Genomic DNA, 55379 nt, shown 5'->3' with positions numbered 1-55379 from the left:
CACGCAGAACCTGCCCACGACGCCGCCGTTCGACTTCGCCGGCACGTTCTCCGGCACGAGCACGTTCCCGCGCTGGCGCACGTTCACGTCACTCGACTGGACGTTCAAGAGCTGGACCATCGGCGCCGACCAGACGCTCATCCCGAGCGTCGACGACGTCGGCGGCACGTCCGTGGCGAAGGTCGACTCCTACCAATCCTACGACCTGCGCGCTTCCTACGCCTTCAAGGCATGGAGCAACCGCTGGCTGCAAGGCCTCCGCCTCACCGTCGGCGTGAACAACCTCTTCAACGTCGATCCGCCGTTCATCGCCTCCGAGCAGGACCAGAATCGCGATATCAACACCTACGACATGTTTGGCCGGACGTTCTTCGTCTCGGCGAGCTACAAGTTCTGAGCTGGATCAAGCTTCGAACTGGGAACCCCGTTGCGCGAGCGACGGGGTTTTTTTAGTGCATCGACCAGCCGCTCCGTCGCGCGCCGATTCACACTGACACAATCAGCCAATGAACGCACCACACGCTCAGCGCAGAAACCAACGCGGCGTCGCGCGAGCGTAGGCGGCCCAGTCCCCGCCGAAAGTGCGCGCCAGCCACGGCTCTTCACCCCAGATGACACGACACTGGAATGAGATCGCCACCGCTCCGGCGTAGGCGACCAACGCCGAGCTCGGCACGAGCAGGCACCAACCAGCGAGAATTATCAGCACGGCCAGATACATCGGATTACGCGACCACCGGTAGAGTCCGACGATCACCAGTCGTTTGGGCGGATCCCAAGGCGCGAGTGTGCCTCGCCCGCTCGCGTAGAAATCCCGCACGCACCACAGCAACAAGCCGGCCCCCAGCGTGATCACGACGGAGCCAAGCACTCGGCCTTGAGGAACCGCGCCCGCTCGCGCGACAATCAACCCGGGAACCACACCGGCCACCATCGTCGGCTGTGCCAGGAAAGCCAGCCCGGCGCGTAGTGCGAGCGAGCGCTCATGCTCCGATTTGTTCTCGACGTTCACGAGGGGCAACTCGCAGCGAGTCTTCCCATGCGCCGTTGCGTCACGAACGCGATCACCGGCCCGACCACCGTGATGTGCGCGATGAAGATCGGCACCCAATTCGGCGGCGGGAACGAGTGCGGCGGCAAGCGCGTGAGCGGCAGGATCGCCAGTTGCATCAGCAGGTAAAACAGGGCTCCGAAAACCACGCCGCCGATCAACCACCGTCTCCGCACGATCGGTAGCAGGCGACAGGCGGCATAGAACAACGTCGCCGCGCCGAGCGACACGCCCGTGTGCAACGCCAAACCGAGCGCAGCCGTGGCGGCTCCGCCATCAAACGTCGCACGACCAAGCACGCTGGACGCGATGCCCTGCAGCATGCGGCTCGGGCTGCCTCCGGCGTGCAGCACGAGGCCGACCACGTAGCTGATGTCCGCCACGGCGCAAGCGAGCCCCGCGGGAACGACGACCCCCGCCGCCTGACCCAGTGAAAAACCACATTGGGGTGAGTTCATGCGAGAGCCATCGCGCCGACTCGCCGCCGCGACAAACGCCCAGCGGCGACCGTGGCCGATTCCGCGATGTATCCCAGACGTCCATCGCTGTCAGGTTGGAGCCAGGTTCTTCACCCGATCCAGATTGCGGCGGAACGCAGGGCCGATCAGCAGCGTCGTGCCGTCGTCGAGCCGCGCCGCCTGCGTGCACGACGACGTCGCCACAATCCGATCGAGAAAGGCCGTGTTGATGATGGTCGACTTGTGGATGCGCACGAACTGCGCGGGATGCAGCAGCTGCTCGATGCGCTTCATCGGCATCCGAATGAGCAACCGGCGATCGACGAGGTGCAGGTTCAGATAGTCGCCCTGGCTCTCGACCCAACGCAGATCGCGCTGCTTCACGAAATGCAGCTCCCCGTCGGCTTTGACCGCGAGCCGCGCGTTCTCGTAACTCGGCGCCGCGGGCTCGGTCGTGGCCACGCTGGAGGTCGTGGCGCGCTGGATCTGCTCGGAGAGCGCGCGTAGCGCGTTCTCGGCGGCGGAAAAATTGCCGTGGTGAATGCGGCCCTTCACGCGCTCCATCGCCCGATGAAACCGCGCATCGGTGAACGGCTTCACGAGGTAGTCGACCGCGTGGTAGTCGAACGCGCTCAACGCGTGGTGATCGTGCGCAGTGACAAAGACGACTTCGGGGCGCTCCGCCGGCGGCAACGCGGACAGGACGTCGAGCCCGGTTTTGCCGGGCATCTGCACGTCGAGCAGCAGCAGCCGCGGCTGGTGCGCGCGGATCTGCTCGAGCGTCTGGTGGCCGTCCATGGCCTCGCCGACCAGCTCGAGTTCCTCGTCGGCGAGCACGAGTTGGCGGAGGATGCGACGCGCCGGCTTCTCGTCGTCGGCGATAAGGGTGCGGATCTTCGTCATGCAGGGGAGGAAGGAGTCGCGGCAACCGCCGTCCGGAAGGGAAACTCGATCCGGACGCGCGAGATGCCGCCTTGGTTGAACGTGCACTCGAAACGGAGGCTGCGTCCGAAGATCCGCTCGAGACGCGCGCGGGTGGAGCCGAGCCCGACGCCGCGACCGCGCGCGGTGGACTCGGCGAACTCCGAGGCGTCGTTCACCACCTCGATCGCCAGCATGCCGCCCTGCCGTCGCGCCGTCACCGTGAGCGTGCCGGGATTGCGTCGTTGGGCGATGCCGTGCCGCACGGCGTTCTCGACGATCGGCTGGAGGATGAGCGTCGGCACACGGGCGTCGAGGCAGTCGTCGTCGATCAGGAAGTGCGTGATGAGCCGCTCCTCGAGCCGGAGTTTTTCGATGGCGAGGTAAGCCTGCGCGTAGTCGAGTTCGCGCCAGAGCTCGATCTCGGGCTTGCCCGCGTGCTCCATGAGTTGCCGCAGCAGCGCTGAGAGCTGCGTGATGGCATCGATGGCCTTGTCGTTCTCGTGCTCGCGGATGAGCGCCGCGACGGCGTTGTGGGCGTTGAAGAGAAAATGCGGCTGGATCTGCTGGCGCAGCGCGGCGAGCTCCGCCTGCGCGAGTTGGGCGCGCAGTCCCTCCTCGCGCCGCTCGTCGTCGCGCCGTTGCGCCATCAGGTCGCTGATGTAGCCCACCGCCACGAGCAGCGCGTAAAGGTAGAGGTCGATCAGGCTGCGGGCATCGAGCTGGGCGAGGACGAACGACGGCGATTTGTCCTCCGGACGGAAATAGCCGAAGAGGAAATACATCGCCCAGAGCCGGAGCAGGTTCCCGAAAGTGAAGATCGTCAGCGCCGCCAGCAGGTGCAGGGCGAAGCGCACGGCGGCATTCGGATGTTGCGCGGCAAGGTAGCGCCGCAGCCAGAACACCCCGGGCGTCAGCGCCGCCCAGAGCCACGCGCGCAGCACCTGCGCGAAGCTGATGTAGAGGTGTCCGCGCAGCGTGGCGGGCGGATTGCCGACCACCGTCACGTAGGTCTGGATGACCAGCAGCACGCCGACGACGGTCCAAATGCCCCACACCGTGCGCCACGGCAGCGGCGGCGCGGAGGGCGTGGAAAGGCGCGGAGCAGCGCGCATCGGCGAGCGAGGTTGGGCGGGCAAGTGAGGGAGTCAACGCACCGTCGCCGCCGCGCGCCGGCCGGACCAACGTCCAGCGACGACCATTTGAAAAACCACGACGACCATTGCCGAAGCGCCGCCCGCCTCGCCGTCCGCCCCGACTGTTTTGTCACCTAATAGGTGACAAACTCCCATCCATCCGCCTGCAGACCCCACGCACGCCATCCACTCCCCGTCGAAGTTTTATTTGAGTTTCCCGGCACTTCGTGTGTTTCGTGGGAGTTTCACCTTTTCCACATGGCCAAAATCGAAGTCAGCCAAGTCGCCGAGATCCTCAAGAAACACAAAATCGAGCCCGAGCTCCTGCGCGACATCGTCGAAGCGATGAACGAGGCCACGCAGCCGTCCGCCGACGAGGACATCAAGCCGCCGCCGCCGAAGAAGCAGTTCGTCATCCTGCTCTCCGACCCCGAGGGCAAGCTGCCCGACAAGGACATGGTCGGCTGGGTCGTGCAGATTCCGGAGAGCGCCAGCCCGTTCTCGACGCCTGACCGCATCTTCAAGGGCGCCTACGATTTCAACGCCTCGAAGCGCGGCCGCATGCTGCCGGTCAAATCCGTCGGCGAGGCGCTCGAGAGCGCCAGCGCGAAGTATTTCAAGGAGTCCGAGCTGTGGATCAAAACCAAGCTCCCGGTCGCCGTCGTGAAGACCGACAACGTGCTCCCCAAGGACGAGTTCAAGGTCGAGAAGGTCGATCGCCGGAAAAAAGACCCCGCCGCGGACGACGAGTGAGCGAACCGCACGCAGCTGGGCTCTCGGCACACGCGAGCGTGCGGTAGGGGGGGACCGCTGGGCCCGCCGCGATTTACTCTTCGCGCGCCGTCTCCAGAGGAGCTGGCGTCTAGCGCAGCCCTGCCGCCGACGGATCAAGCCCGCGCGCCTTGAGCGCGTCGCGCACGGCCTTGAGGTCGAGCTTCACGCCGGGCTTCACGCCGCGGTCCTTGAACCACCCTTGATTCATCTCGAGCGCGAACTGCATGTCGCGTCCGCGCGATGAGACCGAGCGCTCGTCCAGCGGATAAAGCGGGTAAATTTCCCGCAGCACCCCGGACGAGTCGATGTAGCCGATGTCGAGCGGCAGCGTGGTGTTGCGCATCCAAAACGCCATCGGCTGCGGACCGGTAAAGACGAACAGCATGCCGTCGTCGCGCCCCATCGCCTTGCGGAACATCAGGCCGCGCTGCTGCTCGGCGGGCAAAGCCGCGATCTGCATCTTCACGACTTGGTCGCCGATCTTGATCGGAAAATAATCGTCCACGGTCTTGGGCGGCCCCTTTTCCTCGGACTTGCCGTCGCACGCCGTGAGGGCGCCGAGCGTGAACGCACAGGAAAGGACGAGGAGCGTGAAGCGGGAAAACATTTTTGCGTTTTGTTCGCTGCCATGGCTAGACACAGCCCCTCAAAACTCAACCCTCGTTCCACCTTGTCCAAACTTCCGCCTCCCCTGCTCTACTCCGACACCGCCTCCAGCGCCGACATGCTCTATTTCGGCCAGGTCGAGGTTCACGACCCGTTCGTCGCCTTCGGCGTCGGCGCGAAGAAATACACCGTGCAGGGCGCGCTCGAATTTGGACGCGTGAAAAAGACCAGCGCGTTCGACGTCGTGCTCTCGCGCGAGGAGTGGCTCGACGCCGCGAAGAAAAAATACGGCCCGCGCGCGGGCATCGCGGAGATGATTCTCTGCCTCGCGCAGCACTTCAAGCAGCGCTCCTTCCGCGTCGCCGACGACTTCCCGGCCGGGCTCTACGTGAAGCTCACGAAAGCCGGCCTGCGCCTGCAATTCGCCGACGGCATGCTCTTCCCCGAACGAGAGATCAAATCCGACCGCGAAGCCGCCGCCATCCGCGAAGGCAACCGGCTCAGCGCCGTCGGCTTCAGCACCGCCGAAAAAATCCTCCGCGCCGCGCGCATCAAGGGCCGCACGCTGATCTACCAAGGCAAGCCGCTCACCTCCGAGCGCCTGCGGTTCTTCATCGACGTTGCGATCAAGGAACAGGGCGGCGAGGCGCGCGACACCATCGTCGCCGGCGGCGACCAGGCCTGCGATCCGCACGAGCGCGGCCACGGCCCGCTCCGCCCGCACGAACTCATCATCCTCGACATCTTCCCGCGCCACGTCGCCAGCGGCTACTACGGCGACATGACCCGCACTTACCTGAAAGGCCGCCCGCGCGAGGTGCAGCGCCGCATGGTCGGCACCGTGCTCGCCGCGCAGCGCGAAGCCATCCGCAGTATCCGCGCCGGTGTCGACGGCCGCGACGTGCACCAAGGCGTCGTCGATCACTTCATCGCCGAAGGCTACGAAACCAAACGCGGCGCCAACGGCGCCGTCGGCATCTTCCACGGCACCGGCCACGGCCTCGGCCTTGCCGTGCACGATCCGGGCTGCCGCTTCAGCACCGTTTCGTCGATCTTGAAGAAGGGCGCGGTCGTGACGGTCGAGCCCGGCCTCTATTATCCGGGCCTCGGCGGCTGCCGCTGGGAGGACGTCGTGCAGGTCACCGCCACCGGGGCAAAAATGCTCTCGCGTCATCCCTACAACTGGGAGATTCGCTAAGCCCTTTCCCCCGCGATGAAGTCCCTGCTGAAGAAGATCTCGAAACTCCACGTCCTCGTCATCGGCGACGTGATGCTCGACCACTACGTCTGGGGCGACGCCCAGCGCATCTCGCCCGAGGCTCCGGTGCCCGTCGTCGACATCGATCGCGACACCTACAGCGCCGGCGGCGCGGCCAACGTCGCGCTCAACCTCGCCTCGCTCGGCGCCAAGGCCACGCTCGCGGGCTTCTTCGGCAAGGACGACGCCGGCAAACGCCTCAGCGGCATCCTCACGCAAAAAGGCATCGCGACGATCCCGACGCCCGGCAGCGGCTCCACCATCGTGAAGACCCGCGTGCTCGTCCGCCGCCAGCAACTCTGCCGTCTCGACCGCGAGTCGCCGCAGCACGACTACGCCATCGACAGCGGCAAACTCGAAGCGACCTTCGAGAAGGCGATCCGCAAGTGCGACGCCATCATCCTCTCCGACTACGCCAAGGGTCTGCTCACCGACGACCTCGTCGCCAAAGTCACCGCCCTCGCACGCGAACACGGCAAACTCATCGCCCTCGACCCGAAGCCGCGCCGCAAGCTCCGCTTTTTTCAGCCCGATCTCATCACGCCGAACCGCAAGGAAGCGCTCCAGCTCGCCGGCATCGAGCCCGAGCCGCACCAGCCCTTCCCCGCCGCCGAGGTCTGCGCGCGCATCTACGAGCAATACCAACCGAAGCACCTCGTCATCACATTGAGCGAGGACGGCATGCTCCTCTCGCACAACGGCAAGGCCGGCCGCGTCATCCCGACGATGGCGCGCGAGGTCTTCGACGTCTCCGGCGCCGGCGACACGTCCATCGCCGCGCTCACGCTCGCGCTCGCCGCGGGTTCCGTCCTCGAAGAGGCCGCCCAATTCGCCAACGCCGCCGCCGGCGTCGTCGTCGCCAAGCTCGGCACCGCCACGGTTTCGCCGGAGGAAATTCTCCAGCACGTCTCCGAGGAGAAGTAAGCTCCGATGGCCAAAGCGCTCTTCCTCGACCGCGATGGCACCATCATCCACGACCGCGACTACCTCGCGGACCCGGCCGGCGTCGAACTGATCCCCGGCGCCGCCGCCGCGCTCCACCGCGCGCGCGAGCTCGGTTATTTGCTCTTCCTCTTCACGAACCAGTCCGGCATCGGCCGCGGTTTCCATACGATCGAAGACACGCACCGCTGCAACGCGCGGATGGAGGAACTGCTCGCGCTGCCCGCACCGGCGTTCGCCGCGACCTGCATCGCGCCCGAAGCGCCCGACCAGCCGTCGCTCTATCGCAAGCCCTCGCCGCGTTTCATCCTCGAGATGATCGCGCAACATCGCCTCGACCCCGCGCAATGCTGGATGGTCGGCGACCGCGAGAGCGACATCGACGCCGGCCTCGCCGCCGGCATCCGCTCCGCCGCCGTCTGCACCGGCAAATACGACGCCGCCGCGTGGACGCCGCGCCTGCGCCCCGGCGTGCCGCTCTTCGCCGACCTCGCCGCGTTCGTGGCCTCGCTCGCCTGACCACGCCGCGCGTTGTCACCCAAGAGGCGATAAACCCGCCGGCGCCATCGACAGCTTGCGCTCCGCCCACGCCGCAGTTGCCTGTTCCCATGCCTGAGCTGGCCGAAGTCGAATTCTATCGCCGCCGCTGGGCCGTGGGGCACGGCGCGAAAGTCGCCCACGTGCTCCTGCACGAGCGCGCGAAGGTTTTCCGCGGCATCGATCCGGCGAAGATCGTCCGCGCGCTCACCGGCGCCACGCTGATCGATTCTGAAACCGCGGCGAAGCAGATGCTGTTTCGCTTCAGTGGCGGCAACTGGCTCGGCGTGCACCTCGGCATGAGCGGCGAGCTGCGCGTCGAGGCGCCCGACTACGCGCCCCGCAAACACGACCACCTCGTGCTCGTGCAACGCGAGCGACAGCTCGTTTTCACCGACCCGCGCATGTTCGGCGCGGTGCTTTTCCACCACGGGAAAACCGCTCCGGATTGGTGGACGCGCATCGCGCCGGCGATCCTCTCCGCGCCGTTCTCGGTCGCTGCGGTGCGCGATTTCCTCGTGCGCCGCCGTCGCGCGCCGATCAAAGCGGTGCTGCTGATGCAGGTGCGATTCCCGGGTATCGGCAACTGGATGGCGGACGAAATTCTGTGGCGCGCCCGGCTCACCCCGTCGCGTCTCGCGGGCTCGCTCACGCCCGCGGAGATCCGCGCGTTGCACCGCGAATGCCGTTTCGTCTGTCGCGGTGCGCTGCGCTACAACGCCGGCGTCGGCGGGCGCATGCCGGCGGAGCTAAACGAGTTCATGCCGGCATCGTGGCTGTTCAATCACCGCTGGGCCAAGGGCGGACATTGCCCGCGCTGCGAAGCGCCGCTGCGCCACGCCACGGTGGGCGGACGCACGAGTTGCTGGTGTCCGCAGTGCCAGCCCGCGCGGTGAGTTCGTCGTCGACGCGCGGACGCGCGGCAGCTTCGCTTCCCTCGTGGCCTCCGGCAAACAACGCCTCGATGAACTGCTCGTGACGCGCGGACTCTGCGCGTCGCGCTCGCAAGCCAAGGCGCTGATCATGTCCGGCCGCGTGCGACACGGCACCGAGCGGCTCGACAAACCCGGGAAGGAATTCGCCGCCGACTTCGAGATCACGATCGACCAGCCGCCGCGTTTCGTCAGCCGCGGCGGCGAGAAGCTCGCCGCTTACCTCGAGCAATTCCCCATCGATCTCCCGGGCGCGCATGTGCTCGACGTGGGCGCATCCACCGGCGGCTTCACGGATTGCGCGCTCCAAGCCGGCGCGGCGTCGGCGACGTGCGTCGACGTGGGCACGGGCCAGCTACACGACAAAATCCGCCGCGACCCGCGCGTCACGTCGCTGGAAAAAACCAACGCCCGCCACCTCGCGCCCGGCGCGCTGCCGCGAGCCAGCTACGACGTCGTCGTGATGGACCTGTCGTTTATCTCGCTGAAAAGCGTCCTTCCGGCGGTATGGCCGTTCCTGCGCGCCGGAGGCACGCTGGTCGCGCTCGTGAAACCGCAATTCGAAGCCGGCAAGGCCGAGGTCGATCGCGGCCAGGGCGTGATCCGCGACGACGCCGTGCGCGCTCGCGTCATGAGCGAGGTGCGCGAGTTCGCGTTGCGCGAGCTGCCGGGCGCGAGCATCCACGGCGAGCGGGAGTGCCCCATCCACGGCGCCGACGGCAACCGCGAATTTCTACTGGGTCTCCGGAAATCCGACTAAGCAGGCTTACAGCACGGCGCGCCCAGAGATTCCTGTTTCCAACCCCACCCCGCTCGCACTACCTTCCCCGCGTCATGGAGCAGCTCAACCGCATCGCCTTCGTCGTGAATCCGGATCGCCCCGGTGCCGCCGAGCTCGGCGCGGAGCTGATGGCGATCGCCGGCAAGGCCGCCGCGAAACGCACCGAGCTCAACCAAGGCCGCAAGCTTCCGCGCGGCTATTTCAAGGGCTGCGACGCCGTGTGCGTCATCGGCGGCGACGGCACGCTGCTCGGCGTCGTGCGCGCTGCGATGCGCGAGAACATCCCGATCATCGGCGTGAATCGCGGCAGCCTCGGCTTCCTCACGACCTATTCGGCCGAGGAGGCACGCACCCATTTCCCGGCGATCCTCAAAGGCGATTACCGCATCGCGCGGCGCACGCTGCTGGATTGCCGCGCCGGCCCCGGTCACCACGACATCGCGCTGAACGACGTGCTGATCAAAAACGAGGTGAACTCGCGCCTCGTGCGGTTGGAGGTCTTCGCCGACGACGAACTCGTCACCGACTACTACTGCGATGGCATCATCTTCTCCACGCCGACGGGCTCCACGGCCTACAATCTCGCGGCGGGCGGCCCCATCATGCACCCGGCGGCGCAGACGATCGCGATGACGCCGATCTGCCCGCACACGCTGAGCAATCGCACGATCATCTTCCGGGAGCGGGTGAAACTCCGCATCGTCAATCGCACGGAAGACGCGCGCCTCCTCGTGGCGATGGACGGTCAGCGCAACTCGCTCGTCACCGGCGGCTCGATCGAAATCTCGCTCGCGCCGCGCCGCATCGCGCTCGTCCAACCGCGCGGCTATTCGCACTTCGCGGTCATGCGCAGCAAGCTCAAGTGGAGCGGCGGATTCGCGGACAAGAAGTAACGCGCCCGGCCAACAAAAAGCCCCGGCGTGTGGCCGGGGCTGAAATTCGCGGGCGAAGAATTCGCGCTCAGTTCTGATTCTGCGGCGACTTCGGCTCGTGGCCGGCCTTCTTGGCTTCCTTGGCGGCCTGCTTCTCGGCCTTGGCTTTTTCGCGCTCGGCCTTCGCCTTCTCCTTGTCGGCCTTTTCCACCTCGGCCTCGGTCTTGTCGACCTTGCCGTCCTTGTTCGTGTCGTATTTCGCGAGGCGCGCCTGCTTGGCGGCTTCCTTGTCCGCGTTCATCTTCGCGGTCTCGGCCTCGTCGAGTTTGCCGTCCTTGTTGGCGTCGTATTTCTCGAGGTTCGCCTTGCTCGGGCCTTTTTCCTTGTGCTCGGGCTTGGCTTCTTGGGCGGGGGCAACGGCGATCAGCGCGCACGTGGCGAACGCGACCGCGAGGAGTCGGGGCAATTTCGTATTCATAAGGGTGCGGCGAGCGTGCCCGCCCGCCGCTCGTCCGGCAAGCCGGCAGCACTCCCTTTCTTCCGCGAATTTCACGGCTTGACCACCAGCTGCGTGCGCGTCTCCGCGGTGAAATACGTCCGGGCGAAATCGCGCAACCGCTCGATGGTGACCGCGTCGATGTGCGCGTCGTAGAGCTGGCTGTCGTTGACCGGCAGCTCGTTCACGGCGTTGAGCGCGGCCTGCATCGCGCGGGCCGAGTTGGTCTGCTGGCCCATGCGCTTGCCGGCCTTCAGTCGCGTCTGGCAGCGGCGCAACTCGTCGGCGCCGACCCCGCCGGCCTGCACGCGCGCGATTTCGAGTGCGAACTCCTCGAGCACTTCGCCGTAACGCTCCGGGCTGGCGCCGGCGTAGAAGTAGAACATGCCCGCGCGCTGGCCAGTCACGCGGCTGGAGCGCACGAAATACGCGAGGCTCTTCTGCTCGCGCACGCGCTCGAAGAGATTCGACGACATGCCGCTGAACAATTCCTCCGCGACTTCGGCGACGTAGTAGTCGGGCACAAGCAAACCGGGCCCGGGAAACGCCTGGAAGACGATCGCCTGCTGGCGCGGCTGCTGCTCGACGAACTCGCCGGCCACCGGCGCGAGCTTGGGCTGCGGCCGCTCGATTTTGCCACGCGGCAGGCGGGTGAGGAACGCCTTCAACTTCGGCGCGAGTTTCTTCGGGTCGAAGTCGCCGGCGACGGCCAGCACGGCGTTCGACGCCACGGCGAGACGCGCGTGGAGCGCCTTGAGGTCGGCCGGCGCGATGGCGCGGAGGCCGGCCTCGTTGCCGATGCTCTCGACGGCGAACGGATGCGCGCCGAAGAATTTTTCGCGGAGCTTTTTCCGTCCGACCGAGACCGGGTCGTCCATCGATTCGCGCAGGCTGGCGAGAGCGCCTTCGCGCTCGATCTCGAGGCGGGCAGCCTTGAACGCCGGTTGCAGCGTGGCGTCCGCGAGCAACTCGAGCGCGAGGTCGGCGTCGCCGGGAAGCACGTCGGCATAGAGGCCGAAGCTGTTGTTGCCGGAGAAGTCGGCGAACGTGCCGCCCACCGCCTCGATGGCGAGCGCGACCTGTTCGGCGGTGCGTTTGCGGGTGTCCTTGGCGAGCAACGCCGACATCAGCGCGCAGAGGCCGCGGCGGTCGGCCGGCTCGAACAGCGGGCCACCGGCGAAGGCGAGGCGGAAGTGCAGGTTTGGCAGGTTGCGGTTCGGCTGCAGGAGCAGGCGCGCGCCGTTCGGGAGCGTGAGTTCCTTGAACTCGGCGGCGGGACCGGTCGCGATACTCGGGACCGGCGCGGCCGCGGCCGCGGACTTCGGGTTGCTCGATACGACGGTGAGTTTTTCCGGAACGAGATACTTCTTGAGCACGCGCACCAAGTCGGCCGGGCGGAGCGCGGTGAGTCGTTCGAAGTAGCGGCGCGTGTAGTTGACGTCGCCGACGACGACTTCCGCGGCACCGAGGCGCGAGGCCTGGCCGGACATCGTCTTGTGCATGTTCACCTCGGCGGTGACGGCTTGGCGGACGGCCTTGGCGAGCGCGCGCGGGCTGACGCCGTGCGCGGCGACGCGGGCGACTTCGCGGAGCACGGCGGCTTCGGCGGCGGCGCGTTTGTCCGCATCGGCCATGAACGAAACGTAGAAGAGACCGCTGGTGCCGGGGCTCCACGTCATCGCGTCGATGGTGTGGACGAGGCGCGCTTTTTCACGGACGGCTTGCCAAAGGATCGAGGCGTCACCGTGGCCGAGAACCATCGCGAGCATGTCGAGCGCGGCCATGTCCTCGTGGGCGAGACCGGGAATCTGCCAACCGAGGCCGGCGCGAGAGATTTCGACGTCTTCGAAGAGATGCTGGTCGCGGCGGGAGAGTTGCGGCGTCTCGTCCGAGACGAGCACGGGAGCGAGACGGCGGCGCGGCGTGGCGCCGAAGTGCTGCGCGACGGCCGCACGCGTGGCGACCGCGTCGAAGTTGCCGACGATGACGACGACGAGGTTGTTCGGCGCGTAGCGTTCGCGGTAGTAGGCGGCGAGGTCCTCGCGCGTGTTGGCGGCGAAGACATCGCGATGGCCGATGATCGGCTGGCGATAGGGATGCGTGCGGTAGGCGGTCTCGAAGAGCGCCTGGCCGAGGCGCTGGTCGGGATCGTCGAGGCACATGTCGATTTCGCGGAGAATGACGTTCTTCTCCTTCTCCACTTCATCGGCGGGCAGCGTGGAGTTGAGCGTGGCGTCGGCGAGGATGTCGATGGCGACGGCGGTGTGCTCGGCGGGGATGTCGATGTAGTAAACGGTGCGGTCGAACGTCGTGTAGGCGTTGATGTAGCCGCCGTGCGCCTGGACGGTCGCGGAGATCTCACGGCCGGCGCGGCGCGGCGTGCCCTTGAAGAGCATGTGCTCGAGGTAATGCGAGAGTCCGGCGCCGAGGTGCGCGCCCTCGTGGATGCTGCCGGTTTTGACCCAGACCTGCACGGAGGCGACGGGAGCGGCCGTGTCGCGTTTGAGGAGGACGGTGAGTCCGTTGGCGAGCGTGTAGCGCTCGACCGGAGCGCGCCACAGGGACTCGAGCAACGCGAGGTCGCGGGAGCGGGAAGAGGAATTTTTCGGCATGAAGAAAGGATGCGAGCGAAGCGCCAGCGGCCGCGCAGGAGCGGGGCGGCCCGGGGCGCGGCGCGGGGGACGGTCAGTTCGTGGCGCCGAAGGAGGCGCGACGCTTGCGCGATTTCGCGGGGGCGAAGGGCTTCACGAAGGCCTCGTCGAAGTCGTAGATGTCCGCGAAGTCCTCGCGGCGATCGTTCTCGGTTTTGGAGAAAACGTTATACTCGATGAGATTGAAAACGATGTCGCCGATGTCGCGGCAGCGCGTGATGCCCCAAGCGTTGAGCACGGTCTTGGCCAGCGGGCCGAACTGATCGAGCGCGTAGTCGCGGACGCCGCCAAGGAGTTCCGGCCCGGTCACGTGTTGGGAACGCCCCGCGCGTTCGGGGGCGCGCTTCTTGAGCTCCTTCACGGTGTGGTCCAGCGCCTGCCGGACAAACGTGTAGGCTTTGCGGTCGAATCGCGCGTCCTCCTTGCAGATGAGTTCGACAACTTCGGTGAATTCCAAGTCTTGCATCACTAAGAGGCGGAACCGCTAGCACAGGCCCCAGACGTTCGCAACCAACGTTCCGGGCCCGGGAGCAGAACGGGTTGTCGCAGTTCCGCGCAGGACGTCGCAGGCCCGTCCGACCGAGCCGGACAAAAACGCGGGAGATCGGGCCGCGTCGGCAAAAAAAACGTGCGTTTCCCGAATGCCCCTCGCCAGCGGGCCGGCCATCTGCAATTGAAACGCATCCTCCAGACCGATGATTGCGGCTACACATTCCAACCATCCGCTCGCGGGTGTCCACGCCCCGAAGGTTGTCGATCCGCTCACCGACGCTCTCGCGCGCATTCGCAAGGCCGGCATGCGCATCACGAAGCCCCGCGTCGCGCTGATCGAATCGCTCGCTCGCCGGCAGGCGCCGGTCCCCATCGAGACCTTGCACCACGAACTCACGGCGCAGAAATGCGATCTCGTGACGGTCTATCGCTGCCTCAGCGCGTTCGAGAAAGTCGGCATCGTGCGCCGGAGCTTCCGGCACAACGGCACGAGCATGTATGAGCTGGTGCTGAGCCAGCAGCCGAAACACTACCACATCGTGTGCAAAGCCTGCGGCGCCACGGAACCCGTCGACTACTTCCCCATCGAGGGAGTCGAGCGCGTGCTGCGCGAACGCGGTTACGCCGAGCTGACGCACCTCGTGGAGTTCTTCGGCATCTGCCCGACGTGCCAGCAGGCCGCTGCCGCGAATCGAGTCGCCCACGTGGTGCCGGTCGCGCGTCAAACCTGAGTCGGCGCGAGTTTACCGGAGAGAGTCGAGCGCGGCGAACGCCGCGCTTTTCTTTTGCGCCGAATCGCAAGCACGAGCCGGACGGAGGACCGCGAAAGAAAACATCTTCGCGATGATCGCGCTTGGCCGCGCGACCTGTCCGCCACTGGCGCACCCTTGGGTTCGGCGATAGGAACGTGGACAGCAACGCGACTCCAGAACTGCGCAGTTGAGGCAACGCCCCTTCCCCGCACGCCGACGTGCGGCCGCCCAAAAAAGAAGACCGCCGTCGGTTGCACTCGACGGCGGTCTCTTTTTTTAACGGCGGGGTTCTAGTGGTGTAGGCCCGTCGAAGGGGGCGTGCGCGGCGGGGACGTCGTCGCGCCGACGACTTGCACAAAATTACTGCTGGAGGAGGCTGAGGACGCTCTTCGGGGTCTGGTTGGCTTGGGCAAGCATCGCGGTGCCGGATTGCACGAGGATGTTGAACTTCGCGTATTGGGTGGATTCCTCGGCCACGTCGACATCGCGAATGCGCGAGATGGCGGCGCCGAGGTTCTCGTATTCGACCTGCAGGGTCTTCGCGGCAAGTTCGAGGCGGGATTGCGAGGCGCCGAGCGAAGCGCGCTCGGTGGCGACGTCTTGGATCGCCTCGGTGATCTTGCCGATCGCGTCGGAGTCGGTGACGGAGAGCGAGTAGACGCCGGAGCCATCCTGATCGATGATGTCGAGCATGTCGCCATCGCGGAGGTTGGACTCGGGGATGGTCATGTCCTGGCCGACCGCCTGGCCGATCGTGACGGTGAGGCCGGAGGTGTTCTCGCCAAAGAGGGTGATGCCGTTGAACGCGCCGAGCGGAGTATCGATGTCGGTCGTGCCGCCGATCTCGGAGGTCGGTCCGCCGATGGTGGCGCGGAGTTGATCCTGGAGCGCGCCGAATTCCTGCTGATAGAGCGAGATGTCGGTGGCGTTTTTGGTGACGTCCTTGGCGAGGATCGCGAGCTCGCTCATGCGCGAGAGGATCTTCGTCATGCCGGACATGAAGCCGTCGGCGGTCTGGACGTAGGAGATGGCGTTCTGGACGTTGGTCGTCGCGGCCTTCACGCGGCGGTTTTGCGCGTCGAGCTTTTCGGAGACGGCGAGGCCGGCGGCGTCGTCGGAGGGGTTGACGATCTTGGAGCCGGAAGAGAGGCGCGTGAGAGAGCGACCCAGCATTTCCTGGGAAGCGTTGAGGTTGCGGGCGGCGGCGATGGCCTGGATGTTGGTGTTGATGACGCTCATGGCGGGTGGTGGTTGGGTTTAGGCCGCGTTGACCTTCACCGCGGGTTTCGCGGGAACGGTCGGGGCGGTTTTGTTGCCACCATCCATGGCGGACGACTGAACCGGGCCGGTATCCTTGGTCCGGTTGATTTTTGGAAGGGTCGGGAACGCGGCGCCGGACGGGCCGGCGGCGGGCTTGAAGGCAGCGGCCTGATTGGTCGCGGCGATGGCGGTCTGCACTTCCTTGCGGAAAATGGGGACCTCGCGCGGGGCGATGATGCCGATCTTCACGACGTCGCCATCGATCCGGTTGATGCGGATCTCGATGCCGTCGCCGATGACGATCGCTTCATTGGTTTTGCGAGAAAGGACGAGCATGGGGGAATCCTCAGGCAGTGGCGGCGGTGGCGACCTGGGTGCTCTCGACGAGCGGGTGGTGCGCGGAGTAGCGCGAGTAGTTCGAGATGACGAGCTGGCGGCCGATCTTCGTGCGGCGATTCAGGAGGATCGGGCCGATCAAGTTGACCTTGGCCTCCAGTGGGCGCTGCTGTTCGAGCGTGACGATGTTGAGCACCATGGCCTCGCTGCTGTCGCGCAAGTCGAGCTGCATCGCGTCGTCGTCGAAGACTTCCGGCGTGTAGTCCGGGATGAGGCCGGCGGGCTCGATCACGATGAAGTGGACGGAGTCCTTGCCGTTGCTGAGCTTGAGCCAGAGAAACGGGAGGTGGTCGGGCTGATAAAGGATCTCGGCCTGCGTGTAGTCGCGGAAACCGATGATGCCCTGGGGCAACGTGAAGAGATTCGCGACCTGCTGGTCGAGCTCGGCGGAAGGTGTTTCGAGGATGACTTTCATGGCGGTGCGGCGGGTGGTGGCGGTGGGCGGTTATTTCAAATAGTCGAGAAGGGAGAGCTTCATGATGTTCGACGCGGACTGGAGTGCGGCCTGATAGGCGACCTGATTCTGGTTCAGCTTCACGATCGTGGAAGGCAGGTCGCCGTCGGCTTCGGAGGAAACGAGCTTCTCAAGATTGGCGGCGCGGTCCTTCTGCTGGGCCTGGTTCACCTCGATGCGCATCTGCACAGCGCCTTGCGAGGACAGGGAGTTCACGAGGAGGTCCTCGCTGTTGAGCAGCTCAGTCTGCGCCGCCTTCACGGCGGTGGTGTTGCCGGACTGGAGGGAGTCGCGGAGCGAGACAAGGCGGTTGATGAAATCGCCGATGCCGGTGTTGGTGTCGGCGGAGGTGCCCGCGGTCACGGCGGATGACTCGGAGAGGGCGATGGAGGATTGCGCGGAATTGCCCGCATAGGTGACGCCCGTGATCTTGCCGCTCGCGTTGCGCGCCGCCGTGAAGGGCGCGGCGTCAACCGCGGTGCCGGCGAAAATGTAGTCGTTGCGGAACTTCGTGTTGCCGAGTTGCACGGCCTGCTCGAGGAGCTGGTCGACTTCGGCCGCGTAGGCCGTGCGCGCCTCGGCGCTGACCGTGCCGGTGCCAAGCGTGCCGATCTCGGTGGCGCGATCGGAGAGTTTCTTGATCTGCTGCAGGCCCGAGTATGATGCCTGGCTGACCTCGAGGGCGCGGCTGGCGTTGCGCTGGAATTGCTCGATGGAGCGGCGCTCGTTCTCGAGGTTGATGACGCGGCTGACGGCGGCGGGATCGTCCTCGGGATTCGTGATGCGCTGGCCGCTCGCCACCAACGACTGCAAGCGCGCCGACTGCGATCCGAGGTTTTGGATTTGGCGGACGATGTTGTCGGAAACCGTGTTGGAGGCGATGCGCATGGCGGAGATTCTGTGGGGGCTTAGTTGCCGAGCCGGTTGACGACGGTGTCGAGCAGTTCGTCGACGACGGAAAAGACGCGCGAGGAGGCCTGGAACGCGCGTTGGAAGCGCACGAGGTCGGCCATTTCCTCGTCGAGCGAGACGCCGCTCACGGTGTCGCGCTGGGATTTGACGAGGTTCGCGATGTTGGTCTGGTCGTCGACGCGGGAGTTGGCGCTCGCGAGGGCCTGGCCGAGGTTCGAGACCGACTGGGAGAAAAATTGGCTGATCGTGCCGTCGACGGCATCGCCGCTGGCGGTGGAGAAGCTCCGGCTTGCGATCGCTGCGACGGCAAGGGCGATGGAGTTGTCGCCGGCGGCGCCGTTGCCAGCGCGCAGCGTCGTCGCGGTGAGGCCGGACTGCAATGAGAGCGTCCCGGCGCTAGTGCCAGCGGCGGCGAAGAAGTTGCCGCCGGCCGTGGAGGTCGGGTTGTAGGCGGCGTTGACGGTCGTGACGAACTGTTGCGCCATCGCATCGAGGGCGTCGCGGAGGTCCTGCACGGCGCCGTCGCGGGCGTTGAGCTGGCCGTAGATTTTGCCGGAGGAGAATGCGAGCGCGGTGCCGGAGGCGCCGCCGGTCAGGCCGGTGCCAGTGAAGGCGACGGGGCCGGTGACGGCGGCTTTGTCGACGAGGACGACGTCGTTGTTGGCCGCGTCCTTCATGACGACTTGGATCTGTCCGTCGGTGGCGTCGCGGACGTCGATGGGCACGATGGCGGCGAGTTCCTCGAGCTTGGCCTGCCGTTGGTCGCGAAGATCGATCGCGGTGTTGGGCGCGCCGACTTCGATGCGGCCGATCTGGGCGTTGAGGTCGGCGATCGTGGAGAGCAGGCGGTTGACGTCGCCGACGTCGGCGCCGATCTCGGTATTGACGTCGGCCTGCACCTGCGCGAGGCGCGCATCGGTTTGGTTGAAGCGGTCGGTGAGGATCGCGGCCTTTTGCAGGAGCGTCTGGCGCTCACCAACGTCGGTGGGGCGCGCGGCGAGGCTCTGGAACGCACTGAAGAAATCGCCGATGGCGGCGGCGAGGCCGCCCGTAGAGGCGTTGGAACCGGATGCGGTCGCAGAGGCGGAGCGATCAATGCTCTGGCCGAGGCCGGCTTGGGCGCGGCTGAGGACGTCCTGCTCGGCTTCGAACGCGGATTTCAGGCCCGTCTCGCGCATGACTTGGCGGTCGAGCAAGGAGTCGCGGAGTTGCTGCACCGCGAGCGCTTCGAGGCCGAGGCTCTGCGCGCCCTCGGGCGTGACCACCGTGCCGCGATCACCGTAGATCACGCGCTGGCGCGCGTAGGCGGTGTTGTTGACGTTCGAAAGATTCTTGCCGGCGATCTCGATGGCGCGGGCGTGCGCGTTGAGCGCTTTGACCGAGGAACCGAGGGTGGAGAAAAGGCCGGACATGGCGGAAGGAGGGAAAGAGGCTTAGCCCGCGACGCGGAAGGCCGGCTCGGGGCGGACGCCGCCGAGGGTGACGCGGCCCGTGGGCGCGTAGGTTTGCGTGAAGGAGTCGGGGCGGAGCTGGCGGAGCAATTCCTGCTGGGCCTCGACGGTGCGCGAGAGCAGCGAGTGATTGTGGCGCGAGGTGCGGCGGACGCGGTGAATGAGAATGTTGATCTCGGAGATGAGCGCCTCGAGCAGCGGGCGGACGTCAGCGGCGAAGTGCGGGAGCAGCGTGCGGAGCGTGGCGGTCGGCAGCTCGTTGTTCTCGGTGGCGAACGCGGCGACGAGCGCCTCGCGGTTGCGGCGGGATTCGTGGAGGCTTTGCACGAGCGACTCGATTTCGCCGCTGAGGCGGAGCACGCCGTCGGGATTGCGCGCGAAGAGGAAACGTTGCTGTTCCTCGAAGAGGTGGAGGAGGCCGCCGTATTCGGCGATCTCGTGGCGGAGGGCGTCCGCGATGATTTTCCAGTCGTGATCCATGATCAGTCTTTCTGGTCAGCCGTGACAGCGGCCAACGAGGCGCGGGGCGTGAGCTGGTGTTGGAGAATATTGCCGAGGCCGAGGCCGCCGGCGGAGGAAAGTTGGTTCGAAAGGACGTCGGTGAGCAGGTAGCCGTAGACGCTGCCGCCACCGCCGGCGCCGCCCTCTTTGCCGCCCATGATGCTGCCGACGCTTTCCTGCAGGAACTGGCGGAGGAGGATCGCCTCGAACTGACCGGCGACGGCCTTCACCTGCTCGGACTGCGGGAGGTTCTGCATCTTGCCCGGGTTCGCCATCATCGAGGCGACTTGGGCGGCGGATTGGCGGGGGGAAATGGCGGAGACGTTCATGGCTCAGTTGATGATGAGCTCGGCCTGGAGGGCGCCGGAGCGCTTGAGCGATTGGAAAATGGCCATCATGTCGCGCGTGGAGACACCGAGGGAATTCAGCGCGGCGGCGAGGCGCTCGACGGTCGGCGGCTCGTTGAGGACGGTGAAGCCGCCCTTGGTCTCGTTGACCGCGGTCTGCGTGCTCTGGACGGTCTGCGTGGTGCCGTTGCTGAGCGCGCCGGGTTGCGAGACGCCCTGGTTGTTCGTGACGGTGATGGTCAACGCGCCGTGGGCGATCGCGACGTGCGAGATGCGGACGGTGGAGGTGGCGACGATCGTGCCGGTGCGCTCGTTGATCACGATGCGCGCGAGCGTGTCGGGTTGCACTTCGACAGTGCCGAGGTCGGCGAGGAAGGCCACGTCGCGGCTGCGGTATTCGGCGGGGATCTTGACCTGCACGGTCGCGGCGTCGGTGGCCATGGCGCGCGACTCGGGCCAGCGCGTGTTGATGGCGTCGGCCATGCGCGCGGCGGAGGTGAAATCGGGATTGTGCAGCAGGAGGCGGAGCACCTGGTCGTGGACGAACTGCGCGGGAATCTCGCGCTCGACGATGGCGCCGTTGGAAATCGTGCCGACGGTCGGGTGGTTCTTCTGCACGGTGGCGCCGCCTGCACCGCCGGAGCCGCCGACGAAGCCGCCGATGGCGACCGGGCCTTGCGCGACCGCGTAGACGCGGCCGTCGGCGCCGAGGAGCGGAGTCTGGAGGAGCACGCCACCTTGCAGCGTCTTCGCATCGCCCATCGAGGAGACCATCACATCGATGCGCGAACCGGGCTTCATGAACGCGCCGATGTCGGCGGTGATCATGACGGCGGCGATGTTCTTCGACTTGATGTCGGTGGCGGCGACGGTGAGGCCGTAGCGTTGGAGCGTGTTCGAAATGGCGCGGAGCGTGGACAGCGCGTTGCTGTCGCCTTCGCCGGCGAGACCGACGATGAGGCCGTAGCCGACGAGTTGGTTGTCGCGACCGCCTTCAACGAGCGTGAGGTCCTTGACGCGCGCGGCGTGCGACGCGGACGCCACGACGAAAACCGCCAGGGCGCAGGTGGCCGCGCGGCGGAGGAAGGAGAAGGAGGTGCGTCGTGCTGTGTTCATCCGTGATCCTGAGTGGACCGTGAAATCGTGTTACATCGCGTCAGAACGGGCGGAGTTTTTCGTAGAGCTTCGCGAGCCAGCCGCGCTTCTGCGCGTCGGTGAGCGTGCCCTCGGCGACGAACTCGACGCGGGCATCGGCGATGTTGGAGGAAAGGATCGTGTTGTCGGCGCCGATGTCGTCGGGGCGCACGAGGCCGTGGAGGACGACGTATTGCGTCTCGCCGGAGAACGTCACAACGCGCATGCCCTCGATGACGAGATTGCCGTTGGGCATCACGTCGGTGACGAGCACGGCGGCGCGACTGCTGAGCGACTGGTTGTTCACGGTCTGGCCGCCGCCGGAGTAGTCGCCCTTGCCGGTGATGTTGGTCGACGGGAGCTCGCCGTTGTGCGTGCCGAACTTGCTCGCGGCGACGGAGAACATGAACTGGCTGACGGCGTCCTCGATGGTGGACTTGCGCGTGGAGGATTTGCTCTGGGTGTTCGTCGCGGCGACGCTCTCGACGACGACGATCGTGAGGATGTCGCCGGCGCGGCCGGCCTTGCGATCGGCGAACATGCCGCGCGGGCCCGACGAGGCCGCCCACAACGACTCGCCATGCGCGCCGGCGGTGCCGAGCGCGAGAAGCGCGATCAGGGCGGCAGCGCGGAGCTCAGAAGCGGACTTGGACACGGTTTTCATCGATGACGAACGCGGAGAAATCTTTCTTCGAGTCGAGATTGCGGACGGTGACGACTTCGCCCTGCGCGCCGTTCTGCATGGCGAGGGCTTTCATCGTGAGCACGAGCTGGCCGTCGGCGGCGGAGACTTCGACCATCTCGCCTTTCTTGACGAGCGGGCGGCGGGCGATGTCGCGCCAGGTGAGAAGGCGGCCGGCCTGGATGCCGCGCACGAAGTTGAAGGAGTGATCGCCGACGGCGGCGGGCAAGGCGTCGCGCTCGCGGAGCAGGTCGACGCGGCGCGTCTCGAGGATCGAGGCGTCGAACGGCGTGTTGTTCGAGATCGGCTGGCGGGCGACCCAGGCGTCGCGCCAGAGCGCGGCGCGGAGCGTGAGCGTGATCTCGCCGAGCGACTGGCCGTCCGCGAGGATGCGGCAGCGCAGGAGCATCGAGGTGGCGGCGACGGAGGGATATTCGCTGATCTGCACCTGCCAGTCGCGGGCGACGCGATCGGGCGAGCTCCACGGGCGGATGAACTCGAGTTGGAGGTCGCCCTCGAGGTTGAAGTGCGCGGCGAGGTCGCGGGTGAGCGCGGCGGTGAAGGCTTCCTGGCCGAAGGGCGTGGCGACGTTCGTGGCCGGCTCGTCGGCACGGAGCGCGGTGAGGGCGAAGAAGGCGACGAAGGTGGCGAGGAGGCGTTTCATGGCGATCAGCGCTTCATGTTCGCGACGTTTTGCAGCATCTCGTCGGACGACTGCACGGACTTGGAATTAATCTCGTAGGCGCGCTGCGCGACGATGAGCGCGACCATTTCCTCGACGATGTTCACGTTGGAGGCCTCGATGTAGCCTTGGATCGTGCGGCCGAAGCCGTTCTCGCCGGGGTTGCCGGTCTCGGGCGTGCCGGAGGCGGCGGTTTCCTCGTAGACGTTGCCGCCCATGGAGCGGAGGCCGGCGGGATTGGCGAAGCGCGTCATCGTGAGGCGGAAGGTCGTGCTGCCGCTCGAGGACTGGACGGTGACCTGGCCGTCCTCGGAGATGGAGACGTTCGAGCCGGCGGGGATGGTCTGCATGCCGCTGAGGATCGGCATGCCGTCGACGGTGACGACCTGGCCCTGCGCGTTGAGTTTGAAGGAGCCGTCGCGCGTGTAGCCGATGGTGCCGTCGGGGCGCTGCACCTCGAAGAAGCCGTCGCCTTGGATCGCGACGTCGAGCTTTTCGCCGGTGTTGGTGAGCTGGCCTTGGGTGAAAACCTTGGAGGTCGCGGCGACGCGCGAGCCGTTGCCGACTTCGATGCCCGTCGGGACGAGATTACCGCCGCCGGAATCGGAGCCCGAGGCGCGCGGCTTCTGGTAGAGCAAGTCCTGGAACTCGATCTTGCTGCGCTTGAAGCCCGGGGTGTTCACGTTCGCGAGGTTGTTCGCGATCGTGTTGAGGTTGAGCTGCTGGGCCTCCATGCCGGTGGCGGCTGAGTAGAGCGAGAGGTTCATGGCGTCAGCAGTGGGTGGTTAGCGTGGAACGAAAATCCGCCCCCCACGACTGGGGCCGGCCCGGCCCCACACCGGGCGCGGCCATGCAGTCGTGATATAGCGGTTGTCTATATGGGGAATTCATTGGCGCGCGGGCGCTCAGCCGAGAGCTTGGAGGGTTTTTTCCATCTGCTCGTCGGCGCTGGTGATGATCTTCTGGTTCGCCTCGTAGGCGCGGCTGATGAGGACGAGGTCGACCATTTCGCGGAGCGGCTGGACGTTGCTCTGCTCGAGGTAACCCTGCATCAGCTCGGGGCCGTCCATGGTGTCCTTGCCGGCTTCGGGCCCGGCGACGAACATGCCGCCCGCGGTCGGCATGAGGGCGGCCGGATTCGAGAACTTGTAGATGCCGAGTTTGCCGAGCGCCGTGCTGCCTTGGAAAATTGTGCCGTCGCGGTTGATCGTGATCGCGCCGCCGCCGGGGAGCATCGTGATCTGGTTGCCGCCTTCGGTCAGAACCGGCAGGCCGCCCGCGCCGACGAGCGTGCGCTCGGGGGTCATGCGGAACTCGCCGCTGCGGGTGTAGAGCTTCTGGCCGTTGGGGCCGTCCATCTCGAAGAAGCCGTCGCCTTGGATCGCGACGTCGAGTTCGCGGCGCGTGGGCTGCGTCTCGCCGGTCATGAAGTTGATGCCGGTGGTAACCTTGGTGAAGAGGACGGCGTGCTCGTTCTCGGGGCCGGCGTTCTTGGCGTCGGGGCGGATGTTCCACTTGCCCGCGACCTGCGAGGAGAACTCGACGGTGCGTTTGCGGTAGCCGGTCGTCTGCGCAGAGGTGATGTTCTGCGACGTCGCGTCCTGCCAGCGTTCGAGAGCCGACATCGAGGAGGCGCTTTGATAGAGACCGATATTCATCCGACGCCGCGAAAAGCAACGCCGGTGCCAACGATTTCGGGCATGCCATTAGCCCACGGCTGCCAACGAATTAAAAAATTCGCGCACCGAAAGCGTTCCCCGATTCACCTCCTGCCCTACCCCGGTCCGGCAATCTTTGCCGCCGCTTCGGAAAAATCTGCCCGGCCAAAAAAAAGCCGCACCGAAGGGTGCGGCTAATTCATCGGCACGTTGCGCCGCGCGGGTCAGAAAAATTTCTTCGCCTTGTCGAAAAAGCTCTTGGCCACCGGTTGATCGACGTCGCCGCACGCCTGCGAGAACTCCTCGAGCTTCTTCCGCTGCTCGCTGTTGAGCGAGGTCGGCACCTCGACGTGGACGCGGATCAGCTGGTCGCCGTGCGCGCCACCGCGCAGGTGCGGCATGCCGCGGCCCTTCAGGCGGAACGTCGTGGCGGATTGCGTGCCGGCGGGAATTTTTAGCGTGGCTTTGCCCTGCAGCGTCGGCACCTCGATCGTGCCGCCGAGCGTGGCGATGGTGAACTTGATCGGGATTTCGGTGAACAGGTCGTCGCCCTGCCGCTCGAAAATCTCGTGCTCCTTCACGTGCACGACGATGTAGAGGTCGCCAGCCGAGCCACCCATGACGCCCGCCTCGCCGTTGCCGGCGGAGCGGAGTTTGGAGCCGGTGTCGACGCCCGGCGGAATGCGCACGTTGATCTTGGTCGTCTCCTGCACGCGGCCCTCGCCGTCGCACTTCGCGCACACGCGCTCGAAGCGCGCGCCTGAGCCGTGGCAGGTCGGACACACCTGGCGCACGTGGAAAAATCCGCGCGAGGTCGTGACTTGTCCCGCGCCGCGGCAAGTCGGGCAGGTGGTGCGTTTCGAACCGGGCTCGGCGCCGCTGCCGTCGCAGTGCGCGCACGTGCCCAGCCGGCGGAACGAGATTTCCTTCTCCACGCCGTGCGCCGCCTCCTCGAGCGAGATCTCGATGTCGTAGCGCAGGTCGGAGCCGTGCGACGCGCCGCCTTGGCCGCCACCGCCGCCGCCAAAAAACTCGTCGAACATCCCGCCGCCACCACCGCCGCCCTGCCCGAAGACTTCGCGGAAAATGTCGAACGGATCGTGAAAGCCGCCGCCCGCGCCGCCGGGGAAACCGCCGCCGCCGCGCGCGCCGCCCATGCCGCCCTGCTGGAAGGCCGCGTGGCCGAACTGATCGTAGGCCGCGCGTTTTTGCGGGTCCTTCAGCACCTCGTAGGCCTCGGAGACTTTCTTGAACATCTCCTCCGCCTCCTTGTTGCCCGGGTTCTTGTCCGGGTGATACTGCACGGCCTTCTTGCGATAGGCCTTCTTCAAATCCTCTTCGGACGCGCCCTTCGCGACGCCGAGCAGCTCGTAATAGTCTTCCTTCTTGGACGTCGCCATGGTCAGGCCTTCGTCTCGGGCTTGGCCGGGCCGCTGGACACGATCACCGACGCCGGGCGCACGAGGCGGCCGTTCAGCGAGTAACCGAGCCGCACCACGGAAATGACCTTCTCCTCCGCGACCTTCTCGTCGGGCTGGTGCGCGATGCACTCGTGCTGGTGCGGGTCGAACGCAGCGCCGACCGGATTGATTTCCTTCAAGCCGTGGCGGCCGAGCGCGGCCTTGAACTGCTCCAGCACCATGCCGACGCCGTCGACGATCGACTTCGCGTCGCCGCTCTGCTGCTTCGCGGCGGCGAGGCCGAGGCTGAGGTTGTCGAGCGTGGGAATGAGGTCCTCGACGATGTTGGCCGTCGCGTATTGGCGCAGCTCGTCCTTCTCGCGCACGGTGCGCTTGCGGAAATTCTCCAGGTCGGCGACGGAGCGCAGGTAACGCTCCTGCGCGGCTTGCGCCTCGGCACGGGCGGCGGCCAATGCCTGGGCTTGGGCTGCGGCCAGCTGCTCGTCGACGGACGGCGCGGCTTTCGCAGCCTCGGGCGCGGGTTTGGCGTCGGCGGGCTTCGCGGCCGCGTCGGACGCGGAAGGAGTCTTCGGAGTTTCGGTCTGGCTGGTTTCGCTCATGCGGAACGGCGGAAAGTAGGCGTGGGTTTGGCGATTTTCAAGTGTGGCGCGGAGGTTTCGCCCAGCTCAGGTCCGGGCGAAATTCTCGGTGATCAACGCCAGTGTATCCTCACTCGCGGTGAACGCAAAGGACTCCGCGAACGGCAGCAACACGTTCTCGCCGCGCTCGACCGCATCGTCGCCGGCTTGCAAGCGACCCGTCACGATCGAGAGCAGGCGCGGCTGGTCGCGGGCGGCAAACTCGAGGCGCGCGCCGTGCGCGAGGCGGACGCGGCGGATGCAAAACTCCGCACAATCCGCCAGCACGTCGCCCGGCTCGTTCGCGCGCAGCAGGCGCGGCGCAGGCGCCGTGTTCGCCGTGAGGCAGGCGAGCGATTGCTCGACGTGCATCTGACGCGGCTTGCCGTCGAGGCCGACGCGGCCCCAGTCGTAGACGCGGTAAGTCGTGTCGGAGTTCTGCTGGATTTCGAGGATGACGTTGCCGCCGTCGATGGCGTGCATGACGCCGCTGTGGATGAGTATCGAGTCGCCCGCGCGCGTCTCGTGGCGGCGCAGGAGTTGTTCCGCGGTGTTGTTCGCGAGCGCGGCACGAAACTTGTCGGCGTCGACGCCGTCGACCAGACCGGCGAGCACCCCCGCCCCGGGTTCGGCGTGGGCGACGAACCAGTTCTCGGTCTTCGGCTCGCCGCCGAGCGAGAGCGCGATCGAGGCGGGCGGATGCACCTGCAGGCTGAGACGCTCGCGGCAGTCCAGCCACTTCACGAGAATCGGAAACGCCCGCGTGCGCTCCCACTCCGGCCCCATCACTTCCTCGGCGCGCGCCTCGATCAGCTCGCGCAGGGACTTGCCGGCGAACTCGCCGCCGCGCACGACGGACTGGGCTTCGGGACGGTCCACGATTTCCCAGCTCTCGCCGATCGGCTTGCCCGCCGGCAAGGCACGACCGAGGCGCTCCGCGAGGGCGCGTCCACCCCACACGCGTTCCTGGAAAATCGGGTCGAAACGAAAAAACGGCATCGTAGTTGAAGGCTAGCAGGTTGAGTGGCGCGGAACGGGGAATTTACATTGACCCTCACCCGCGCTAGACGTCTCTAAAGGCATCGAAATGGCCAAAGCTGCGAGCACAAATCCCAAGGACTCCAACCCCTCGTTCGAGGCGCCGCGCCACCGGCCGAATTGGGGCGGTTTCGTGCTCTGCGCGATCCTCGGCATCCTCGTGCTCGTCGCGATGGCGTTCTATTCGCCGAGCCAGAACTACCTCGATCAATCCGGCAGCCGCACCGAGGTCATCAACGGCAAACTCCAGCAGATCGCGCTGCAGCCCGCGGACAAAAACCCCGTCGGCGACGTGGGCGTGGTGATCTCGGTTTTCAGCTTCAAATTCCTCGGCGGCGCGGCGTGGCTCATCCCGGTGTTTCTGCTCTGGATGGCGGTCACCTACGTGCGGAGTTCGCGCCACCTCACCGGCACGCGGCTCATCGCGATGTTCTTCTCCTTCGCCTCTGGCGCGCCGCTGCTCGCGATGCAGGGCTTGGCGTTCATGAATCGCCAAGTCTACCCCTCCGGCGCCGGCGGCTGGACGGGCAAGGCGCTCTACGACGGGTTCTTCGAATCGACGTTCGGCGGCTTCGGGTCGTTTTTCCTGCTCACCGCCGTCTACCTGACGAGCATGGTGTTCATCTTCACGCGGGACATCACGGCCGAGTTCGAGAAGCTGCTCCACAATTTCCAGGAATGGCGCCAAAAGCGCGCGGCCCTCGCCGCCGCCCTCGCCGAGGAGCGCAAGAAACAGAAAGAGGAGTTCGCGAAGCAGAAAGCCGCCGCCGCTGCTGCGGCCGCCGCCGCGCCTGCCGCCCCCACCCGCCCCGGCCCGGCGCCCCAGCCGCTCGCCCCCTCGAAGAAGCCCATCGTTCCGAAATCCGACGACCCGCTCGCCGATGCGCCGAAGCCCGGCTCGCGTGCGCCGTCCGCCGAGGCCGACTCCGAAGCGCCCAAGCCTCTCGCGCTCCCGACGAAGCCCGCCGCCAAACCCGCACCGACCGCCACCGACACCAAGCAGCTCGCCGTCGCCGCCGCCGGCAAGATCGAGCTCAACATCGTCAAGCCGGAGGAAACCAAGAAGGCCAAGATCATCCTCCCACAGACCGACGACAAAAACTACGAATTCCCGCCGCTGAAGATCCTCAAGGAGCAGGTGAAGCTCGACGCCGCCAACTCCGAGGAGGAACACCGCCAGAACGCCGAGAATCTCCTCCGCATCCTTGGTGAGTTCGGCGTCGAGGTCTCCCTCGGCGAAATCCACGTCGGCCCCGTCATCACCCGCTACGAAGTCGTCCCCGCCGCCGGCGTGCGCGTCGAAAAAATTTCCGGCCTCGACAAGAACATCGCCCTCGGCATGCGCGCGCAATCGGTGCGCATCCTCGCCCCGATTCCCGGCAAGGCCGCCGTCGGCGTCGAAGTGCCGAACCAAAAGCCCACGCCCGTCGGCATGCGCGAGATTCTCGAGAGCGAGGACTGGGCGCACGCCAAGGCCGAGCTGCCCATCGCCCTCGGCAAGGACGTCTCCGGCAAACCACTCGTCTCCGACCTCACGAAGATGCCGCACTTGCTCATCGCCGGCGCGACGGGCTCCGGCAAATCGGTCTGCATCAACTCCATCGTCGCCTCGATCCTCTACTCGAAGAGCCCGAAGGACGTGCGCCTCATCATGGTCGATCCGAAGGTCGTCGAGTTGAAGGTCTTCAACTCGCTGCCGCACATGCTCATTCCGGTCGTGACGGAGCCGAAGAAAGTGCCCGCCGCGCTCAAGTGGCTGCTCGGCGAGATGGAGCAGCGCTACCAGATCTTCGCGAAGGTCAACGTCCGCAACATCGCCGGCTTCAACAACCGCAAGAAGGACAAACCCGTCGAGCTTCCGCCCGAGCAACAGGGCGAACTCAGCGGCGTCGCGCCCGACGACATCGAGATCCCCGAGCGCCTGCCCTACATCGTCGCGATCGTCGACGAGCTGGCCGACCTCATGATGATCGCGCCGGCCGAGATCGAGACGAGCATCGCCCGCCTCGCGCAGCTCGCCCGCGCCGCCGGCATCCACCTCATCATCGCCACACAGCGCCCGTCGGTGAACGTCATCACCGGCGTCATCAAGGCCAACCTTCCCTCGCGCATCGCGTTCCAAGTCGCCTCGCAAGTCGACTCGCGCACCATTCTTGACGGCAAGGGCGCAGAGACACTCATCGGCCGCGGCGACATGCTCTTCACGCCGCCCGGCACGTCGCGCATCGTCCGCGCGCAAGGCGCCTTCGTCGCCGACGAGGAAGTCGCGGAGATCGTCGAGTTCCTGAAGAAAAACGGCCCGCCGCAATACGCCCAATCCGTCCAGCAGCAGATCGACCGCGCCGCACGCGAGGAAGACGAGGACGGCGAAGGCGGCGAAAGCGACGGCGATTTGGGCGACGACGAGGACTTGTTCCGCCAGGCCTTCGACGTCCTCAAGTCCACGCGCCGCGCCTCCACCTCGATGATGCAGCGCCGCCTCCGCATCGGCTACAACCGCGCCGCGCGCATCATGGACGTGATGGAAGACAAGGGCATCGTCGGCCCCGAAAACGGCTCGAGCCCGCGTGAAATCCTCGTCGATCTCGATACCTACGAGCCGTGATCCGGCTTTAAGCTTTCAAACCCACTTCCAACCCGAAATAAGTCCCCTCATGCAGAAGCTCGGCGAACGACTCGAGGAAGCGCGCAAGCGCAAGGGCCTCTCCATCCGCGAAGCCGCGGAAGCCACGAAGATCCGTGGCGACTATCTCCAGAAATTCGAAGCCAACTCGTTCGACTTCGACCTGCCGCCGCTCTACATCCGCGGCTTCCTGCGCACCTACGCAAAGTATCTCGAATTCGATCCGGTGCGCGTCGTGTCCGAATTCGACACGATGATGGCCGACCAGGGTCGCGCCCCGCGCCGCGAGACGCGCGAGAACTACGGCCGCGTCGAACTCGGCGGCGAAGGCTCCGAGCCCGCGCCGCGCGCCACCGGCGGTGGCAACGGCCTCGACCCCGTGATGCTGAAATACGCCCTCTTCGGCGGCGGCGCGCTCGTGCTCGTCGTCGTGGTCGTGCTGCTCATCAACGTCCTTTCCAGCCGCACCGAATCGCGTCCGACCGCTCCGAAACAGGCCGCCGCGGAAAACTCCGGCCCGCAATCCTCCCCGCAAAATCCCGTCGGCATCGATGCCGTCGCCGGTGCGCAGACGCTCACCTTCACCGCCTTGGACAACACGCGCGTCAAAGTCGTGCGCGATGCCGATCAAGGCATCGTGTTCGACGGCTCGCTCGCCCGCGGCGAGACGCGGTCCTTCCGCAAGGTCGGCATCCTGCGCATCACCGTCGAGGATCGCAGCAAGCTGCGCGTCGAGGTGAACGGCCAGGCGATCGACATGAGCCAGTTCCCGTGGACCGGCAACTACGGCCGCTTCAAACTCGACTGAGTCGCGCGCGCGATCTCCCCGCACGAAAAAGGCCGGCGTTTGCCGGCCTTTTGTTTTTCACGCAGCGAAGTCGTTTCGCGCGTTCACTTCTTCTTCCACGCGCCGCTCTCGTCCTGCACCCACACGCCGGAGCGCGCGTTCGCCGCGATCTGCTTCGCCCGGGCGCGACCCACGGAGTCGGCGCTGGCGCCGGTCTGCTGCGCGATCAGCGCGTAGACCGATTCGCGATCGCGGTTCTCATCTGAAACCAGCGACGCGGCGTTGCCGGCCGATCCGCGCACTTCGACGAAGCCGCGATTGTTCTCACCGATGGCGCCCTTGGCCTTCAACTCATCGAGTTGCGGCAGGCGTTGCTCCATCCGCTGGCGGATGGCCGCCGCGGATTGGGCGGAGACGGTGGCAGTGAACGCGCAGAGCGCGAGGCAGGCGGCAAGAAGGCGGGCGATCATGGCTTTTTCTCCTCGTGAGTGGTGGTGGCAGATTTGGCGTCGAGGCCGCCGAAGAAATCCTCCAGCGCGCGCTCAACCTTCACGTTGACGTCGACGGTGATGTGGATCGGCTTCACCTCGATCGGTTCGGTGCGGACGTTCAGGCACCCGCCGAATAGGAGCGGGGCGGCAACGGCCGCGAGGAACAAGGGACGTTTCATACGGGGAAGGTTTCGGCAATTCGACGCGTCGTCACGCCGGAATATTCACGTTAGTCACGCGACAGGAGGGTCGGTTCCCCTCGCCTACTTGCCCCCGAAGCTCACGCGGCTGTTCAAGCCGAGGTTGAGCAGGCTTTCGAACGGCCCGTTCACGTTGAGATCGAGCGTCACCGGCGCCTTCACTTCGGGGTCCACGGGCGAACCGGCGAGGTGCACGATCGCCGAGCGGCCGGGCGGGGCCTTGAGCGGCCGGATGTCGAGGCGTAGCTCGGCGAGCTTCAGGCGCAGGAGGCCGGCCTCGATCTTCTTCATCACGGTGTATTGCGCGCTGTTTGGCGCCACGCCGCTCGTGAGCAAGCCGTCCGCGTTGAACTGCACCTCGGCGTAGACGCCGCGCTTCAACTCCAGCCAGCCCGTGCCGAAACGCAGCCCGGCACCGTCGATGCGCAACGGCACGCGTCCGTCGACGCGACCCGTCGCCTTCGCGGGCACATCCTTGGCGAGTGCGAGCAGTTGCTCCACGACGAGGCCATCCACGAGCAGCACCGCCTCGAGCTCGTTCTGCCGCGGGAAAAAGCGAAACGGCTCGGCCGCGACGCGGCCGCCGAAGGCCTCGAGCGTCGCACGCGTGACGGCGATTTTCTCGACCGTGTCGAAGGCGAACTGCAGTTCGAGGTTGGTCGTCTTGATCTCGCCGGCAGTAAGCGACGCCACGCGCACTTCGCCGGGCTCGGAGATGAATTTGTCGAGATCGCGAAAACGGAACTTCGCGCTCACGCCGTCCGCGACGACGCTGCGCGCCGGAAACTCGAAACGGCCCTCGCTCAGCTCCACGTCGCCCGCGAGCGCGAGCTTGCCGTCGGTGTAGGCTCCGGTCGCGCTGCCCTGCAGTTTGCCGGCGAGCGTCCATTTGCCGTCCGGCAGCATGACCATCTGTCCGATGAAATCCTGCCATCGCCCGAGATCGAGCTGCGCGTCCGCGACCCGGAACTTCCACGCCCCGCTCGCAAAATCGAATTCACCGTCGATTTTCGCGGCGAAGCCCGGCGCGGTCGCGTCCACGCGCGCGCTCCAACGCTCTTTCCCCGCCGGCTTGGCGGCGAATTGCACCCGCACGTCCTGCTGCTGCTCGCCCGCCGCCTGCACGACCAGCACACCGTCGATGCTCACCTCGTCCGCCGGGAGCGCGATCGTCGAAGACGTGCCGCCACCGCCGCTGTAGCTCGCCCACTGCCACGGATTGGTGTCCGAACCGTCCACCGTCACCGGCATCTTCGCCCCCTCGACTCGGATCGACGCGAGCGACGGCGACCACCAATGCCGCCGGTCCAGCGTCACCCGCTTCGCGTCGAAGCGCTGCGTCTTCACGCGGAAGCCGAGGTCCTGAACCTCGACCAGCCACGGCGAAGCGCTCACGACATCCATGCGCACGTCGCCGGCTCCCGCCATTTTCAACGAGGCCGACAGCGCGGCGCCGGCGAGCGGCCGACGCATCAGGATAACCAGCACGGCGAGAATCGTCAGTGCCACCGCGACACGCACCAGCCAGCGGCGACGGGAAATGGTGAAGGCGGCAGGCATGGCGGGAAACTTGGCGAAGCGCCGCGCGTTGTCGATGCGACACGTAGGGCTGCGAGTCTCTCGTTCGCGAGAGTCCTCGGCGCGACGCGCGCCTGCGTGCTACCGCACCTGCCCGGTGCCGCGAATGACGTATTTGTAGGTCGTCAGCTCCTCGAGGCCCATCGGCCCGCGCGCGTGCAAGCGGTCGGTGCTGATGCCGATTTCCGCGCCGAAACCGAACTCGCCGCCGTCCGTGAAACGCGTGCTCGCGTTCCAGTAGACCGTGGCACTGTCGACCGCGTTGAGAAACTTCTCCGCCGCCGCCGCGTCCGCCGTCACGATCGCGTCGCTGTGGTGCGAGCCGTGCGCCTCGATGTGCGCGATGGCGGCATCGAGACTGTCCACAACCTTCACCGCGAGGATGAGGTCGAGAAACTCGGTGCGGAAATCCTGCTCCGTCGCGGCGACGACCTGCGGGGGCTGCTCGCCGCCGAGGAACCCCAACGCGGTCGCATCGGCGCGCAACTGCACGCCGCGCGCACGCAACGCCTGGCCGGCGCGGGCCAGAAATTCCGTCGCCACCGCGCGGTGCACGAGGAGCGTCTCGATGGCGTTGCACACGCCGGGGCGCTGGCACTTCGCGTTGAGCGCGATCTGTTCCGCCATCCCGAGATCGGCCGCGGCGTCGACGTAGAGCGCACAGATGCCGTCGTAATGCTTGATGACCGGAACGCGCGCGCTGGCGACGACAGCTTCGATCAGGCCGCGACCGCCGCGCGGGATGATGAGGTTCACGAATTCGTCGAGCGCAGCGAGGTGCTTCACGGCCTCGCGGTCGGCGGCGGGAATCAGCTGCACCGCATCGGCGGGCAGGCCGGACGCGGCTAGGCCCCGCGAGAGCGCGGCGGCAATCGCGAGGTTGGTGCGCAGCGACTCGGAGCCGCCGCGCAGGATCACGGCGTTGCCGGCTTTCAGGCAGAGCGACGCGGCGTCGCTCGTCACGTTCGGGCGGGACTCGTAGATGATGCCGATGACGCCGATGGGCACGGCGACCTTGCGGAAGACGATGCCGTTCGCGTGCGACCATTCGCGCTGCACGCGACCGACGGGGTCGGGCAAATCCGCCACGGCGCGCACGCCGTCCGCCATTGCCGCGAGACGTTTCTCGTCGAGGCGCAGGCGATCGAGCATTGCGTTCGACAAACCCGCCTTCTCTCCGGCGGCGAGGTCGGCGGCGTTGGAGGCGAGGATTTCAGCGCGCGCTCCGAACAACGCCTCCGCCATGGCGCGCAGCGCGCGGTCCTTGTCGGCGCGGGAGGCGAGCGCGAGTTGCGTCGCCGCCGCACGCGCGCGGCGGCCGAGTTCGCGAATCTGGGTCGCGAGATCGCTCATGGTCAGTCGCGCCGCGCGGGGAAGACCGTGCCGACACGCCGGCCGGCGAGCGCAGCCTTGAGCAGGCCGGGCGTGCGTCCGTTGAGAATCTGGCCGCGCACGCCGCCCTGCGTGGCGATTTTCACGGCTTGCAGCTTTGTGGTCATGCCGCCGACGGACAGGCGGCCTTTTTCCTGGCGCACGAGGCCGGTGACAGCGGCAACGTCGCGCACCTCAGGCACGACTTTTCCGTCGGCGTCGAGCACGCCGTCGACGCTCGTGAGAAGAAAAAGGCGATCGGCTTTCACGAGCAGCGCGACCTCGGCGGAGAGACGGTCGTTGTCGCCGAAGTTCAGTTCCTCGACCGCGACCGAGTCATTCTCGTTGATGATCGGCACGACGTCGCGGCGCGCGAAGAGTTGCGCGAGAGTGTTGCGGGCGTTCGCGTAGCTGGTGCGACTATCGAGGTCGTTGTGCGTCAGGAGCAGCTGCGCCACGGTGAGGCCGTGTTTGGCGAACATGGTCGCGTAGAGCTGCATCAGGCGCGCCTGGCCGACGGCAGCGCAGCCCTGCTTGGCGGCGAGGTCCTTCGGGCGCTCGGCGAGTCCGAGAGCGGCCATGCCGGCGGCGACGGCGCCGGAGGAGACGATGAGGCACTCGTGGCCGGCGCGGACGAGCGCGGCGACCTCCGCGGTGAGGCGGGAGAACTGGCGGCGGTCGAGCGCGTTGCCCTTCGGATTCGTGAGAATGCCGGAGCCGAATTTAAGAATGATGCGTTGCGCGCGCGCAGCCATGGGAGCGGGACGTTCTCCGGCTCGCCCGGCTCCGGCAAGGGGGAAAGGTGGCATAGGCATGGGCCGGACGTCCCGCTTCCGGCTCGGCAAACGGCTCCGGCGCGCTACGCTGCCGGCACCGTGAAAGCCCCTTCGCGCCTGCTGTTTGTCGTCCTTTGCTTCGCGCTCGCGCTGGCACCGCCGGTCGAGGCGCGCACGCGGCGGGCGCCGACGAGCCTCCGGGACTTCACCGCGCGGGTCGTGAAGGTGAAGGACGGCGACTCGCTCGAAGTGCAGAAGGGCCCCGACGTCTACGAAGTGCGCCTCGCGCGGCTCGACGCGCCGGAGTTGCACCAGGAGCGCGGCGAGCAGGCCAAGCAGTTCACCGAAAGCAAAATTCTCGGCGCGGAGGTGCGCATCACGGCCAAGACACTCGACAGCTACGGCCGTCTCGTCGGCGACGTGAAGTATCGCAACGGCCGCTCGCTGAACGAGGACATCGTCGCCGCCGGTTGGGGCTGGTGGTATAAACGACTCTACCCGAACGACAGCGTGATGGAGATGCTCGAACGTCGCGCGCGGGAGCAGAAGTTCGGCGTGTGGCAGGACAAGACACCGACGCCGCCGTGGCAGTGGCGCGAGAAGAATCGGAAGTGAAGAGGTAGCCCGGCCTCTCCGAGGACGGGAGTCGGAGCGCGCGCAGACACTAGCGCTCGCCGCTAAACGCGCAACCCGCGCCCGGAGGTCGCAGGCTACCTTGCACGAGAAACACGCACCGCGAGTGAGGGCGGTTGAGGGCAACCGCCCCTACCCTCACGCGACCGTGACCGGTTTCAGATTCCAAATCTTCTCGGCGTAATCGCCGATGGAGCGGTCGCTGGAGAACTTGCCGACGCGCGCGGTGTTGAGGATGGCCATGCGCGCCCAGCGACGCTTGTCGCGGTAGGCGGCATCGACCTTCGCCTGGCAGTCGCTGTAGGCGCGGAAGTCGGCGAGCACCATGTAGGGATCGCCGCCCTCAAGCAGGCTGTTGCGCACCGTGGCGGGCAGATTCGGGGTCTCGCCGGGCACGAAGTAGTCGGAGCCGAGCCAGTCGAGCACGGCACGGAGTTCCTCGTCGGCGTTGTAGTAGTCCCACGGGTTGTAGCCCTTCGCGCGGAGCGCCTGCACTTCCTCGACGGTCATGCCGAAGATGAAGATGTTGTCGGCGCCGACTTCCTCGCCGATCTCGACGTTGGCGCCGTCGAGCGTGCCGATGGTGAGCGCGCCGTTGAGCGCGAGCTTCATGTTGCCGGTGCCCGAAGCTTCCTTGCCGGCGGTGGAGATTTGCTCCGAGAGATCGGCGGCCGGGATGATGCGCGAGGCGAGCGAGACGCGGTAATTCGGGAGGAAGACGACCTTCAGCTTGCCATTGACGCGCGGATCGTGGTTCACGCGGGCGGCGAGCGCGTTGATCGACTTGATGATGGCCTTGGCGAGGTCGTAGCCGGGCGCGGCCTTGGCGGCGAAGACGAACACGCGCGGCGTGATGTCGAGGTCGGGGTTCTGCACCAGGCGGCGGTAGAGCGCGAGGATGTGGAGCAGGTTCAGGTGCTGGCGCTTGTATTCGTGGAGGCGCTTGATCTGGACGTCGAAGAGCGCGTCAGGCGAGACGTCGACACCGCAGTCGCGTTTGATGATGGCGGCGAGGTCGACCTTGTTCTGGCGCTTGATGGCCATGAACTCGTCCTGGAACTTCGGGTCGTCAGCCCATTTCTCGAGTTTCTTGAGCTGGTCGAGGTCGCGCGGCCAACCGTCTCCGATCTTCGAGGAGATGAGCGCGGAGAGGCGCGGGTTGCAGGCGCGGAGCCAGCGGCGCGGCGTGATGCCGTTGGTGACGTTGATGAACTTGCCCGGATAGAGCGCGTCGAACTCCGGGAACAGCTGCGCGCGGAGGAGGCGCGTGTGGAGCTCAGCGACACCGTTGACGGCGAACGAGCCGACGACCGAGAGATTCGCCATGCGCACGTAGCGCGAGCCGCCTTCCTCAATGAGCGAGACGACGCGTTTCTTCTCGTTGTCGCCGGGCCATTTCGTTTCGCAGAGCGTCATCAGGTGCGAGTTGATCTCGTAGACGATGAGCAGGTGGCGCGGCAGCACGCGCTGGAAGAGCGGCACGCTCCAGCGCTCGAGCGCCTCGGGCAGCAGCGTGTGGTTCGTGTAGGCGAAAACCTTTGTCACGATGCCCCACGCGCGGTCGAACGCCATGCCCTCCTCGTCGATGAGGATGCGCATGAGCTCGACCACGGCGAGGGCCGGGTGCGTGTCGTTGAGCTGCACCGCGACCTTGTCGGAGAAATTGTCCCAGCCGTTGCTCGGGTTCGAGAAGTGGCGGCGGACGATGTCGCGCAGCGAGCACGTCACGAAGAAATACTGCTGCACGAGGCGCAGCTCCTTGCCGTTCTCGGTCTTGTCGTTCGGGTAAAGGACCTTCGAGATCGTCTCGCCGTAGGCCTTCTCGCGCACGGCCTCGATGTAGCCGCCCTCGTTGAAGGTCCGGAGATCGAAATCCTCCGTGGCCTTCGAGGCCCAGAGGCGGAGGATGTTCACGGTCTTCGTGCCGTAGCCGACGACGGGGATGTCGAACGGGAAACCGAGGATCGTCTTCGTGTCGACCCAGCGCCACTTGAAGTTGCCGCGATCGTCGAAGATCTGCTCGCAACGGCCGAAGAGGCGCACGGGTTGCGTGAACTCCGGCCGCACGAGCTCCCACGGCGCGCCGTAGATGAGCCAGTTGTCCGGATGCTCGACCTGGTGGCCGTTGACGAATTCCTGGCGAAACAGGCCGAACTCGTAGTGGATGCCGTAGCCGACCGCCGGCAGGTCCATCGTCGACATCGAGTCGAGATAGCACGCGGCGAGACGGCCGAGGCCGCCGTTGCCGAGGCCCATGTCCTCTTCCTGGGCGCGGATGACCTCGAAGTCCTGACCCACATCGGAGAGCGCCTCGACAGTCGCGTCGAGCAGGCCGAGATTGATGAGGTTGTTCAGCATCAGGCGGCCGATGAGGTATTCGAGCGAGAGATAGTAGACGCGCCGGACGTTGCCGACGCGGTGCGCCTTGTAGGTGTCGAGGCCGCGCTCGATCATGCGGTCGCGGATCGCGGTCGCCGTGGCGATCCACCAATCGCGGCGCGTGGCCGATTCGACGTCGCGGCCCATCTTGTATTTGAGGTAATGCAGGATGGAGCGCTGCAAATTCGCCGCCTCCGGGCTGAGGGATTTTCGGACGGACTTGGACTTCGATTTGGCGGTGGAAGGCGCGGACATGGCGGGCGCATCCAACAGCCGAAGCGGCAGCCGGCGCAAGGCGCGATTCCTGCTCCCCGTGTGTCAGACCGGATTTTTCCGCGAAGCCTAAGAAAATTCCGGGCCGGGGGGGCGGGGCCATGACCTAGAATGGGGCACGGAAACCGTCTCAGGCGCAGCGCAGGCTTCCCGCCTGCCTCATGGGTTGATCGGAGCAGGCTGGAAGCCTGCGTTACTCAACGCTGAAAACGTCGCGCCAGTTCGCCGCGACTCAGCTCGAAGTGCGTCGGCCGGCCGCCCGGGCTCGTGTGCGGCTGCACACAGGCGAAAAGCTGCGCCACGAGTGCCAGCGCGTCCGCCTCCACGATCGTCTCGGGCAGGCGCACGGCCTTCTGCGCGGCGAGGCGGGCGAACTCGTCGTCGGCCAGCCGGGCGTTGCGCTCGTCGATCCGCCCCTCGCGCATCAGTGCAAGCACGTCGCGCAGGAAACGCTCCGCGCCCTCCGGCTCGAGCCACGTCGGCACCGACTCGATGCGGAAAAAATTACGGCCAAACTCCGCGACCTCGAGGCCGTGGCGCGTGAGCCACTTCAACTTGTCGATGAGCATCGCACTGGCCACCGGATCGAGCTCCACCGGCACCGCGAAAAGCAGGCGCTGGCTCTCGACGCGACCATCGGCGAATTGCGCCTGCAACCGCTCGAACCAGACGCGCTCGTGCGCCGCGCGGCGATCGACGACCACGACGCCCGCCGGCGACTCGAACAGCGCGAAATCGCCGTGCGCCGTGCCGAGGAAACGCCAGCCAATGAGACGCGATGGCAGCGCGCGGTGAGCCGCGCTGGGCGCGGACGGTGGAATGCCCGACGTCACCGCCGACGGCAGCGGAGCAAGGTGGCCCGCGGCCTCCGGTCGCTCTTGCTCGGAGCGCGCCGCCGGCGCAACGACCGGCGGCGTCACGGGCGATGGCGGCGTCGGCGCGAATGTGCTCACACGCTGCCACTCGGCGAGGCGCTCGGCGGTGCGCGCCGCGGTTTCCGGGCTCGTGGTCTCCACGACGGGCGTTCCCATTCCGAATTCGCGCAGCCGCTGCAGCACGGTGCGAATGACGAAGCCCCTCACCTCGCCCTCGCTGCGGAAACGCACCTCGCGCTTCGCGGGATGAACGTTCACGTCAACGACCGCGGGATTCATCTCGAGGAACAGCACCGCGACCGGATAGCGGCCCTTCGGCAGCGAGGTCGTGTAGGACTCGATCAATGCGTAGTTGAGCGTGCGGCTATCGACGGGCCGGTGATTCACGAACGTGATCATCTCGTGCCGCGCGGCGCGGGAGACGCCGGGTTTGCCGATGAGGCCGGTGAGTCGCAGGCCGTTGTCGGTCGCGTCGACCGCGAGCGAATCGGTCGTGAACTGCCGGCCGAAAATCTCCGCCACGCGCTCCTCGAGCGTCGTGCAAGCCGGCGACTGGAACAACACGCGCCCGTCCTCGATCAGCGTGAACGCCGTCTGCGGGCACGAGAGCGCGTAGAGCCGCACGGTCTGGATGATATGCGCGGACTCGGTGGCGTCGCTCTTGAGGAACTTCCGCCGCGCCGGCACCGAATTGAAAAGGTGTGTGACCGTGATGCGCGTGCCGGGCGCGACGCCGCACTCGCGCACGTGCACGAGCTTGCCGCCATTCACGAGCACCTCTGTGCCGGCAGCCGCATCCGCCGGACGCGTTTGCAGTTCGAACTTCGACACGCTCGCGATCGACGGCAGCGCTTCGCCGCGGAAGCCGAACGAGTGCAGCGTGTCGAGGTCCGCCGTCTCGACGATCTTGCTCGTCGCGTGGCGCTCGAGGCAGAGCAGCGCGTCGTCTTTCGACATGCCGCAGCCGTTGTCCTCGATGCGCATGTAGCTGCGTCCGCCGTGGCGAAACTCGACCTCGATGCGCGTGGCGCCGGCGTCGAGGGAGTTCTCGACGACTTCCTTGATCACCGCCGCCGGCCGCTCGATGACCTCGCCCGCCGCGATCTGGTTGGCGACGCGATCGGAGAGGACGCGAATGCGAGGCATGAACGGAACGGCGACGCGCGGCGTCAGCCGAGCAGTTTTTTCCAGCGCGTGATCTGGCGCTTCACCTGCGCGGGCCCGGGCATGCCGGTGCCGGTGCGGCGCGCCATCGCCTTCGCGAGGACGAACGAGTCGGACCAATCCGGACCGAACTTCGGATGCACGGAGGCGACCTCGTCGTTGGTGAGGCGGTCGAGCGGCACGCCTTTTTTCTCGGCGAGCTTCACGACCGCGCCAACCGCGTGATGCGCCTCGCGGAAGGCCACGCCGGCGCGCACGAGGTAGTCGGCCAGATCAGTCGCAAGCAACGCAGGGTCGGCAACCGCGGTGGCGCAGCGCTCTTGGTTGAAAGTCATCCCGGCGAAGGTGCCCGCGAGCACCTCGAGGCAGATCACGGTCTGGTCGTGGCTGTCGAAGACCGGCGGTTTGTCCTCCTGCAAGTCGCGATTGTAGGTGAGCGGCAGGCCCTTCGTGAGCGTGAGCAGCGTGTGGAGGTTGCCTTGGAGACGCGCCGACTTGCCGCGGATGAGTTCCATCGAGTCGGGATTCTTCTTCTGCGGCATCAGGCTCGAGCCAGTGCAGAAGGCGTCGGGCAAATCGACGAACTTGAACTCGGCGCTCATCCACAAAATCAGGTCCTCGGCCATGCGCGAGAGATGCACGCCGACGAGCGCGCACGCGGAGGCGAACTCGATGTAGAGGTCGCGATCGCTGACGGCGTCCATGCTGTTCTGCGTGACGCGCGGGCGGCCCGCATCGTCGATGAAGCCGAGTTGCTTTGCGGTAAACTCGCGGTCGATCGGGAGCGTGGTGCCGGCGATGGCACCGGAGCCGAGCGGGCACCAGTTGGCATGGTCCTGCACGACGACGAAACGCTCCGCGTCGCGCTGGAGCATTTCGAGGTAAGCGAGGAGATGGTGCGCGACGAACACCGGCTGCGCGCGCTGCAGGTGCGTGTAGCCGGGAATGAGCACGTCGGGATTCGCCTCGGCGACGGCGAGGATGGCGCGCTGCGCGGCGTCGATGCGCTGGATGATGTCCGTGCAGGCCGCCTTGAAGTAGAGGCGCATGTCGGTCGCGACCTGATCGTTGCGGCTGCGCGCGGTGTGGAGCTTGGCGGCGGCGGGCTCGCGCTTGGTGAGCGCTTGCTCGATGTTCATGTGCACGTCCTCGAGCTGCGTGCTCCACGTGAACTTGCCGGCGTGGATCTCGGCGAGGATCGCGTCGAGGCCGGCGTGGATGGCGTCGCGCTCCTTGGCGGTGATGATGCCGACGTGCGCGAGCATGGCGCTGTGGCCCTTGCTGCCCTGGATGTCGAACGGCGCGAGGCGCGAGTCGAAGGAGACCGACTCGCTGAACTTGAGCATCAGCTCGGCGGGACCCGCCGAGAACCGTCCGCCCCACGTGGCTTGGGCTTTCTTTGCCATAGGAGAGCGAAGCAACGTCCCGCCGCCGGGCGTGGCAACGAGATTTTGGGTCGCGTCGAGCGCGGACACTTGGAGTTTGCCGGAGCGAATCGGCGGGGCATCTTGCTGGCATGCGTTTCGCCGCGGTGCTCCTCGCCTGCCTGTTCGCCACGCTCCCCGCGCGCGCGGCGGAGGCGGCGTTCAAGCGCGCCACGGTGCCGGCGATGAAGACGTCGATCTACGTCGGCAGCGTGACGCTCACGACGGGCACGTTCGAACGCAGCGGCGACCGGTGGAGCACGACTTACAACGCAAAGGTTTTCCCGTGGTTTCCGTGGAGCGAGCACGGCGAGATCACGATCACCGTGACGGACGCCGACCTCGCGCGACTCGCGAAAGGCGAGACGGTGGAGTTCACGGGCGACGCGCAGAACCACAAGAAGAAGCCCCGCAAAGTCACCGGCCGCGCGCAGCCCGCGAACGACCACGCCGGCAAGATCAAGGTCCGCATCCATGTCGACGACGTGGAGCTGATCTTCAACGGCAGCTACGAGCTAAGCCGCTAACGTGTCGCCCCGGTCGGCGGGGCGCCGGAGCCAGCCGTCGGGTAACCTAATAGGTTACCGGGCCACATGCGTTCTCCTCTGAACAGTCTTTGGGCGAGTGCGAGGCGAGTAACCTATTAGGTTACCGGAAGCGGCATCGCCGGCGGAGAATGCAAGGCGGCGCGCGCCGGGCTTCGACGCCGCGCGAGCGCTCGTCACTCGGGCCAGTGGAAGACGACGGGCGTGTCGACTTCGGGCGCGAGGCTCTTCTTCACCGGGCACGCGAGCGCGGCGCGTTCGAGGATGCCTTCAGGGTCCTTCATCTTCGGGAAAGGCATCCAAACTTGCGTCGCGATGCGCACGATGCGGCGCGGGGCGTCGGTCGACATTTCCTTGGTGACTTCCCACTTCACTCCGGGGATGTCGAGGCCGAGGCGATTTTTCGCGGCGATGGCCATGGTCGTGACCATGCACGAACCGAGCGAGGCGCAGAACAGGTCCGTGGGCGAAAACGCCGCGCCGCGACCGTGGTTGTCCTTCGGCGCGTCGGTGTCGATCATCTGGCCGGACGGGCCGTGCGTGAGCTGGCAATTCAGCCCGCCGATGTAGGTGCCGGTGCTTTTGACCATGGCCGGAGAGAACCACGAAAGACACGAAAGACACGAAAAAAGCCCGTCACGCGGCTCCCTTGGAGGGCCGAGCGCCGGCGAGGCGGTTAAGCATCACTCGCGATGCCATCGCCCTCGCCCGAGCTCGGCCCTCCAACTTGAAGACAAGAGGGAAACCCGCTCCCGGAGGCCGCGGGCGAACTCAGGCGAACTTCTTGAGGCGCGCGGCGACGTCGGCGCGCAGGCGATCGATGTAGCCGAGCGTGAACGCCTCGACGCTGAGCTGCGGATCGCGCACGAGCGGCGTGAGATCCATCGCCCACGTGAGCGCGTTGGCTTTGTCGGTCGCGTGCGAGGTGAAGAAGGTCGCGTTGGCCAGGCGGCGGCCGGCGATGGCGAGGTCGTAGCGCTTGCCGCCGGCGACCTGCGACTCGAACGCGCCAATGAGCTGCGCGGCGACGTCGGGCAGCGCGGAGTCGTCGAGGACGGTCTTGTCGGCGTCGAGGAGCCAATCGAGATTGCGCCAGACTTCGCAGCCGAGGACCTGCTGCGGGCGTCTCTCGGCGGGTAACGCGCGCAGCGCGGCGAGGCAGCGGAGGAAAACGGCGATGTGCGTGTCGTGCTTGTCGGCGGGATTGTGCAGGTAGACGACGCGCGGCGACATGGTCGCGAGCAGCGCGGCGATGTCGTCCACCACGACGGAGGTTTTCGCGTCCTTCACGACGCCGCTCGGGTGCGCGAGCTGGATTTGCGCGGCGTAACGGCCGAGATCGGCGGCGCGGCGTTGTTCGTCGCGGCGCACGAGCTTCATCCCGTCGTCGGTCATCGTCGCGAAGCGGCCTGCGCGCGGGCAGCCGCCGCCATCGGTGACGACGACGCCGGTGAAACCCGCATCGGCGCGCCCGTAGCACGCGGCGATGGCGCTGTGCGCCATGATCTCGATGTCATCCTGGTGCGCGGCGAGGCACAGGTGCGTCGTGCGCGCGAGCGCGGCGGCGACGGGAGCGCCGTCCGGGATGTAGGTGTCCGCGGCGGGTTGATGAAACTTCATGCGGGAAGGGTGAGCCACTCGATCTTCTCGGCGCGGCCGGCGGCGTTGAACTCGACGATCGTGCCGGAGAGGCGCACGTCGCCGCTCGCGACGTCGAAGCGCCGCGGCATGCCGTCGCGGAAGCGCGCAATGACGGCGGCGGTGTCGCGGCCGAGCACGGAGTCGTGCGGACCGGTCATGCCGACATCGCACTGGAACGCGGTCTGGTTTTTCAGCAGCGAGCAGTCCGACGTCGCGACGTGGGTGTGCGTGCCGAGCACGGCGGTCGCGCGACCATCGAGAAACCAGCCCATCGCCTGCTTTTCGGACGTGGCTTCGGCGTGGATTTCGACCAGCGCACCGTCGCACTTGCCGGCATTTTCCGTGAGCAACTTCTCCGCGGTGTCGAACGGGCAATCGACTTTCGGGCCCATGAAATTCCGGCCGAGCACGGTGAAGACGAGCAGGCGAAAGCCGTTTTTCTCGAGGACGAGATGCGTGCGTCCGGGGCACGCGGCGGGCAGGTTCGCGGGACGGCAGACGCGATCGAAGCCGGCGATCTCGCTCTCCCACCCTTTCTGGTCCCAGACGTGATCGCCGAGCGTGAGCGCGTCGCAACCGGCTTCGAGCAGGCCCTTCGCGAGCGGGCCGTTGATGCCGGCGCCGGCGGCGCAGTTCTCCGCGTTGGCGATGACGAAATCGAGTCCCCGCTCGGCGCGCAGCTTGGGCACGAGCGCGGCGACGACGTCGCGTCCCGGGCGGCCAACGATGTCGCCGATGAAGAGGAATCTCACAGGCGTGACTGGGGGCGAGCGGCCAAACGGCGCGCTCGGAGCGCGCGCCCTGCCCGCGCTGCCGCGCGATTCGCTTGCGGAGGGACGCCTCGGCCTCTCATGGAATCACGGCGCGAGGTAGGCGGCGCCCCAGGCGTTGCCGGCGGCGCTCGGGCTGAGGCGCGTGGCTTTGCCGGTTTCGGTGTCGAGGAGGAACAGCGCGCGATTCGTCGCAGTGCGGAACGTGCACACGACGTGGCGGCCGTCGGCGCACCAGACGGGCTCGACGGCGTCGTAGGGCGCCTTGGAGACCTGCTTCGCGGTGCGCGCGGCGTAGTCGAACAAGGCGATCTGGTAGCCTTTGCCGATGCCGGCGGTGAAAACGATCTTGTTCGGGTCGGCGCGGCTCCAATCGGGCTCGGCGCAATAACGCGAGATATTGGTCGCGAGGCGCGTCATCTGGCCGCCGGCGGCGCTCATCACGAAAAGCTGCGGGCCGCCCGCGGCGTCCGAGGTGAACACGAGGCGACCGCCGTCGGGCGACCACGCGGGTGAGGCTTCGACGGATTGGTTGTTGGTGAGGCGCTTGATCTGGCGACCCTGCGCGTTGCCGACGTAGATCTCGGGATTGCCTTCGCCGGAGAGCACCATGGCGAGGCGATCGCCGTTGGGCGAGAAGCGGCCGCCGCTGTTCGTGCCCTTGAAACTGACGAGCGTGTCGAGCGAACGAGTGCGGAGATTCAGCAGGTAGATGTCAGGAAATCCGGTGCGATAGCTCGTGAAGATGATGCGGCTGCCGTCGGGCGACCAACGCGGTCCGATGATGTTCTTGCCTTGCACGGGATGGCTCAGGACGTCGCCGAAGAAGAGGTCGCTCGTCATGATCGTTTGCTGGCCACCGCGGTCGGTGACGAAGGCGAGTTTGCCCGCGAAGATGCCGGGCAGGCCCGTGGTCTTGGTGACGGCGGCATCGGCGGCCTTGAGGAGGGCGTTGCGCGTGCTGGAGCCCGCGACGGTCTGCGTGAAGATCGCGCTGCCGCGCTGCGAGACGGTGACGGTGACCTGATTGGCGCCGGCGCTGTCGAAGCGGATCGCGAAGGCGCCGCCGCTCTGCACGAGGCGGAACTTGCCGTGGGAATTGAAGGCCTGCAGCGCGAGGTTCTGCAGCTCGGCGGTGTTGGAGCTGATCGAGACGGCGAAGGCGGAGGTGTCGGCCGCGACGTCGATCGAACCAATGTTGATCGGCTGCGCGAAGACCGGGGCGGCGAGCGCGAGACCGAGGAGGAGAGCGAAAGTTTTCTGCATGAGAAGGGGACAGGCTTTAATGGTGAGCGAGCGGACGGGTTTTGATTTTACTCCCGACCCTTTAGGAACAACTTCAACTCCCTCTGTTTTCCAAGCCATTTCATCGTCACCATTTCCCGTGAACTCCGACTCGATCAAGGAAGCGCTCAAGCAAGTGAAATATCCCGGCTTCAGCCGCGACATCGTGTCGTTCGGACTGGTGCGCGGGGCGGCGTTCGACGCCGGCACGGCCAAGGTCTCGGTCGCGATCACGACCTCGGACCCGAAGGTGCCGACGATGCTGAAGCAGGAGATCGAAAAGTGCCTCAAGGCGCAGCCGGGCGTGACGGACGTGATCGTCGAGCTCGCGGTCTCCGCCGCGAAGGCGCCGCCGAAGCCCGGCCAGGCCAACCTTGGCGGCGGCGCGGCGCCGACTGGCATCAAGCGCTCGGTGGCGATCGCCTCGGGCAAGGGCGGCGTGGGCAAGTCGACGTTCGCGGTGAACCTCGCGTGCGCGCTCGCGCAAGTTTTGACGGAGCGCGGACGCGAAGGCCGCGTGGGCTTGATGGATTGCGACATCTACGGCCCGAGCGTGCCGCTGATGATGGGCATCGAGGGCCGGCCGGAGATCGACGGCGAGTCGCTGGTGCCACTCGAGCGCCACGGCGTGAAGGTGATGTCGATGGGTTTCCTCGTGGACGACAACACGCCGGTCGTCTGGCGCGGGCCGATGGTGATGAAGACCATCCAGCAATTCGTGCAAAACGTGAAATGGGGCGAGCTCGACGTGCTGCTCGTCGACCTGCCGCCCGGCACGGGCGACGCGCAACTCTCGCTCGTGCAGACGCTGCCGCTGGACGGCGCGGTGCTCGTCACGACGCCGCAAACGGCGGCGACGAACGTGGCGCGCAAGGGCGGCCTGATGTTTCAGAAGGTGAACGTCCCGCTGCTCGGCGTGGCGGAAAACATGAGCTGGTTCGAAGACGCGAACGGTCAGCGTCAGGCGTTGTTCGGCGAAGGCGGCGGAGCGGAGACGGCTGAATCGCTCGGAACAGTGCTCCTGGGCCAAGTCCCGCTCTATCCCGAGATCCGCGCCGGTGGCGACTGCGGCCTGCCGGTGGTGGTTAATCAGCCGGACAGTAAACCGGCCCGCGTCTTCCGCTCGATCGCGGAAACAATGCTCGCGAAATTGAAGGTCTAGCCGGTTGACACGCGCTGGCCCCGAAATCTACGTTACCCGCCAATGAAGGTCCTCTCGCAACCAGTCGTTCGCTGCGCCCTGCAGCCGATTTGCCGCCGGTGACCTGCGCGACTGCCATGACGCCCACCCCGATCAGTGCCAGCAAAGGCAGCAAGGAGTTCGTCAAGCAGTCGAGCCTCTACCAGGAGTTCCTCGCCGAGCGGGAGGAGATCCTGAAACACAAGTGGCTCGAGTCGGAGCGGCTCGGCTACGACATCGGTTTCGAGCGCGCGCTGCTGGATTGGATCCGCAAGCACCGCGACGCGTGGCGCGCGAACCGCCGCGCGCAGCTCGCCGCGCAAGGCTCGGGCAATCCCGTGCCCGCCCCGGTCGCGGCGAAGAAGTAAGCAGACAAGCAAAAGGCCGGTCGCGAGACCGGCCTTTGAAATTTGCGGGCACCTCGATGAGCGGGTGCGGGCGGAAGACTTACTTGATCTCCTTGTGGAGCGTGTGGCGCTTGAGGTGCGGGTTATACTTCTTCTTCTCGATGCGCTCGGTCACGGTCTTCTTGTTGCGCTTGGTGAGGTAGCGCGAGACGGGTTTGCCCTCTTTGCGGGCCTCAGTGCACTCCAGGATGACGGTTTCTTGCATGACTTAAATAGGTTGGAAGGGACGAGAGCAAAGCCCCGGCCCGGCAGCGTGCAACAGAAAACTTCTTCCGTCGCAGAGTGCTTCGGTGGAGAGGCCAAGACTGCCGGGTCAGCGGCACCCTACCCTCACCCGCTCAGGCGGTTACCTTCTTCTCCGTCAACGGCATCATCACGCCGCGACGGAAGAGCGTCACCTGGCCGGTGCTCGACGAAACCACGATGGAAATGCAATCCGCCGCGACCGAGATCGCCGCGGCAGCCGCGTGGCGGGAGCCGAGGCCGCTGGGCAGCGAGTGGTTGAAATCGGCGGCTTGGAGCAGCGAACCGGCGGTTTCGACGACGCCGTCGCCGCGAATGATGAACGCGCCGTCGACCGACGAGAACTCCTTGATCGTCTCGTCCATGAACGGATTCAGGATGTTCCGGTCCTCCTCGCGGTAGCCATAGAACGGATTCAGCACGAGCGGCTTCGAAGCCTTCTCGACCTTCGCGCTGTCGCCGACAACGAACAGGCAACCCACCGGGCGGCCTTCGCGGCCCTCAACGGCGAGCTCCATGGCCACACCGATCACGCGCTCGAGCACTTCGGGCTTCACGTCCTCCGGCAAGAGGTCTGCGTGGCCGGAGAGCAGCGTCTGAAACTCTTTTTCCACGTCCACGACGACGACCGTGTCGAACTGGTTCGAACCGGCCATGCCGCCGACGCAACACAGGCGGTCCGAAAACGTGATCGTGCCGCGCGTCAGGCCGACGAGCACGGCGCTGCGCAGTTGCGCGAGCCGCTGGTTCGAGAACGAGCGAACCTGGATCGTCTCGTTGTAGCGCGCGGGATGATCCTCGCCGTCGACGAGATTGCGCGTGACGAGGTAGGTCTTCAGCGAACTCGCCCACTTCGGCGTCTCGAAGCTGCCGGTGAACGTGTCGCCGAAAATCATGAGCGCCTTGCAGCCGGTGCTGCGGGCGATCTTCTCCGCCTCCTTGAGCACGATGTGGCTGACGCGATTGGACGAGGTCTGGACGCGTTTTTCCGAGATGCCGCCGAAGCCGGCGAAGAGACGCTCGTAGACCGTGTCGAGGTCGGGCGCGTTGACGAGGCTATCGACGAAATCCTGTTCCTTCAGCAACCGCGCGAGCGAGGCGAGCACCTGCAGGTAATCGCGCGCGCGCTCGTCGGCGATGAGCATGATCACGAGCCGCACCGGCTCGCTCTCGATGGCGCCGTCGTAGCGGATGCCATAATGACTGCGGCCGATCGCGATGACGTAACGGCGGCCCATCTTCGCGCGCACGTGCGGCAGCGCGACGCCGAGACCGAGGTAGGTCGTCATCGTGTTCTCGCGGCGCAGCAGGCCTTTCAGCAGCGCGCCCTTGTCGAGATCCGGAAAGCGGTCGACCGTGAGGTTGAGTAACTCCTCCAGCGCACCCTCCATGTCGGCGCTGGCGAGGTCGACGACGCGACTGCGAGTGATGTATTTGTCTAGCCGCATGAGCTGCTACAGTTGAGAGCGGAGAGTTGAGGGTGGAGAGTCGAGAGGCGACCAGCGGAACGATTGAGGCTGAGTGACTCTCAAGTCTCAGCACTCAGCTCTCAACTCTGGACTTGCCTCACTTCTCCCACTCAAGCGCGCCCTTGCGCACTTCGTAGAAAAGGCCGAGCACGAGCACGCCGAGGAAGAACAGCATCGGCGCGAGAATCGCGATGTGGTTGGCGAGAAAATCGCGATAGACGAACGACCACGGAATGAGGAACACCACCTCGATGTCGAAAAGGATGAAGAGCATCGCGGTGACGTAGAACTTCACCGAGAAACGCGTGTGCGTGCTGCCCTCGGAGCGGATGCCGCACTCGTAGGCCGAGTCCTTGATGGCGTTTTTCTTGAAGCGCTGGCCGAAGAGATGGCTGGCGGCCACGACGCCGCCGGTGATGACGGCGGCGAGCGTCACTTGGACGAGAATCGGCAGGTAGGCGGCGGAAGACATCGGCGCGTTAGCGTTGCCGGACGCGCGTCAGGTTCAAGGGGAAAGTCCCGGCCGGACACAGTTCGCGCGCGACCGTAGCGGCGCTGCGGCGGGCCATTAATTGTTTTGAACCGCCGCGCGCCGCGCCTGTCATTGCGGGAGCGGGCCGCTCCTCTCCCACCCCATGAAAATCGCCCTGACCGCCGTCGCCTTGCTCGCGACCTGCGCCTCCGCGGAAGCGCGCTACACACCCGATCCGACCAAGGAACATCAGGTCCTCGATCCGATCTTGGCGCCCGATCTGCGCCTCCGCCTGCCGAATGGGCGGCTCCGGCCGGACCTCTCGTCCGGCGCCGCGGAACTCGGGCCGATCACGATCGAAGCACCGTCGTCGCGGGCGCCGCGGCGCCCCAGCCCGCGTCCGTGGATTCTGCCCGATCCGAAACCGATCACGCCCCAGGGCGATGGCGAGTTTCCCGCGATGCACATCGCGCCGAAAAAGGACGTCCTGCGCCTCGCCCCCATGCCGATCGCAAAAGGAGTTTTCGTGCCACCGCGAATGCCGATGGTAACGCCGGACCCCGCGGTCGACTACAAGTTGCTCGTCCGCGAAGTGCCCGCGGAAATCACCACGAAGTAGCGGCGCCCGCCGCGGCTTATTGGACGAGCGGGCGGATGATTTCGCCGTCGATCTTGCGATGGCCGACACCCAACTGGACGGCGAAGTCGAGCATGCGCGTCTGATCCTCGTCGATCGGCGGGAAGCCTGTGCGTTTGCGCGCGGCGTTCATCTTGTCGAGCATGAGCGAGTCGAGCAGCACCGGGTCGGCGCTGGCCCAGAGCTTCGGCTCCGAGAGCGTGTATAGGGAGTTGAAATACGGGCCGCCGATGAACTGGTAGAGCTGCAGGCTCACGAGCGTGAGCGCCCAGCCCTCGCGCAACTCGGGGATCGCCGCCATCTCGGCCACGGCCGCGGGCGCGGTCGCGGGGCTCTTGAAGAAGCGGAACGTATTCGAGGCGTTCCACAGCGTGGCGTTCACCAGCGCGCCGTTCACGCCGAGCACGGGATGGTCGGTGTAGACCGGCAGGTTGATCCAGAAATCCGCATCGAGGAACAGCGGCGTGGCGAGGAAGCTCTTGCGATCCTCCTCCAGCGTCGACGAGTTCTTGCCGCCCGCGGCCTGCTCCACCGCGCGCTCGTTCGTCACCGGATCGAAGCGCGCCGGAAGCGGGCTGTCGTAGAACCAAGCCGGATCGTAGAACTTGCCGGACTCGAGCACGAATACCTGATGGCCCGGGAACGGCGACACGCCGGTCGCGAACGACGGCAGGAAACCGGTCAGGCGCAGGCGCAGCGGGTTGAGGCCGACGAGGAAGATGTTTTCGCGCTGGTAGCCGCGCTTCTCGAGCGACTCGATCACGGCGCGCACGAGCGGGAAAGGCGTCGCGAGGCCCGGACCGGAGTCAGCGTAGATCTTCAGGCCGACCTTGTTCTTCTTGCCCGGGCGAATCGGATGCCCGTTCGTCTGTTCGACCTTCTGCAGCACCTGTTCGACCGCGTAGCGGTAGGCGGCCTCACTGAAGTCCGGCAACTTCGCTTCCCACACCGGCACCTCCGGCGCGCCGGCGGGCTTGACCGGCGCGGGAGCAGAGGTCGGCGCGGCCGCGGGCTCGGATTTTTGGGCGCGCGCGAGGACGCCGACGAGAGCGAGGGAGAGCGAGAGCAGCCGGAGGCCGCGAGCGGAGAGCAAGGTCATGAAGTAAGTGTGAGACGGTGGGTGGCACCGCCCCGTTGCAAGGGCGGCGCACGTTGACAGACCGCCCCGGCGCGGAAAAGTTTAATCTCTGTCGCAATCCGCGCGTGGCACCCGAGTCTCCGGCGGGACGAATGTGGCGAATCGCGGGACCGCCCTCGCCTCTCCTTCGTCAACCCGGGCGCAGAATTTCCTCGGCGCGCCTCGCCGTGCGGGTCTAGTGCTGTCTCCGCGTGCCCGTCATCAAAGCCAGCAGCCTGCGCGACCTGAAGCTCCGCGTGAACATCCACGACGTCGTGGCGCGCACGGTGGCGTTGCGGAAGGCGGGCGGGAATCGCTTCAAGGGACTTTGCCCGTTCCACTCGGAAAAGACGCCGTCGTTCCACGTCACGACCGACAAGGGCTTCTACAAGTGCTTCGGCTGCGGCAAGGCGGGCGACATCCTCTCGTTCGTCATGGAGACCGAGGGCCTGCAATTCACCGAGGCTGCCGAGACGCTCGCGAAACGCTTCGGCGTCGAACTCGAATACGAGGCCGGCAGCGGCGGCCCGACGCGCGAGGAGCGCTCGCTGCGCCAGGAAATCTTCGACCTGCACGACGTCGCGGCGGATTTCTACCACCAGGCCTTTCTCGCGCAGAACGCGCACGGCGCCTGGACTCGCGACTACTGGACGAAGAGCCGGAAATTCGCGCCCGAGCTCGCCGACGAGTTCAAGATCGGCTTCGCGCCAGTCGAGGATCGCGGGCTGGCGGAGGCGTTGATCAAGCGCCGTTTCTCCGACGAGTCGCTGCGGCAATGCGGCCTCTTCTTCGTGCGCGACGGCATGCCCGTGACGTCGGCGACGATGCGGCCGCGTTTCCGCGGGCGCTTGATGATTCCGATCCGCGATCATCAAGGTCGCGTCGTCGCGTTCACCGCACGCCAGCTCGAACTCACGCCGAAGGACGACGCCTCGCACGAGGCGAAATACGTCAACTCGCCCGAGACGCCGATCTTCACGAAGAGCAATTTGCTCTTCAACCTCGACCGCGCGCGCACCGCCGTCGGCGACGGACATCCGTTCGTGATGGTCGAGGGCCAGCTCGACGCGCTGCGCTGCTGGAGCGTCGGTTTGAAGACCGCCGTCGCACCGCAAGGCACGTCGATCACCGACGGCCAGCTGCTGCTGATGCGTCGCTACCACTCTCAGGTGGAGTGTTTCTTCGACAGCGACGCCGCGGGACAGAAGGCCGCGCTGCGCTTCCTGCCGCTCGCATTGAAGGCCGGACTCGAGGCGCGCTTCCTCATGCTCGCCGGCGCGTCGAAGCTCGACCCCGATCTGCTGTTTCTCGAGCGCGGCCTCGCCGCCTACGACGAGGTGCGGAAAAATTCGCTCGGTGCCATGGAGTTCGCCGTGCGCTCTTTGTTGCCAAACGTCGGCGCGGCCGGCGCCGAGCAAAAGGCGCGCGTCGCGCAGGAACTTTTCGCGATCATCGCGCAGGCCGAGAGCGAGGTCGCCCGCGCGGGCTTCGTCTCCGAAGTCGCGCAACTCCTGCGCCTGCCGACGGCGGCGCTCGAGCGCGACTTGCGTGCGTTCGTCGCCCGCCAAGCCAGCCAAGCCCGCTACGCCGCGCCCGCCGCGCAAAACCGCGATGGCAACGGCGCCTCCGACGCGCCCGCAAACACCTCGCCCATCTCCGACTCCAAGCCCACCGAGGAGCACTTGCTCTACCTTTGCCTGCACCACGAGCCGCTCCTGCTCGGCCTCTCGCAGCAGTTGCCGCACGATTGGATCGACACCGAGACCCTCGCTGGCCGTCTGCTCGATCGCGTCCTCGCCGAAGCCCAGCACAACGGCTGGGCCGGACGCGAAGCGCTCGACCAACTCCTTGAAACAGAGGAGGAAAAGTCACTTGCCGCCACGCTGATGTTCGAGGGCCCGGGTGACGAGGACCTCGTGAAATTCGCCAACGAAGGCCTGCGCGCGCTCCACCGGCGTTTCCTCGAGCCGCGGCTGAGGCAAATAGAACTTGAAATAGCCTCTCAGGGCACAAATGGTGACGCGCACTTATTTTCACTCTTGAAGCAACGCGCTGATATCATTCGACAGCTCCAAAATCCGCCGAAGCTCATTCTCGCTTCCTGACGCTGTCCCCCGCGCCCAACTGCTTCACTGTCACGTCGTTTAGACCAAGCCCTTTCCTTTCGCCCATGTCGCGCAAAACCAAGCACGAACCCGCCGCCAAGCCTTCCACCAAAGCCAAAGAAGCGTCCGCCAAGCCGACCGCACACGGCCACGAGCCCAAGCACGCGCACGCTCCCGCGAAGGCCGCGCCGGAAAAGCATCCGGCGGAGAAGCACGCGGAAAAACACGCCGAGAAGCCGCACGCCGAGCCCGCAAAGCCGGCCAGCGCGCAACTCGCCGAAGTCGCCGACGCCGCGAAGGAGTTCAAGGAGAAGGCGCTCGAAAATCTCTCCGGCGATCTCAACGACAAGATCCGCTACCTGATCCGACTCTCGAAGGAGCAGGGCTACCTCACCTACGCCGACATCAACGAGGCGCTGCCCGAGTCCGTCGACAATCCCGAGGACATCGAGAACGTCATCTCCGTCCTCCAAAACCTCGAGATCGACATCCTCGATCCGCAGGAAGTCGAAGGCTACAAGGCGCGCCAGGAAGAGGCCGAAGAGGAAGAGTCCCGCACGTCGAACAACGACATCCTCGACGACCCGGTCCGCATGTATCTCAAGCAGATGGGCCAGGTCCCGCTGCTGACGCGCGAGCAGGAAGTCGAGATTTCCAAGCGCATCGAGACCGCGGAGATGAACGCGCAAGCCGCGCTCTTCGCCATCGGCCCCGTCGGCAAATACCTCGCCGATCTCGGTGAGAAACTCCTCCAGCGCGCCGAGCGCTTCGACCGCCTCGTCATCGACAAGAAGATCGAGAGCCGCGACGCCTACTTCAAGGGCCTCGAAAAACTCGTCCAGTCCACGCGCGAGAACGACGCCGCCGCCACCGAAGCCTGGGCCGACGCCCAGAAATCCCGCGACGAGAAGGCCCGCAAGAACGCGATGATCCGCTTCAAGAAGCGCGACAACGTGCTCAAGCAGAACTACGTCAAATTCTACTTCAAGCTGAAGGTCTTCGAGGACTTCCTCATCGAGTTCGCGCCGAAGATCGAGGAGATCGAGAAGTCCAACAACGACCTCGCGCGCGCCAAACACCCGAAGTCGAAGAAGGACGCCTCGATCGACGTGAAGGCCGTCAACGCCCGCCTCCGCGAACTCGAGCAGGAACTCCGAATCACGCCCACGGCGCTGATGGAAACGCTCAAGACCGGTCGCAAGCACATCCGCGAAGCGCACCAAGCCAAGACCGAGATGGTGGAGGCCAACCTTCGCCTCGTGATCTCCATCGCGAAGAAATACACGAACCGCGGCCTCTCCTTCCTCGACCTGATTCAGGAGGGCAACATGGGCCTCATGAAGGCGGTCGAGAAATTCGAATACCGCCGCGGCTACAAGTTCTCCACCTACGCCACGTGGTGGATCCGCCAGGCCATCACCCGCTCCATCGCCGACCAAGCCCGCACCATCCGCATCCCGGTCCACATGATCGAGACGCTGAACAAGGTGATGCAGGTCCAGAAGCAGCTCCTTCAGGAATTCGGCCACGAGCCGACGCCCGAGGAAGTCGCCGAGGAGATGAACCTGCCCGTCGAGCGCGTGCAGCAGATCATGAAGATGGCGCAACAGCCCATCTCGCTCCAGTCGCCCGTCGGCGACGGCGACGACACGAGCTTCGGCGACTTCATCGAAGACAAGTCCGCGGAGAATCCCTACGACATGACCGCCTTCTCGCTCCTGCG

The 55379-nt window shown here is 66.3% G+C and carries 57 protein-coding genes (1 of these 57 running past the window's edge); 18 read left to right on the top strand and 39 right to left on the bottom strand.

The window, feature by feature from the left end; translation table 11 throughout:
- On the top strand, nt 1-397 hold the 3' end of the coding sequence (locus tag HZA32_05595; GenBank protein ID MBI5423540.1) for a TonB-dependent receptor. It extends 2375 nt beyond the left edge of the window; only the last 397 of its 2772 coding nucleotides appear in the window; its start codon lies off the left edge, out of view; it ends in the stop codon at nt 395-397.
- A 126-nt stretch (nt 398-523) separates the two neighbouring features.
- On the opposite strand, the gene HZA32_05590 is transcribed toward HZA32_05595, so the two are convergent.
- The 4 genes from HZA32_05590 to HZA32_05575 all read right to left on the bottom strand — a co-directional run bounded on the left by HZA32_05590 (nt 524) and on the right by HZA32_05575 (nt 3545).
- The gene (locus HZA32_05590) at nt 524-1012 is read right to left on the bottom strand and encodes an isoprenylcysteine carboxylmethyltransferase family protein (protein MBI5423539.1); all 489 of its coding nucleotides are present in this window, start codon (nt 1010-1012) and stop codon (nt 524-526) included.
- Nucleotides 1009-1509: a hypothetical protein gene (locus tag HZA32_05585; GenBank protein ID MBI5423538.1), complete on the bottom strand. Its 501-nt coding sequence runs from the start codon at nt 1507-1509 to the stop codon at nt 1009-1011. Before HZA32_05585 ends, HZA32_05590 begins: the two co-directional genes overlap by 4 nt.
- Nucleotides 1510-1599: 90 nt before the next feature.
- Complete coding sequence (locus HZA32_05580) at nt 1600-2412, bottom strand: response regulator transcription factor (protein ID MBI5423537.1); 813 nt, start codon at nt 2410-2412, stop codon at nt 1600-1602.
- Nucleotides 2409-3545, bottom strand: a complete 1137-nt coding sequence (locus HZA32_05575; protein ID MBI5423536.1) for a histidine kinase — start codon at nt 3543-3545, stop codon at nt 2409-2411. Before HZA32_05575 ends, HZA32_05580 begins: the two co-directional genes overlap by 4 nt.
- Before the next feature lie 279 nt (nt 3546-3824).
- Here HZA32_05575 and HZA32_05570 point away from each other — a divergent pair, with 279 nt between their 5' ends.
- The gene (locus tag HZA32_05570) at nt 3825-4319 is read left to right on the top strand and encodes a hypothetical protein (protein MBI5423535.1); all 495 of its coding nucleotides are present in this window, start codon (nt 3825-3827) and stop codon (nt 4317-4319) included.
- 109 nt (nt 4320-4428) lie between these two features.
- Here the strand turns inward: HZA32_05570 and HZA32_05565 are convergent, their stop codons facing one another.
- Complete coding sequence (locus HZA32_05565) at nt 4429-4947, bottom strand: DUF192 domain-containing protein (GenBank protein ID MBI5423534.1); 519 nt, start codon at nt 4945-4947, stop codon at nt 4429-4431.
- 21 nt (nt 4948-4968) lie between these two features.
- On the opposite strand from HZA32_05565, the gene HZA32_05560 reads away from it, so the two are divergent.
- From HZA32_05560 to HZA32_05535, 6 genes are all read left to right on the top strand, one after another.
- Entirely contained in the window at nt 4969-6144 is a 1176-nt protein-coding gene (locus HZA32_05560) for an aminopeptidase P family protein (GenBank protein ID MBI5423533.1), read from the top strand.
- Nucleotides 6145-6159: 15 nt separating this feature from the next.
- Nucleotides 6160-7128, top strand: coding sequence for a bifunctional hydroxymethylpyrimidine kinase/phosphomethylpyrimidine kinase (locus HZA32_05555; GenBank protein MBI5423532.1), 969 nt, complete (start codon nt 6160-6162; stop codon nt 7126-7128).
- Nucleotides 7129-7134: 6 nt separating this feature from the next.
- Entirely contained in the window at nt 7135-7665 is a 531-nt protein-coding gene (locus tag HZA32_05550) for an HAD-IIIA family hydrolase (GenBank protein MBI5423531.1), read from the top strand.
- 89 nt (nt 7666-7754) lie between these two features.
- Nucleotides 7755-8579 (top strand): Fpg/Nei family DNA glycosylase, encoded by an 825-nt coding sequence (locus HZA32_05545; GenBank protein MBI5423530.1) that lies wholly within the window; start codon nt 7755-7757, stop codon nt 8577-8579.
- 43 nt (nt 8580-8622) lie between these two features.
- Nucleotides 8623-9375 carry a TlyA family RNA methyltransferase gene (locus tag HZA32_05540; protein MBI5423529.1) on the top strand — a complete coding sequence of 251 codons (753 nt, stop codon included), beginning with the start codon at nt 8623-8625 and terminating at the stop codon, nt 9373-9375.
- Nucleotides 9376-9449: 74 nt separating this feature from the next.
- Entirely contained in the window at nt 9450-10289 is an 840-nt protein-coding gene (locus tag HZA32_05535; protein ID MBI5423528.1) for an NAD(+)/NADH kinase, read from the top strand.
- Nucleotides 10290-10356: 67 nt separating this feature from the next.
- Here HZA32_05535 and HZA32_05530 read toward each other — a convergent pair whose 3' ends face one another.
- The 3 genes from HZA32_05530 to HZA32_05520 form a co-directional block, all read right to left on the bottom strand.
- Complete coding sequence (locus HZA32_05530) at nt 10357-10746, bottom strand: hypothetical protein (GenBank protein ID MBI5423527.1); 390 nt, start codon at nt 10744-10746, stop codon at nt 10357-10359.
- A 71-nt stretch (nt 10747-10817) separates the two neighbouring features.
- On the bottom strand, nt 10818-13376 hold the full coding sequence (locus HZA32_05525) for an insulinase family protein (GenBank protein ID MBI5423526.1): 2559 nt from the start codon (nt 13374-13376) through the stop codon (nt 10818-10820).
- Nucleotides 13377-13449: 73 nt separating this feature from the next.
- Nucleotides 13450-13881, bottom strand: coding sequence for a hypothetical protein (locus HZA32_05520; GenBank protein MBI5423525.1), 432 nt, complete (start codon nt 13879-13881; stop codon nt 13450-13452).
- A gap of 229 nt (nt 13882-14110) precedes the next feature.
- Between HZA32_05520 and HZA32_05515 the strand changes: the two genes are divergently transcribed.
- Nucleotides 14111-14638 (top strand): transcriptional repressor, encoded by a 528-nt coding sequence (locus HZA32_05515; protein MBI5423524.1) that lies wholly within the window; start codon nt 14111-14113, stop codon nt 14636-14638.
- A 381-nt stretch (nt 14639-15019) separates the two neighbouring features.
- On the opposite strand, the gene HZA32_05510 is transcribed toward HZA32_05515, so the two are convergent.
- The 15 genes from HZA32_05510 to HZA32_05440 form a co-directional block, all read right to left on the bottom strand.
- Nucleotides 15020-15898: a flagellin gene (locus HZA32_05510; protein MBI5423523.1), complete on the bottom strand. Its 879-nt coding sequence runs from the start codon at nt 15896-15898 to the stop codon at nt 15020-15022.
- Between the two features lie 18 nt (nt 15899-15916).
- Entirely contained in the window at nt 15917-16255 is a 339-nt protein-coding gene (csrA, locus tag HZA32_05505) for a carbon storage regulator CsrA (GenBank protein MBI5423522.1), read from the bottom strand.
- A 10-nt stretch (nt 16256-16265) separates the two neighbouring features.
- Nucleotides 16266-16730 carry a flagellar assembly protein FliW gene (locus HZA32_05500; protein ID MBI5423521.1) on the bottom strand — a complete coding sequence of 155 codons (465 nt, stop codon included), beginning with the start codon at nt 16728-16730 and terminating at the stop codon, nt 16266-16268.
- A gap of 30 nt (nt 16731-16760) precedes the next feature.
- Nucleotides 16761-17657 carry a flagellar hook-associated protein FlgL gene (flgL, locus tag HZA32_05495; GenBank protein MBI5423520.1) on the bottom strand — a complete coding sequence of 299 codons (897 nt, stop codon included), beginning with the start codon at nt 17655-17657 and terminating at the stop codon, nt 16761-16763.
- 20 nt (nt 17658-17677) lie between these two features.
- Nucleotides 17678-19093, bottom strand: a complete 1416-nt coding sequence (flgK, locus tag HZA32_05490) for a flagellar hook-associated protein FlgK (protein ID MBI5423519.1) — start codon at nt 19091-19093, stop codon at nt 17678-17680.
- A gap of 21 nt (nt 19094-19114) precedes the next feature.
- On the bottom strand, nt 19115-19612 hold the full coding sequence (gene flgN, locus HZA32_05485) for a flagellar export chaperone FlgN (protein ID MBI5423518.1): 498 nt from the start codon (nt 19610-19612) through the stop codon (nt 19115-19117).
- A gap of 2 nt (nt 19613-19614) precedes the next feature.
- The gene (locus HZA32_05480; GenBank protein ID MBI5423517.1) at nt 19615-19962 is read right to left on the bottom strand and encodes a flagellar biosynthesis protein FlgJ; all 348 of its coding nucleotides are present in this window, start codon (nt 19960-19962) and stop codon (nt 19615-19617) included.
- 3 nt (nt 19963-19965) lie between these two features.
- Entirely contained in the window at nt 19966-21096 is a 1131-nt protein-coding gene (locus tag HZA32_05475) for a flagellar basal body P-ring protein FlgI (GenBank protein ID MBI5423516.1), read from the bottom strand.
- A 40-nt stretch (nt 21097-21136) separates the two neighbouring features.
- Nucleotides 21137-21778, bottom strand: a complete 642-nt coding sequence (locus tag HZA32_05470) for a flagellar basal body L-ring protein FlgH (GenBank protein ID MBI5423515.1) — start codon at nt 21776-21778, stop codon at nt 21137-21139.
- Nucleotides 21750-22460, bottom strand: coding sequence for a flagellar basal body P-ring formation protein FlgA (flgA, locus tag HZA32_05465; GenBank protein MBI5423514.1), 711 nt, complete (start codon nt 22458-22460; stop codon nt 21750-21752). Before flgA ends, HZA32_05470 begins: the two co-directional genes overlap by 29 nt.
- A gap of 5 nt (nt 22461-22465) precedes the next feature.
- On the bottom strand, nt 22466-23245 hold the full coding sequence (gene flgG / locus HZA32_05460; GenBank protein MBI5423513.1) for a flagellar basal-body rod protein FlgG: 780 nt from the start codon (nt 23243-23245) through the stop codon (nt 22466-22468).
- A gap of 138 nt (nt 23246-23383) precedes the next feature.
- Nucleotides 23384-24136 carry a flagellar hook-basal body protein gene (locus HZA32_05455; protein MBI5423512.1) on the bottom strand — a complete coding sequence of 251 codons (753 nt, stop codon included), beginning with the start codon at nt 24134-24136 and terminating at the stop codon, nt 23384-23386.
- A gap of 224 nt (nt 24137-24360) precedes the next feature.
- Nucleotides 24361-25536 carry a molecular chaperone DnaJ gene (dnaJ, locus tag HZA32_05450; GenBank protein ID MBI5423511.1) on the bottom strand — a complete coding sequence of 392 codons (1176 nt, stop codon included), beginning with the start codon at nt 25534-25536 and terminating at the stop codon, nt 24361-24363.
- 2 nt (nt 25537-25538) lie between these two features.
- Nucleotides 25539-26156 carry a nucleotide exchange factor GrpE gene (locus tag HZA32_05445; GenBank protein MBI5423510.1) on the bottom strand — a complete coding sequence of 206 codons (618 nt, stop codon included), beginning with the start codon at nt 26154-26156 and terminating at the stop codon, nt 25539-25541.
- A 66-nt stretch (nt 26157-26222) separates the two neighbouring features.
- On the bottom strand, nt 26223-27173 hold the full coding sequence (locus HZA32_05440; protein MBI5423509.1) for a class I mannose-6-phosphate isomerase: 951 nt from the start codon (nt 27171-27173) through the stop codon (nt 26223-26225).
- A gap of 88 nt (nt 27174-27261) precedes the next feature.
- Here HZA32_05440 and HZA32_05435 point away from each other — a divergent pair, with 88 nt between their 5' ends.
- On the top strand, nt 27262-29817 hold the full coding sequence (locus tag HZA32_05435) for a DNA translocase FtsK (protein MBI5423508.1): 2556 nt from the start codon (nt 27262-27264) through the stop codon (nt 29815-29817).
- A gap of 49 nt (nt 29818-29866) precedes the next feature.
- Nucleotides 29867-30643: a DUF4115 domain-containing protein gene (locus tag HZA32_05430; protein MBI5423507.1), complete on the top strand. Its 777-nt coding sequence runs from the start codon at nt 29867-29869 to the stop codon at nt 30641-30643.
- An 83-nt stretch (nt 30644-30726) separates the two neighbouring features.
- Here the strand turns inward: HZA32_05430 and HZA32_05425 are convergent, their stop codons facing one another.
- The 5 genes from HZA32_05425 to proB all read right to left on the bottom strand — a co-directional run bounded on the left by HZA32_05425 (nt 30727) and on the right by proB (nt 35017).
- A complete protein-coding gene (locus HZA32_05425; protein MBI5423506.1) occupies nt 30727-31092 on the bottom strand; it encodes a YdbL family protein in 366 nt (121 codons plus the stop codon).
- Nucleotides 31089-31292 (bottom strand): hypothetical protein, encoded by a 204-nt coding sequence (locus HZA32_05420; GenBank protein ID MBI5423505.1) that lies wholly within the window; start codon nt 31290-31292, stop codon nt 31089-31091. Before HZA32_05420 ends, HZA32_05425 begins: the two co-directional genes overlap by 4 nt.
- A gap of 84 nt (nt 31293-31376) precedes the next feature.
- Complete coding sequence (locus tag HZA32_05415) at nt 31377-32873, bottom strand: YdbH domain-containing protein (protein ID MBI5423504.1); 1497 nt, start codon at nt 32871-32873, stop codon at nt 31377-31379.
- Nucleotides 32874-32972: 99 nt separating this feature from the next.
- Nucleotides 32973-34244 carry a glutamate-5-semialdehyde dehydrogenase gene (locus HZA32_05410; GenBank protein ID MBI5423503.1) on the bottom strand — a complete coding sequence of 424 codons (1272 nt, stop codon included), beginning with the start codon at nt 34242-34244 and terminating at the stop codon, nt 32973-32975.
- Between the two features lie 2 nt (nt 34245-34246).
- Nucleotides 34247-35017, bottom strand: coding sequence for a glutamate 5-kinase (gene proB / locus HZA32_05405; GenBank protein MBI5423502.1), 771 nt, complete (start codon nt 35015-35017; stop codon nt 34247-34249).
- Between the two features lie 120 nt (nt 35018-35137).
- Between proB and HZA32_05400 the strand changes: the two genes are divergently transcribed.
- The gene (locus HZA32_05400) at nt 35138-35653 is read left to right on the top strand and encodes a thermonuclease family protein (protein ID MBI5423501.1); all 516 of its coding nucleotides are present in this window, start codon (nt 35138-35140) and stop codon (nt 35651-35653) included.
- A gap of 156 nt (nt 35654-35809) precedes the next feature.
- On the opposite strand, the gene HZA32_05395 is transcribed toward HZA32_05400, so the two are convergent.
- The 3 genes from HZA32_05395 to argH all read right to left on the bottom strand — a co-directional run bounded on the left by HZA32_05395 (nt 35810) and on the right by argH (nt 41768).
- A complete protein-coding gene (locus HZA32_05395) occupies nt 35810-38305 on the bottom strand; it encodes a glycogen/starch/alpha-glucan phosphorylase (protein ID MBI5423500.1) in 2496 nt (831 codons plus the stop codon).
- A gap of 215 nt (nt 38306-38520) precedes the next feature.
- Nucleotides 38521-40344, bottom strand: a complete 1824-nt coding sequence (gene mutL / locus HZA32_05390) for a DNA mismatch repair endonuclease MutL (GenBank protein ID MBI5423499.1) — start codon at nt 40342-40344, stop codon at nt 38521-38523.
- 23 nt (nt 40345-40367) lie between these two features.
- Nucleotides 40368-41768 (bottom strand): argininosuccinate lyase, encoded by a 1401-nt coding sequence (gene argH, locus HZA32_05385; GenBank protein MBI5423498.1) that lies wholly within the window; start codon nt 41766-41768, stop codon nt 40368-40370.
- A 110-nt stretch (nt 41769-41878) separates the two neighbouring features.
- Between argH and HZA32_05380 the strand changes: the two genes are divergently transcribed.
- Entirely contained in the window at nt 41879-42313 is a 435-nt protein-coding gene (locus HZA32_05380; GenBank protein MBI5423497.1) for a hypothetical protein, read from the top strand.
- A 194-nt stretch (nt 42314-42507) separates the two neighbouring features.
- On the opposite strand, the gene HZA32_05375 is transcribed toward HZA32_05380, so the two are convergent.
- From HZA32_05375 to HZA32_05360, 4 genes are all read right to left on the bottom strand, one after another.
- Complete coding sequence (locus tag HZA32_05375; protein ID MBI5423496.1) at nt 42508-42921, bottom strand: OsmC family protein; 414 nt, start codon at nt 42919-42921, stop codon at nt 42508-42510.
- Between the two features lie 181 nt (nt 42922-43102).
- Nucleotides 43103-43951, bottom strand: coding sequence for a PIG-L family deacetylase (locus HZA32_05370; GenBank protein ID MBI5423495.1), 849 nt, complete (start codon nt 43949-43951; stop codon nt 43103-43105).
- Nucleotides 43948-44724, bottom strand: coding sequence for a YmdB family metallophosphoesterase (locus tag HZA32_05365; GenBank protein ID MBI5423494.1), 777 nt, complete (start codon nt 44722-44724; stop codon nt 43948-43950). The genes HZA32_05370 and HZA32_05365 overlap by 4 nt, the downstream gene beginning before the upstream one ends.
- A gap of 105 nt (nt 44725-44829) precedes the next feature.
- Nucleotides 44830-46008, bottom strand: coding sequence for a PD40 domain-containing protein (locus HZA32_05360; GenBank protein MBI5423493.1), 1179 nt, complete (start codon nt 46006-46008; stop codon nt 44830-44832).
- A 118-nt stretch (nt 46009-46126) separates the two neighbouring features.
- Here HZA32_05360 and HZA32_05355 point away from each other — a divergent pair, with 118 nt between their 5' ends.
- Both HZA32_05355 and HZA32_05350 read left to right on the top strand, forming a co-directional pair.
- Nucleotides 46127-47188: an Mrp/NBP35 family ATP-binding protein gene (locus HZA32_05355; protein ID MBI5423492.1), complete on the top strand. Its 1062-nt coding sequence runs from the start codon at nt 46127-46129 to the stop codon at nt 47186-47188.
- Between the two features lie 116 nt (nt 47189-47304).
- Nucleotides 47305-47574, top strand: a complete 270-nt coding sequence (locus tag HZA32_05350) for a hypothetical protein (protein MBI5423491.1) — start codon at nt 47305-47307, stop codon at nt 47572-47574.
- Nucleotides 47575-47653: 79 nt separating this feature from the next.
- On the opposite strand, the gene rpmG is transcribed toward HZA32_05350, so the two are convergent.
- The 3 genes from rpmG to HZA32_05335 form a co-directional block, all read right to left on the bottom strand.
- On the bottom strand, nt 47654-47818 hold the full coding sequence (rpmG, locus tag HZA32_05345) for a 50S ribosomal protein L33 (protein MBI5423490.1): 165 nt from the start codon (nt 47816-47818) through the stop codon (nt 47654-47656).
- Nucleotides 47819-47951: 133 nt separating this feature from the next.
- Nucleotides 47952-49304: a PTS sugar transporter subunit IIA gene (locus HZA32_05340; GenBank protein ID MBI5423489.1), complete on the bottom strand. Its 1353-nt coding sequence runs from the start codon at nt 49302-49304 to the stop codon at nt 47952-47954.
- A 118-nt stretch (nt 49305-49422) separates the two neighbouring features.
- On the bottom strand, nt 49423-49797 hold the full coding sequence (locus tag HZA32_05335; protein ID MBI5423488.1) for an NADH-quinone oxidoreductase subunit A: 375 nt from the start codon (nt 49795-49797) through the stop codon (nt 49423-49425).
- 163 nt (nt 49798-49960) lie between these two features.
- Here HZA32_05335 and HZA32_05330 point away from each other — a divergent pair, with 163 nt between their 5' ends.
- Complete coding sequence (locus tag HZA32_05330; GenBank protein MBI5423487.1) at nt 49961-50416, top strand: hypothetical protein; 456 nt, start codon at nt 49961-49963, stop codon at nt 50414-50416.
- 16 nt (nt 50417-50432) lie between these two features.
- Here HZA32_05330 and HZA32_05325 read toward each other — a convergent pair whose 3' ends face one another.
- Nucleotides 50433-51533 carry a DUF362 domain-containing protein gene (locus tag HZA32_05325; GenBank protein ID MBI5423486.1) on the bottom strand — a complete coding sequence of 367 codons (1101 nt, stop codon included), beginning with the start codon at nt 51531-51533 and terminating at the stop codon, nt 50433-50435.
- Between the two features lie 230 nt (nt 51534-51763).
- Between HZA32_05325 and dnaG the strand changes: the two genes are divergently transcribed.
- Both dnaG and HZA32_05315 read left to right on the top strand, forming a co-directional pair.
- Nucleotides 51764-53656 (top strand): DNA primase, encoded by a 1893-nt coding sequence (gene dnaG, locus HZA32_05320; GenBank protein MBI5423485.1) that lies wholly within the window; start codon nt 51764-51766, stop codon nt 53654-53656.
- A gap of 65 nt (nt 53657-53721) precedes the next feature.
- A partial coding sequence (locus HZA32_05315; GenBank protein MBI5423484.1) for a sigma-70 family RNA polymerase sigma factor occupies nt 53722-55379 on the top strand: 1658 nt, incomplete at its 3' end.

This window comes from Opitutia bacterium (assembly GCA_016217545.1).
In the GTDB taxonomy this organism is placed as follows: domain Bacteria; phylum Verrucomicrobiota; class Verrucomicrobiia; order Opitutales; family Opitutaceae; genus Didemnitutus.
Note: the sequence above shows the minus strand (reverse complement) of the source record. Positions and strands in the feature narration are given on the sequence as shown.

Excerpts from the sequence above, each read along its gene's own strand:
- HZA32_05585 (MBI5423538.1), bottom strand. The coding sequence starts at position 1,509 with ATGAACTCACCCCAATGTGGTTTTTCACTGGGTCAGGCGGCGGGGGTC.
- HZA32_05580 (MBI5423537.1), bottom strand. The coding sequence starts at position 2,412 with ATGACGAAGATCCGCACCCTTATCGCCGACGACGAGAAGCCGGCGCGT.
- HZA32_05575 (MBI5423536.1), bottom strand. The coding sequence starts at position 3,545 with ATGCGCGCTGCTCCGCGCCTTTCCACGCCCTCCGCGCCGCCGCTGCCG.
- HZA32_05570 (MBI5423535.1), top strand. The coding sequence starts at position 3,825 with ATGGCCAAAATCGAAGTCAGCCAAGTCGCCGAGATCCTCAAGAAACAC.
- HZA32_05565 (MBI5423534.1), bottom strand. The coding sequence starts at position 4,947 with ATGTTTTCCCGCTTCACGCTCCTCGTCCTTTCCTGTGCGTTCACGCTC.
- HZA32_05560 (MBI5423533.1), top strand. The coding sequence starts at position 4,969 with ATGGCTAGACACAGCCCCTCAAAACTCAACCCTCGTTCCACCTTGTCC.
- HZA32_05555 (MBI5423532.1), top strand. The coding sequence starts at position 6,160 with ATGAAGTCCCTGCTGAAGAAGATCTCGAAACTCCACGTCCTCGTCATC.
- HZA32_05550 (MBI5423531.1), top strand. The coding sequence starts at position 7,135 with ATGGCCAAAGCGCTCTTCCTCGACCGCGATGGCACCATCATCCACGAC.
- HZA32_05545 (MBI5423530.1), top strand. The coding sequence starts at position 7,755 with ATGCCTGAGCTGGCCGAAGTCGAATTCTATCGCCGCCGCTGGGCCGTG.
- HZA32_05535 (MBI5423528.1), top strand. The coding sequence starts at position 9,450 with ATGGAGCAGCTCAACCGCATCGCCTTCGTCGTGAATCCGGATCGCCCC.
- HZA32_05530 (MBI5423527.1), bottom strand. The coding sequence starts at position 10,746 with ATGAATACGAAATTGCCCCGACTCCTCGCGGTCGCGTTCGCCACGTGC.
- HZA32_05525 (MBI5423526.1), bottom strand. The coding sequence starts at position 13,376 with ATGCCGAAAAATTCCTCTTCCCGCTCCCGCGACCTCGCGTTGCTCGAG.
- HZA32_05520 (MBI5423525.1), bottom strand. The coding sequence starts at position 13,881 with ATGCAAGACTTGGAATTCACCGAAGTTGTCGAACTCATCTGCAAGGAG.
- HZA32_05515 (MBI5423524.1), top strand. The coding sequence starts at position 14,111 with ATGATTGCGGCTACACATTCCAACCATCCGCTCGCGGGTGTCCACGCC.
- HZA32_05510 (MBI5423523.1), bottom strand. The coding sequence starts at position 15,898 with ATGAGCGTCATCAACACCAACATCCAGGCCATCGCCGCCGCCCGCAAC.
- csrA (MBI5423522.1), bottom strand. The coding sequence starts at position 16,255 with ATGCTCGTCCTTTCTCGCAAAACCAATGAAGCGATCGTCATCGGCGAC.
- HZA32_05500 (MBI5423521.1), bottom strand. The coding sequence starts at position 16,730 with ATGAAAGTCATCCTCGAAACACCTTCCGCCGAGCTCGACCAGCAGGTC.
- flgL (MBI5423520.1), bottom strand. The coding sequence starts at position 17,657 with ATGCGCATCGCCTCCAACACGGTTTCCGACAACATCGTCCGCCAAATC.
- flgK (MBI5423519.1), bottom strand. The coding sequence starts at position 19,093 with ATGTCCGGCCTTTTCTCCACCCTCGGTTCCTCGGTCAAAGCGCTCAAC.
- flgN (MBI5423518.1), bottom strand. The coding sequence starts at position 19,612 with ATGGATCACGACTGGAAAATCATCGCGGACGCCCTCCGCCACGAGATC.
- HZA32_05480 (MBI5423517.1), bottom strand. The coding sequence starts at position 19,962 with ATGAACGTCTCCGCCATTTCCCCCCGCCAATCCGCCGCCCAAGTCGCC.
- HZA32_05475 (MBI5423516.1), bottom strand. The coding sequence starts at position 21,096 with ATGAACACAGCACGACGCACCTCCTTCTCCTTCCTCCGCCGCGCGGCC.
- HZA32_05470 (MBI5423515.1), bottom strand. The coding sequence starts at position 21,778 with ATGAAAACCGTGTCCAAGTCCGCTTCTGAGCTCCGCGCTGCCGCCCTG.
- flgA (MBI5423514.1), bottom strand. The coding sequence starts at position 22,460 with ATGAAACGCCTCCTCGCCACCTTCGTCGCCTTCTTCGCCCTCACCGCG.
- flgG (MBI5423513.1), bottom strand. The coding sequence starts at position 23,245 with ATGAACCTCTCGCTCTACTCAGCCGCCACCGGCATGGAGGCCCAGCAG.
- HZA32_05455 (MBI5423512.1), bottom strand. The coding sequence starts at position 24,136 with ATGAATATCGGTCTCTATCAAAGCGCCTCCTCGATGTCGGCTCTCGAA.
- dnaJ (MBI5423511.1), bottom strand. The coding sequence starts at position 25,536 with ATGGCGACGTCCAAGAAGGAAGACTATTACGAGCTGCTCGGCGTCGCG.
- HZA32_05445 (MBI5423510.1), bottom strand. The coding sequence starts at position 26,156 with ATGAGCGAAACCAGCCAGACCGAAACTCCGAAGACTCCTTCCGCGTCC.
- HZA32_05440 (MBI5423509.1), bottom strand. The coding sequence starts at position 27,173 with ATGCCGTTTTTTCGTTTCGACCCGATTTTCCAGGAACGCGTGTGGGGT.
- HZA32_05435 (MBI5423508.1), top strand. The coding sequence starts at position 27,262 with ATGGCCAAAGCTGCGAGCACAAATCCCAAGGACTCCAACCCCTCGTTC.
- HZA32_05430 (MBI5423507.1), top strand. The coding sequence starts at position 29,867 with ATGCAGAAGCTCGGCGAACGACTCGAGGAAGCGCGCAAGCGCAAGGGC.
- HZA32_05425 (MBI5423506.1), bottom strand. The coding sequence starts at position 31,092 with ATGATCGCCCGCCTTCTTGCCGCCTGCCTCGCGCTCTGCGCGTTCACT.
- HZA32_05420 (MBI5423505.1), bottom strand. The coding sequence starts at position 31,292 with ATGAAACGTCCCTTGTTCCTCGCGGCCGTTGCCGCCCCGCTCCTATTC.
- HZA32_05415 (MBI5423504.1), bottom strand. The coding sequence starts at position 32,873 with ATGCCTGCCGCCTTCACCATTTCCCGTCGCCGCTGGCTGGTGCGTGTC.
- HZA32_05410 (MBI5423503.1), bottom strand. The coding sequence starts at position 34,244 with ATGAGCGATCTCGCGACCCAGATTCGCGAACTCGGCCGCCGCGCGCGT.
- proB (MBI5423502.1), bottom strand. The coding sequence starts at position 35,017 with ATGGCTGCGCGCGCGCAACGCATCATTCTTAAATTCGGCTCCGGCATT.
- HZA32_05395 (MBI5423500.1), bottom strand. The coding sequence starts at position 38,305 with ATGTCCGCGCCTTCCACCGCCAAATCGAAGTCCAAGTCCGTCCGAAAA.
- mutL (MBI5423499.1), bottom strand. The coding sequence starts at position 40,344 with ATGCCTCGCATTCGCGTCCTCTCCGATCGCGTCGCCAACCAGATCGCG.
- argH (MBI5423498.1), bottom strand. The coding sequence starts at position 41,768 with ATGGCAAAGAAAGCCCAAGCCACGTGGGGCGGACGGTTCTCGGCGGGT.
- HZA32_05380 (MBI5423497.1), top strand. The coding sequence starts at position 41,879 with ATGCGTTTCGCCGCGGTGCTCCTCGCCTGCCTGTTCGCCACGCTCCCC.
- HZA32_05375 (MBI5423496.1), bottom strand. The coding sequence starts at position 42,921 with ATGGTCAAAAGCACCGGCACCTACATCGGCGGGCTGAATTGCCAGCTC.
- HZA32_05370 (MBI5423495.1), bottom strand. The coding sequence starts at position 43,951 with ATGAAGTTTCATCAACCCGCCGCGGACACCTACATCCCGGACGGCGCT.
- HZA32_05360 (MBI5423493.1), bottom strand. The coding sequence starts at position 46,008 with ATGCAGAAAACTTTCGCTCTCCTCCTCGGTCTCGCGCTCGCCGCCCCG.
- HZA32_05350 (MBI5423491.1), top strand. The coding sequence starts at position 47,305 with ATGACGCCCACCCCGATCAGTGCCAGCAAAGGCAGCAAGGAGTTCGTC.
- rpmG (MBI5423490.1), bottom strand. The coding sequence starts at position 47,818 with ATGCAAGAAACCGTCATCCTGGAGTGCACTGAGGCCCGCAAAGAGGGC.
- HZA32_05340 (MBI5423489.1), bottom strand. The coding sequence starts at position 49,304 with ATGCGGCTAGACAAATACATCACTCGCAGTCGCGTCGTCGACCTCGCC.
- HZA32_05335 (MBI5423488.1), bottom strand. The coding sequence starts at position 49,797 with ATGTCTTCCGCCGCCTACCTGCCGATTCTCGTCCAAGTGACGCTCGCC.
- HZA32_05330 (MBI5423487.1), top strand. The coding sequence starts at position 49,961 with ATGAAAATCGCCCTGACCGCCGTCGCCTTGCTCGCGACCTGCGCCTCC.
- HZA32_05325 (MBI5423486.1), bottom strand. The coding sequence starts at position 51,533 with ATGACCTTGCTCTCCGCTCGCGGCCTCCGGCTGCTCTCGCTCTCCCTC.